Here is a 56,392-nt window from a genome sequence, read left to right as displayed (position 1 = left end):
TGTCCGAAAGCTTGCCGCCTTCGACCGCGCGCGCCGGTTTGCCGACGTAAATCAGCGGCACCGGCAGGCTGGTGTGGGCGGTGTGCGCCTGGCCGGTGGCCGGATCGCGCATCTGCTCGGCGTTGCCGTGATCGGCGGTGATCAGCAGTTGGCCGTCGACGTCGCGCACCGCGTCAACCACCTGAGCGATGCAGGCGTCCAGTGTTTCCACCGCTTTGACCGCCGCTTCATACACGCCGGTATGCCCCACCATGTCGCCGTTCGGGTAGTTGCAGATGATGGCGTCGTATTTGCCGCTGCGGATGGCGCTCAGCAGCTTGTCGGTCAGTTCGGCGGCGCTCATCTCCGGCTGCAGATCATAGGTGGCGACCTGCGGCGAGTTGACCAGCACGCGGTCTTCGCCCTTGAACGGCGCTTCCACGCCGCCGTTATAGAAGAAGGTGACGTGGGCGTATTTTTCGGTTTCCGAGATGCGCAACTGGGTTTTGTCGTGCTTCATCAGCCATTCGCCGAAGGTGTTGGCCAGCGGCGCCGGCGGATAGGCGCAGGCGGTCGCGATGTCGGCGGCGTATTCGGTCAGCATCACGAAATCGCCGAACTGCACCTGCTTGGCGCGCGGGAAACCGTCGAAGTCGGCGTTCACGAAAGCGCGGGTGATCTGGCGCGCGCGGTCGGCGCGGAAGTTCATGAAGATCAACGCGTCGCCGTCCTGCATTGCGGCATCGGCCTCACCGGCGGCGCGGATCACGGTCGGTCTGACGAACTCGTCGTTTTCACCGCGCTGATAAGCGGCCTGCAGGCCGGCGATCGCATCCTCGGCCACGGAATCGCCTTTGGCCGCGGTCAGCAGGTCATAGGCCAGCTGCACGCGATCCCAGCGGTTGTCGCGGTCCATCGCGTAGTAGCGGCCGATCAGCGAGGCGATGCGCCCGACGCCCAACGCGGCGAAGGCGTCGCGGCAGCGTTGCAGCGGGGCTTCGGCGCTGCGCGGCGGCGTGTCGCGCCCGTCGAGGAAGGCATGCAGATAAATGGCTTTGGCGCCGCGTTGGGCGGCCAGCTTGATCATGGCCAGGATGTGCTCGTCATGGCTGTGCACGCCGCCCGGCGACAGCAGGCCCATGATATGCACCGCCTTGCCGGCCGCTACGGCCTTATCGACGGCGGCGGTCAGCACCGGGTTGGTAAAGAAGTCGCCGTCGGCGATCGCTTTGTCCAGCCGGGTCAGATCCTGGTACACGATGCGCCCGGCGCCCAGATTGACATGGCCGACTTCGGAGTTGCCCATTTGCCCATCGGGCAGGCCGACATCCAGCCCGGAGGCGGCGATCAGCGTATGCGGCTGCTCCCGCCACAGACGATCCATCACCAGGGTGCCGGCGTTCAGGATCGCGTTGTCCTGCCGCTCTTCACGGTGGCCGTAACCGTCCAGGATCACCAGGACCATCGGTTTTTTGTTGTTCGACATTGCATTGACCTCTTATGAACTTTTTAAGCTGCGAATAGCCATGCGCCCGCCGCAAGCATGGCTATTCGCCCTCGAAAAACCGGCTGATTTTACACCGCCGCCGGCGATAAATAGCCCAAAGAGATCAAGGTTGCGGCGAATCGCGCGGGCTTTTATGCTCTGACGTCGGGAATTTCTCAGCGCAGCCCGCAGTTTCTACAATCGCGCTTGCTTATTGGCTGTATTTGCCGCACTCGGCAGGTATACTCTGGAACCTTGACTTATTTATCCCTTAACTAACGGGAGTTGTTACACCCCATGCTGCAAGAAATTATGCCATTCGTAAGCAGACACCCTATTCTGAGCCTGGCTTGGATCGCTCTGCTGGTCGCCGTGATCGTCATGACCTTCAAAAGCCGTTTCTCCAAGGTCAAAGAGATCGCCCGCGGTGAAGCCATTCGCCTGATCAACAAAGAAGAAGCCGTGGTGGTCGACACCCGCAGCCGCGACGATTTCCGCCGTGGTCACCTGGCCAACGCCATCAACCTGACCGCCAGCGAAATCAAAAACGGCAGCCTGGGCGAGCTGGAAAAACACAAAGCGCAGCCGATCATCGTCGTGTGCGCCAACGGCACCGCCTCCCGCGAGCCGGCGGAGAACCTGAGCAAGGCCGGTTTTGAAAAGGTGACTATGCTGAAAGACGGCATTGCCGGCTGGAGCGGAGAAAACCTGCCGCTGGTGCGCGGTAAGTAACCGTTTAACCTATTTGAGGTGGCAATCCATGGCTAACATTGATATCTACACCAAAGCGACCTGCCCGTTCTGCCATCGCGCCAAGGCGCTGCTGAACAGCAAGGGCGCGGCGTTTAACGAGATCGCCATCGACGGCGATAGCGCCAAGCGCGAAGTGATGATCGAGCGCAGCGGGCGCACCACCGTGCCGCAGATTTTCATCGACGGCCGGCATATCGGCGGCTGCGATGATTTATATGAACTCGATGCTCGCGGCGGCCTGGATCCGCTGCTTTAAGCAGCTTGCCGGTTCACCGAGTGTCAATAAGGACGTTTAACCAAGGGTATTACTCACATGTCAGAACAAAACAGCACCGAAATGGCTTTCCAGATCCAACGTATCTATACCAAGGATATCTCCTTCGAAGCGCCGAACGCGCCGCAGGTTTTCCAGCAGGAATGGCAGCCGGAAGTTAAACTTGATCTGGATACCGCGTCCAGCCAGCTGGCTGACGAAGTGTATGAAGTGGTACTGCGCGTAACCGTGACGGCGACCCTGGGCGAAGAGACGGCGTTCCTGTGCGAAGTGCAGCAGGCGGGCATCTTCTCGGTAGCAGGCATCGAAGGCACGCAGCTGGCGCATTGCCTGGGCGCATACTGCCCGAACATTTTGTTCCCGTATGCGCGCGAGTGCATCACCAGCCTGGTTTCCCGCGGCACCTTCCCGCAGCTGAATCTGGCACCGGTCAACTTTGACGCGCTGTTCATGAACTATCTGCAGCAGCAGGCGGAAGGCGAAGGTGCCGCACCACATCAGGATGCCTGATGAACACCGTCAATGCTTCAATGACTGTTATCGGTGCCGGCTCGTACGGCACCGCATTGGCCATCACGCTGGCGCGTAACGGCCACACCGTGGTGCTGTGGGGGCACAACCCCGCGCAAATTCAAACGTTGCAGCGCGATCGCTGCAATCAGGCGTTTCTGCCCGATGTTCCCTTCCCCGATACCCTGCTGCTCGAAGCCGATTTGGCGCGTGCGCTGGCCGCCAGCCGCGACGTGCTGGTGGTGGTGCCGAGCCACGTGTTCGGCGACGTGCTGCGCCAGCTGAAGCCGCATCTGCGCCCGGATGCCCGCATCGTGTGGGCCACCAAGGGGTTGGAAGCGGAAACCGGCCGGTTGCTGCAGGACGTGGCGCGTGAGGCGCTGGGCGAGACGATCCCGCTGGCGGTGCTCTCCGGGCCGACGTTCGCCAAAGAGCTGGCCGCCGGCCTGCCGACGGCGATCGCGCTGGCGGCGACCGATGCGCAGTTCGCCGACGATCTGCAACAGCTGCTGCACTGCGGCAAGAGCTTCCGCGTCTACAGCAATCCCGACTTCATCGGTGTGCAGCTTGGCGGCGCAGTGAAGAATGTGATCGCCATCGGCGCCGGCATGTCCGACGGCATCGGTTTCGGCGCCAATGCCCGTACCGCGTTGATTACGCGCGGGCTGGCGGAAATGAGCCGTCTGGGTTCTGCGCTGGGCGCCGATCCTTCGACGTTCATGGGCATGGCGGGGCTGGGGGATCTGGTGCTAACCTGCACGGACAACCAGTCGCGCAACCGTCGCTTCGGCATTATGCTGGGGCAGGGTAAAGGCGTGCAGGAAGCGCAGGACAGTATCGGTCAGGTGGTCGAGGGCTATCGCAATACCAAAGAGGTGTTGGCGTTGGCGCAGCGGCACGGTGTGGAAATGCCGATCACCGAACAGATTTATCAGGTGCTTTACTGCCACAAGGACGCTCGCGAAGCGGCGCTGAGCCTGCTGGGGCGAGCCCGAAAGGACGAAAAACCCAGCGCGTGACATAAAACGATATGTCGGGGCAGCTGAATGCTGACCCCGCAAATGACCTGGGCTGCTTCGCGCTACCGTGTGAAGCGGCCCGTTTGGCAAGGCAGAGGGGTATGTGATGTCGTCAGAAGAGTTGGAACAGGTCTGGAACAGCATTAAATCAGAAGCGCGAGCACTGGCTGATTGTGAACCGATGCTGGCCAGCTTTTTCCATGCGACGTTGCTCAAGCACGAGAACCTGGGCAGCGCGCTCAGCTATATGCTGGCCAACAAGCTGGCCACGCCGATCATGCCCGCCATCGCGGTGCGCGAGGTGGTGGAAGAGGCCTACAAGTCTGACAACCAGATGATCGTTTCGGCGGCGCGCGATATCCTCGCGGTGCGCCTGCGCGACCCGGCGGTCGATAAATACTCCACGCCGCTGCTTTACCTGAAGGGGTTCCATGCGCTGCAGGCTTACCGCATCGGTCACTGGCTGTGGCAGCAAGGGCGGCAGGCGCTGGCTATCTACCTGCAAAATCAAATTTCCGTCGCCTTTGGCGTGGACATCCATCCGGCGGCGACCATCGGTTGCGGCATCATGCTCGACCACGCCACCGGCATCGTGATCGGTGAAACGGCGGTGGTGGAGAACAACGTCTCTATCCTGCAGTCGGTCACCCTGGGCGGTACCGGTAAAACCAGCGGCGACCGTCACCCGAAAATCCGTGAAGGGGTGATGATTGGCGCAGGCGCCAAAATTCTCGGCAATATCGAAGTGGGCAAGGGCGCGAAGATCGGCGCGGGCTCGGTGGTCTTGCAAGCGATACCGCCGCACACCACCGCCGCCGGCGTGCCGGCGCGCATCGTCGGGCGGCCGGAGAGCGATACGCCGTCGATGGATATGGACCAATACTTCAACGGCACCAACCACGGCTTCGAGTACGGCGACGGCATCTAAGCCGTGGTTGCGGGTTCATTCAGGGGGAGCTTCGGCTCCCCCTGTGTTTTTCAGACGGCGGTCAGCCCTGTTTCGGGAACGTGACGATGTCGTTGACCATGTCATCGATCGCCGCTTTGACTTCTTGTTCCGTGACTGGCGCGCTGTCGTTGTTGACGGTTTTGCCGTAACTCTTGCGCACCACTTCCAGCACCGTTTTACCGCTATCCTGATCGATCAACTGCGCTTCCAGGAACAGCGTGGTGTTTTGCGTCCGGTGGCCAGTTGCGGCCATGGTGCTGGCCACCACGGCCGCTACCGGCACCACTTCATAGAATTTCATATCCTCATCTTCGGCAGACACGGCGGTAATCGCGACTTTGGCCAACAGCACGCGGGAACCTGTCGGGTTATTCAAAACGGTAGTGCGCTCGGCCACCGCTTTTCTCACGCTTTGGTCGGTATAGTTTCTAATTTTGTCCAGCGTTTGTTGGCTGACGCGGGCGGTGGGTTTAGCCGCCGGGTAATAAACCACGGGAGCGACATACACGCCGCGATAATTCGACTCTTTAAAGTTGGGATCGATCCAACGCAGCGTTTTATGGCCGCTTGGCGAGCTGGTTTCCTGCAGCTTGCTGTAGTCCGGCAGGAACCCCGAATATTGATTCGTTTGGGTGACTTTGGACGAGCAGCCCGCCAGCAACAGGCCCGCCGCCAGAACCGCCATGGCAACGCTCAAACGTTGTTTCTTCATATGGTTTCCTATGATGAGTGGTGATTACCCTTACAAAACATAGCGCATTATCTGCGCCTCATCGGGCTTTTTCGGGGCCGGGCGTGCCCTGCTGCGGCCTTTTTTCAGGATCGTGATGCGCCGCCGGTTTTCGCCGCCAGTGCCGGTGATAAGGCGGCGAGCAAGGCGTCCGCGCTGACCAGCGCCTGGCGTTGCTCAGCTTGCCACCGGGGCAACAAGGGCCAGAGATCCGCCTGATGCTCGGCTTGCAGGCACCAAACCTCCCGGTCGTGCCAATCACCGAGGGCGTTTTGCGCCGCTTTCAGGCTCGCCATCGCGGCGGGAGAGAGGGGAAGGCTCTGCGGATAGGCTTCAGCCGCGTAACGCAGGCGTTTTATCAGCAGCCTCAGGCGGTGGCGATCGTAGCCGGTATCGGCCAATGCCCGGCGCAATTGCCGTTGTTGGCGCTGCAGGCGTCGGTTCACACGGTGTTTGGCAGCGCGTTGCGCGCTGCGGCGAAAGCGGCGCGGCCAGGCGTGCAAAAGCGAGGGAAAGCCGATGAGCTGCGGATGGGCGAGCAGTTGACGGCAGCGGGCCTGAAATTCGCTCTGGCGCACGTTGGCCTGCCAATCGAGGCGATGACGCGCCAGTTCGGCGATCAGCACCTCGAGATCGCGCAGCGGCGTCGTGAGCCTGCCCAATTCGGCGGCGGCCCGATCGAGCCGGGTTGCGCCGGGGCAGCCGCGTAACGGGCGCAGCAGGCTGCGAATGCGGCGCAGACAGACGCGCAAGTCGTGCAGCGCTTCGCTGTCTTGCGCCTGTTGCAGCCGCAACAGCGCCTCGTTCAGCGCCGGTTCGAGCCGGCGAAGCTGGGTGACAATCTCTGCGATGAAAGCCATGTGCCGTGCCTGGAGAGGATAACTCTTCCAGTATGGCGCGACGTCGCGGATTACGCCTTGATCAGCGCACCGGCATAGTCCAGCTGCCGCCAGGCTTCATACACCACCACCGATACGGCATTCGACAGGTTCATGCTGCGGCTTTGCGCCTGCATCGGGATGCGGATTTTTTGCTGCGCGGGCAGCGCATCGAGGATGTCGGCAGGCAACCCGCGCGTTTCCGGGCCGAACAGCAGGTAGTCGCCGGCGTGGTAGCTGACGGCGCTGTGCGCCGGCGTGCCCTTGGTGGTGAGGGCAAACAGCCGCTGCGGGTTTTCGGCGGCGAGAAAGGCGGCGTAATCGGCATGGCGGCTGACGCGGGTGAACTCATGATAGTCCAGCCCGGCGCGGCGCAGGCGTTTGTCGTCCCACGGGAAACCCAGCGGTTCGATCAGGTGCAGATTAAAGCCGGTATTGGCGCACAGGCGGATGATATTGCCGGTATTGGGTGGAATTTCGGGTTCAAATAAAACGATGTTCAGCATGTTGCAGGCCCCTCGTGAACGAGGGGCGCAGGATAGCAAACTCTTACTGTTCTGTCTTAGACGATAGGCGTTGATGATGCAGCGGCAGCCACAGCACCAGCCGCAGACCGCCAAGCGGGCTGTCTTCGGCCTTCACCCAGCCGCGATGCTGATTGACCGCCGCCTCGACGATAGCCAGGCCAAGGCCGGTGCCGCCGGACTCACGGTCGCGCGCCTCATCGGTGCGGTAGAATGGACGGAAGATCTGCTCGCGGTCTTCGGCGCTGACGCCGGGGCCGTCGTCGTCAACCTGGATAGTCACGCCCTGATTGTCGGCGCTGAACGCCACGGCGATGCGGGTGTGCGAATAACGCAGGGCGTTGCGCACGATGTTTTCCAACGCGCTGTCCAGCGCGCTCGCGTTGCCGAACAGCGTCCACGGACCGGGCGGCGCAGCGATCTCCAGCTGCTTGCCCATCTGTTCGGCTTCGAAACGGGCGTTATCCAGCACGTCGGCCCACAGTTCGTTGGCCTTCAACTGCTCGCGCGCCAGCTCGCCCTTCTGCTGCCCGCGCGACAGCGCCAGCAGATCGTTGATCATCGAATCCAGCCGTTGCGCTTCGGTTTCGATGCGCGCCAGCTCGTGGCCTTCGCCGTGGCGGCGGCGCATCAGCGCGGTGGCCAGCTGCAGGCGAGTCAGCGGCGTGCGCAGCTCGTGCGAGATGTCCGAGATCAAGCGTTGCTGGGCGTTCATCATGCGTTCCAGCGCGCTGACCATCTGGTTGAAGCTGGCGCCGGTGGCCAGAAACTCCTGCGGGCCGGCCTCCAGTTCCGGATGCTGTTTCAGGTTGCCGCGCGCCACGTCATCGGCGGCGTTCTTCAGCTTGCGCGCCGGTTTCGCCAGGCTCCAGGCCAGCCACAGCAGCAGCGGGGCGCTGATCAGCATGGTGACGATCAGCAGCAGCAGCGGCCGGTCGAACATCAGGTTGATGAAATCGGATTGCGGGCTGTTGGCGGGGCGGATCAGGTACAGCTGGTAGTTGTCTTCGCCGTCGCGCACCGCGAACGGCCCGACCAGTTCGACGCGGCCGTACTTTTTCTTCTTCGGATGATCCGAATTGTCGGATTGGCCGATGAAGTTGCGGACGATCTGCATTTCATTGCGTTGCGCGCCGATCACCCGACCTTCGCTGGTGACCAGCAGCAGGCGTTGGCCCGGCGGCGCCCATTTGTCGATGGCGCGGAACAGGCGGCGCCACCACATCAGATCGTTGGCCGGATCGTTTTGCAACTCGGCCTCGACGTGCTGTTCCAGCATCAACCCCTGCCGCTGCTCGCTGTCGAGCAGCGAGGTCATTTGGCGGGAGTCGAGCTTGGGCACCATCAGCACCAGCATTAGCACCAGGGCTAACGTGAACCAGAAAATGGCGAAGATGCGTGCCGTCAAACTGTTGATCATGTTGCAGATACCATCAAATAGCCACGCCCGCGCAGGGTTTTGAACCACGGATGCCCGTCTTTGCGATCCGGCAGCTTACGCCGCAGGTTGGAGATATGCATGTCGATGGCGCGATCGAATGGGGTCAGGCGTTTGCCCAGCACTTCCTGGCTCAGCAGTTCGCGCGACACCACCTGGCCGAGATGTTGCGCCAGCAGATACAGCAGGGTGAACTCGGTGCCGGTCAGATCCAGCACCTGGCCGTCGAAGCTGGCCTCCTGGCGGCCGGGGTTCAGCTGCAGGCCATCGACATCCAGCGTCGGGGCGCCGCTGTCGACCTGCTGCTGCTGTTCGCTCCAGTTGGAACGGCGCAGAATGGCGCGAATGCGCGCGACCAGTTCGCGATCGTTGAAGGGTTTCGGCAGGTAATCATCGGCACCCAGCTCCAGGCCCAACACGCGGTCCAGTTCGCTGCCGCGCGCGGTCAGCATGATGACCGGCGTCTGGTGATGTTGGCGCAGTTCTTTCAGCGTATCGATGCCGTTTTTCTTCGGCATCATGATGTCGAGCAGCAGCAGATCGACGGAGCTGTCCAGCAGCGACAACGCCTGCTCGCCATCGTGCGCGACGACGATATTAAAACCTTCCATTTCAAGCAGTTCTTTTAACAGCGAGGTCAACTCGCGGTCGTCGTCAACTAACAGAATCTTGTTCATTATGATTTACCTCCAGACGCAAAATACGTCATCAACTGTTGCCATTCCATGACTTTACGTAGTTTTACATGCACTGACGCAGGTTTTCAGGTGTGGCGGTACACTGCTCCTCGTTGATTCGCAAAGTGAGAAAGCTTGAGGAGTTGAAATGCGTAAGGTGACCGCATTAGTTATGGCATCACTGCTGGCAATTGGTTCGACCGCTGCCTTCGCTGCCGACACTATACCGGACACAGCCCAACCTCCCGGCAACGACGCGATGACCCGAATACCCGGCCAGCACCATATGTTCGACGGTGTCAGCCTCAGCGAACAGCAGCGCCAGCAAATGCGCGATTTGATGCGCCAGGCCCGGCACGATCTGCCTGGTGTCAATGTAGCTGAAATGGAAGCCATGCATAAACTGGTGACCGCAGAGAAATTTGACGAAGCCGCCGTGTATGCCCAGGCGGAAAAGATGGCCCAACAGCAGGTCAAGCGCCAGGTCGAAATGGCCCGGGTGCGCAACCAAATGTATAACCTGCTGACGCCAGAGCAAAAAAGTGTTTTAGACCAGAAACATCAGCAGCGCATGCAGCAGATGGAGCAACAAATTTCTGGTTTGCAGCAAGCTTCTGCCCAGAAGTGAAGTACGACTGAGTAGTCCCCTGTTTTTCCTTGCCATAGACACCATCCCTGTCTTCCCCGCCATGATGGCGGGGTTTTTTTTATCCGACATTTCGCTATATTGAGCGCCACACCTTTTGACCGGGATCCCTCAATGGAACAGCGCTATGCACGCCTGGTAAAGTCCGCTGCGTTGGCCGCTACCGCGCTGGCGTCGTCGCTGTTGCTGATCAAAATCGTCGCCTGGTACCAGACCGGTTCTGTCAGCCTGCTGGCGGCGCTGGTGGATTCGCTGGTCGATATCGCGGCATCGCTGACCAACCTTCTGGTGGTGCGCTATTCGCTGCAGCCGGCCGATGCCGAGCACACCTTCGGCCACGGCAAAGCGGAGTCGCTGGCGGCGCTGGCGCAAAGCATGTTTATTTCCGGTTCCGCCCTGTTTCTGTTTCTCACCGGCTTCCAGCATCTGTATGCACCGCAAACGCTGCGCGATCCCGGCGTTGGGGTCATCGTGACGGTGATCGCGTTAGTCAGCACCCTGATGCTGGTCACCTATCAACGCTGGGTGGTCAGAAAAACGCGCAGCCAGGCCGTGCGCGCAGATATGCTGCATTATCAGTCAGATGTCATGATGAATGGTGCTATTCTTATCGCTCTTGGGCTAAGCTGGTACGGCTTCCAGCGGGCGGATGCGCTGTTTGCACTGGGCATCGGCGTTTACATCCTGTATAGCGCGCTGCGCATGGGTTACGAAGCGGTGCAGTCGCTGTTGGATCGGGCGTTGCCGGATGACGAGCGCCAGGCGATTATCGCCGTGGTTTCCTCCTGGCCCGGCGTGAAAGGCGCGCACGATCTGCGCACTCGGCAGTCGGGGCCGACGCGTTTCATCCAGCTGCATCTGGAGATGGACGACACGCTGCCGCTGCGCGAGGCGCACCGGTTAGCCGATCAGGTGGAACAGGCGTTGCGGCACCGTTTTGCGGGGGCGGACGTCATCATTCACCTGGATCCGTGCTCCGTGGTGCCGCCGGGTAGGCAGGGGCATTGGGAGCTATAATCATATAGAGGCATAGCGCAAAGTATTATCATGAATATCTGAGTTAGCTCAGCGTGCCATGCGGCGTTTTAACCGTTATATTGCGTGACTTGAATCAATTCAGCTGGGTGTTTTTGATATAATATCCAGCAATAAGCCATAAAGCTGGTTTTCTGCAGCCGGAGAGGTTTCAAGACGATCGGCGGAGACAGAATTCTTAAGAAATTGCATCTACACAGTTCAGAGGTAGTCATGATCAAGAAAATCGGTGTACTGACGAGCGGCGGTGATTCGCCGGGTATGAACGCTGCAATTCGCGGCGTTGTGCGTTCTGCGCTTTCAGAAGGTCTGGAAGTTTTTGGTATTTACGATGGCTACCTTGGCTTGTACGAAGATCGCATGGAGCAGCTGGATCGCTATAGCGTGTCCGACATGATCAACCGTGGCGGCACCTTCCTTGGTTCGGCCCGCTTCCCGGAATTCAGGGATGAAAACGTGCGCGCCAAGGCGATTGAAAACCTGAAGAATCGCGGCATCGACGCGCTGGTGGTGATCGGCGGCGACGGTTCCTACATGGGCGCCAAACGCCTGACGGAAGAAGGCTTCCCGTGCATCGGTCTGCCGGGCACCATCGATAACGATGTCGCCGGCACCGACTACACCATCGGTTACTTCACCGCGCTGGAAACCGTGGTGGAAGCGATCGACCGCCTGCGCGATACCTCCTCGTCGCACCAGCGCATCTCCATCGTGGAAGTGATGGGCCGTTACTGCGGCGATCTGACGCTGGCGGCGGCGATTGCCGGCGGCTGCGAATTTATCGTGCTGCCTGAAATCGAATTCAACCGCGAAGATCTGGTGTGCGAAATCAAGGCCGGTATCGCCAAAGGCAAAAAACACGCCATCGTGGCGATCACCGAGCACATCTGCGATATCGATGAGCTGGCGCGCCACATTGAGCAGGAAACCAAGCGTGAAACCCGCGCCACTGTGCTGGGCCACATTCAGCGCGGCGGTTCGCCGGTCGCCTATGACCGCATCCTGGCCTCGCGCATGGGCGCCTACGCCATCGAACTGCTGCTGCAGGGGTACGGCGGCCGCTGCGTCGGTATCCAGAACGAAAAAATGGTGCATCATGATATCATCGACGCGATCGAAAACATGAAGCGTCCGTTCAAGGGCGACTGGCTGGAAACGGCGAAAAAGCTGTACTGATACGCCACTCACCGCACGACAAAAAAGCCTCCGCTCCCGGGGGCTTTTTTATGCTCGCCAGTGACATATTCCAGAATCATCTATCCCAAAATTTTTTATTCTTTAGTTGCCGGGAAAGTTTCTGGCAGGCTCTGATGCTAAATCAACCGATTGAGGTTGCGCTTAATTTTCTGGGAGAGCCTGTCGATGCGTAAATGGGGTGTAGGTCTGACATTGGTGCTGTTGGCGTCCGGCGCCATGGCGAAGGATATTCAGTTGCTGAACGTGTCATACGATCCGACGCGTGAGTTCTATCAGGCTTACAACACGGCATTCAGCAAGCACTACCAGGCGGAAACCGGCGACAAGGTGACGGTGCGCCAGTCGCACGGCGGCTCCGGCAAGCAGGCGACGTCGGTGATCAACGGCATCGAGGCCGACGTGGTGACGCTGGCGTTAGCCTATGACGTCGACGCCATCGCCGAACGCGGGCGCATCGAGAAAGACTGGATCAAACGCCTGCCGGACAATTCGGCGCCTTACACGTCGACCATCGTCTTCCTGGTGCGCAAAGGCAACCCGAAACAGATTCATGACTGGCCTGATTTGATCAAGCCGGGCGTGTCGGTGATCACCCCAAACCCGAAAACTTCCGGCGGCGCCCGCTGGAACTACCTGGCCGCCTGGGGCTACGCGTTGCATCACAATAACAACGATAAGGCCAAGGCGCAGGACTTCGTCAAAAACCTGTACAAGAACGTCGAGGTGCTGGATTCCGGTGCGCGCGGCTCGACCAATACCTTCGTTGAGCGCGGCATCGGCGACGTGCTGATCGCCTGGGAAAACGAAGCGCTGCTGGCGGAGAAAGAGCTGGGCAAAGACAAGTTCGAGATTATCACCCCGAGCGAATCGATCCTGGCCGAACCGACGGTGTCGGTGGTGGATAAGGTGGTCGACAAACGCGGTACCCGCGAGGTGGCGACCGCCTACCTGAAGTATCTGTATTCACCGGAAGGGCAGACTATCGCGGCACAGCACTATTACCGCCCGCGCGATGCGGCGGTGGCGGCCAAATTTGCCGGGCAGTTCCCGCAGCTGAAGCTGTTCACCGTAGATGACACCTTCGGCGGCTGGACCGAAGCGCAGAAGGTGCACTTCGCCACCGGCGGCGTATTCGACGAAATCAGCAAACGTTGATGCCGTTTAAACGGCAATAAAAAAACCCCGGCAAGCCGGGGTTTTTTTATGGCAAGCCTAAGGCAATCAGGCTTTTTTCGCTGCGGCAGCGGCTTTGACGATCACGGCGAAAGCGTCGGCTTTCAGCGAGGCGCCGCCAACCAGCGCGCCATCGATGTCCGGCTGGGAGAACAGCTCTGCGGCGTTCTTGTCGTTCACCGAACCGCCGTACTGGATGATGATTTCAGCGGCGACCGCGGCATCGTGCTTGGCGATGTGATCGCGGATAAATTTGTGCACGGCCTGCGCCTGCGCAGGGGTGGCGGATTTGCCGGTACCGATGGCCCAGACCGGCTCATAGGCGATCACGGTGCCTTTCATCGCCGGTGCGCCCAGGGTTTTCAGCACGGCGTCGATCTGGCGCGCGCATACTTCTTCGGTTTTGCCCGCTGCGTTTTCCGCTTCGGTTTCACCGATGCACAGCACCGGGATCAGGCCGGCTTCTTTCAGCACGGCGAATTTCTCGGCGATCACTTCGTCGCTTTCTTTGTGGTAGGTGCGACGCTCGGAGTGGCCGATGATGATGTACTGAGCGCCGACGTCTTTCAGCATGTTGGCGGAAACTTCACCGGTGAAGGCGCCGGACAGGTTAACGTCCACGTTCTGCGCGCCCAGCGCGATGCGGCTGCCGGCCAGCGCGTGCTTGGCCTGATCCAGATACATCACCGGCGGGGCGATGGCGACGCCACAGCCGTCAACGCTGCTCAGCTCATTGCGCAGACCGGCGATCAGTTCGTTGACCATGTGAGTGCTGCCGTTAAGCTTCCAGTTACCCATAACTAATGGATGACGCATGTTTTTTTCCTCCAACTAGGGAACGCGAGAGTCGAAATGACAACTGCCGGACCGGCAGTTTACCTGCCCAACAGTATAGAGATCATTAAGCGCGAAGGCTTTGCTTTTCGTCATTAAATGCCGCGCCGTTACGGCTCGGAAAGCGCCAGCTTAATCGGTTCAACCGCGAAGGTTACGCCTTTATCGCCGTTGTCCGAGACGACATAGCGAATGGCGCCGACCTGCTGTTGGTAAAAGCGCGATCCTTTGCCTTTTTCCAGCAGGCTGTTCACCTTGTTCTGGCTCTGCTCCACCGTCAATGCCGGTTCGAACTGGCGCATCAGCGCCGCCATGTAGTTGATGGCGATGGCGCGCGCGGCTTTTTCTTCATTGGCCTGCTGCAGCGGCAGATGCGTGATCTGCAACGTTTTGATTTTTCCGGTGCCTTTCTCCAGCGCGGTGGAGGCGTACAGGTTTTCGTTGAGTTTGCTGGCGGCGCGCGTCAGCAGCGGCGAATCGTCTTCGGTGGCCGGAATGGCGCGGAATTCGCCAATCGGCAGTTTCGGGTTGTCGCGATTGTATTTTTCGCGGAATTTGACCACCGTCAGATCGAAGGTCGGCGCCCCGGCCAGCAGGTAAGGCGCGGTCGGTTTCGCTTCGGCGGCGGGCGGTTCGGCCCAGGCGCTGGCGGCGGCCTGCAGCAGGCAGGCGATGGCGAGGGTTTTTCTCAGCATGGCGTATGGCATCAAGGACAAAGATGGCTCCGATTAAAGCGATAACTCGCGGGCCTTGTCAAAGATCCCACGCCATTATCGGTTCGCTGACGAGAAAGCTGTGCGGCGCGCCGCGTTATGCAAGGCGGAAAACTCGGCCCGGCAGCGCCTATGTTACACTGCGGCGCAGAATATGGGCAGGCTTAGAGCGCAGGAATCGATGACGTTACAACAGTGGTGTTTTTCTTTTAAGGGCCGCATCGGGCGGCGCGACTTCTGGATCTGGATGGGGCTGTGGTTGGTGCTGATGGCGGCGGCGTTTACGCTGGCCAATTATCAATTGATCGCCATCCAATCCATCGCCTTCTTTATCGTGGCGCTGCTGTGGCCGACGGCGGCGGTGCTGGTCAAACGTCTGCACGATCGCAACAAGGCCGGCTGGTGGGCGTTGCTGCTGATCCTGGCGTGGATGCTGGCGGCGGGCAACTGGCAAATGCTGGCGCCGATCTGGCAATGGGGCGTCGGGCGTTTCATCCCGACGCTGATTATCGTGATGATGACTATCGATCTGGGCGCCTTCGTCGGCACGCCGGGAGACAATCGGTTCGGCCCGGAAGCCGAACCGGTGAAGTTCCGCTGATCCTCGGGTTACCAGTAGTGCTCGCTGGTGATGTGGCCCGGTTTGCGGCGCAGGTGCTTGCGCATTTGGCGGTGGTCTTTCAGCGTTTGCTGGGTGTCCCGCACCATCTGCGGGTTGCCGCACAGCATCACGTGGCTGGTTTCGGCGTCGATGGTCAAGCCGATCGCCGCTTCCAGCCGGCCGTCCTCGATCAGCGCCGGCACGCGGCCGGTCAGTGAGCCGGGTGTTTCTTCACGGCTGACGACGGTCTGGATGCGCAGCTTGCCGTTGTAGCGTTGCTGCAGTTGCTGCATCAGCGGCAGGTAGCTCAGATCGCGCGCAAAACGCGCGGCGTGCACCAGCACCAGGTTGTTAAAGCGTTCCAGGCCGACGCCTTGCTGCAGAATCGATAGATAGGGGCCGATGGCGGTGCCGGTCGCCAGCATCCACAGCGTGTCGCAGTCGGGCACTTCATCCAGCACGAAGAAGCCGGCCGCTTCTTTGGTCACCATGACATCCGACCCTGGCCGCAGCTGATTGAGGCGCGGGCTCAGTTTGCCTTCCGGCACCGTCACCAGATAGAACTCCAGGTTGGCGTCATCGGGGGCATTGACGTAGGAGTAGGCGCGTTGCACTCGTTCGCCGTCGATCTCCAGCGCCAGTTTGGCGAATTGCCCGGCGGTGAAAGGATCGATGGGGGCATTGACCACCAGGCTGAACAGCCCGTCGGTCCATTGTTTTACCTGCGTAACCTTGCCGTTTACCCATTCAGCCATACTCTAAAGCTCCCGTGGTCGAATCAAATAAGCACAATGTCGTGAGCCGGAAATGGCGTGCGTGGTGCGCTCTATCCGATAGTCGTTGCCGAACAGGCGGTGAAACAGCTGCAGCTCGGAATTGCACAGGCTGCTGCAGTTGGAACCGGCCACGCCGATCGGACAGTGGTTTTCCACCAACAGCGCACCGTGCGGATGATCGAGCAATTCGGCCATGTAACCGTCATGTTGCCGCAGACGCACCAATCGGGCTAACCGCTCCTGGTGGCTGCGCTCGGCGGACAGCTCTTCGGCATAACGCAGATAAAGCTGCTCTTCGCGCGCGTTCAGCAGCGGTTCCACGCCGGCGCCGCCAAACAGCCGTAGCGCGGATGCCCGCAGCCGTTCCTGATCGGCGGCCGCAAAAGCGTGCCCTCGCTCTGTCAGCGACCAGTAGCGCGTCGGGCGGCCGACCTTGCTGCGCGCTTCTTCGTAACAAACCAACTCACGTTTTTCCAGGGATTGCAGATGTTGTCGGATGCCCATCGGCGTGATGTCCAGACGCTCCGCCAGCATTTTGGCCGAGTGCGGGCCGAGAGCCTTTAACTGCAATAAAATCAGCTCAGGTGTTTTCATGAACCAAATCCCTATGGTGTTATTTTATTTCAAGTTGATGAAAATAATTATCGATTAAATGCTAAAGCGCGGCTACTGCAAGGGCGCTATTTTTAACTCCAAAGCGTTAGACGTACAGTTTAATTTACGAGCCTGGTCGGGTTTGCTGCCAGTGTGACCTGGATCAATATCTGCCTGAAACTCGCTAAAAAAATCAGATTTGATTAGTTTATGCCGCCATAGAGGGCTGCTCGCCGTTCTGGCTGCTGCAACGGCCATACCGGGACGCTGTGACGAGTTGAAACGTTAACGAAGATAATGAGAAAACTAGAGAATTTTCACCTGCTGGTGATGCTTATCCTGTTGGTCGCCGTCGGCCAGATGGCGCAAACCATTTATGTTCCCGTTATTGCTGATATCGCCCACGATCTGTCGGTTCGCACCGGCGCCGTGCAACGGGTGATGGCGGCGTATCTGCTGACCTACGGTTTCTCCCAGCTGATTTACGGGCCGATATCGGATCGGATCGGGCGCCGCCCGGTGATCCTGACCGGCATGATGATCTTCCTGTTCGGTGCGCTGGGCGCACTGCTGTCCACCAACCTGACGATGCTGGTCGCCGCCAGCGCGATTCAGGGCATGGGCACCGGCGTGGCGGGCGTGATGGCGCGCACCATGCCGCGCGATCTGTATGCCGGCACCGCTCTGCGCTACGCCAACAGCCTGTTGAACATGGGGATTTTGGTCAGCCCGCTGCTGGCGCCGGTGATCGGCGGCGCGCTGGCGATGGTGTTCGGCTGGCGAGCCTGTTACGCCTTCCTGCTGGCGCTGTGCGCCTGCGTCGCCTTCGCGATGTTCCGCTGGCTGCCGGAAACCCGCCCGGTGCAAACGGAAAAACGTCGCATGCTGGCCAGTTTCCGCCAGCTGCTGGGTGACAGCACCTTCAGCTGCTATCTGGTGATGCTGATCGGCGCGCTGGCGGGGATTGCGGTATTCGAGGCCAGCTGCGGTGTGTTGATGGGCGGCGTGTTGGGGCTGAGTGGGCTGACCGTCAGCATCCTGTTCATTCTGCCGATCCCGGCGGCGTTTTTCGGCGCCTGGTACGCCGGGCGCGACGGCAAGACCTTCCACACGCTGATGTGGCATTCGGTGATTAGCTGCCTGCTGGCGGGGGCGATGATGTGGATCCCGGGCTGGTTCGGCGTGATGAACATCTGGACGCTGATCGTGCCGGCCGCGTTGTTCTTCTTCGGCGCCGGCATGCTGTTCCCGCTGGCGACCACCGGGGCGATGGAGCCGTTCCCTTACCTGGCCGGCGCGGCGGGCGCACTGGTGGGCGGGATGCAGAACATGGGGTCCGGTCTGGCGACCTGGCTGTCCGCCATGTTGCCGCAAACCGGGCAGTTCAGCCTCGGCTTGCTGATGTTCGCGATGGCGCTGCTGATCCTGCTGTGCTGGTGGCCGCTGTCCAATCGTATGCAGCATCAGGGGCATACCGCATAACGACAGGGCGCCATTCGGCGCCCTCATACCGTTGACAAAGGGGAGAAAAAGCGGGGTTTTTCTCCCCTTTGTGGTTATCAGCCGAAAATCAATAAATTGACTTTCCTTGTTTTTTATTCGCTGTTCTCTGCCAACACGGCAAGGGCATGAGGTTTGTCATCAATCATCAGGGCGCCATTCGGCGCCCTGTTTCGTTACAGCAGAAACTCGTGCAGCGCCGGGTCTTTGCGATCCAGATAGTGGGTCGAACGAATACGGCGGATGGTGCGCGACTTGCCGCGGATCAGCAACGTTTCGGTGGTGGCCATGTTGCCCTGGCGGCTGATGCCTTCCAGCAGATCGCCCTTGGTGATGCCGGTGGCGGAGAAGATCACGTTGTCGTTGCGCGCCATCTGATCCAGACGCAGCGCCTGACCGGCTTCGATACCCATCTCCCGGCAGCGGGCCAACTCCTGTTCGCCGATGCGGCGGTTTTCGGCGCTGTCGCCTTTCACCTCATGACGCGGCAGCAAACGCGCCTGCATGTCACCGTCCAGCGCGCGGATCACCGCGGCTGAGATCACCCCTTCCGGTGCGCCGCCGATGCCGTACATCACATCGACCTCGCTTTCCGGCATGCAGGTGAGAATGGAGGCCGCTACGTCGCCGTCAGGAATGGCGAATACTCGCACGCCCAACTGCTGCATCTGCGCGATGACGCCGTCGTGGCGCGGTTTGGCCAATACGATCACCGTCAGCTGCGACAGCGGTTTGCCCAGTCGTTCGGCGACGTTCTGCAGGTTCTCTGCCAATGGCCGGTTGAGATCGATGGCGCCGCGCGCCGCCGGGCCGACCACCAGCTTCTCCATGTACATGTCCGGCGCATGCAGGAAGGTGCCGCGATCGCCCACCGCCAATACCGCCAGCGCATTGGACTGGCCCATGGCGGTCATGCGGGTGCCTTCGATCGGATCGACCGCGATGTCGACCGCGTCGCCCTGGCCGGTACCGACCTGCTCGCCGATATACAACATCGGCGCTTCGTCGATCTCGCCTTCGCCGATCACGATGCGCCCATCGATATCCACTTTGTTGAGCATGATGCGCATGGCGTGGACCGCCGCGCCGTCGGCGGCGTTCTTGTCGCCGCGCCCCAGCCATTTGTAGCCCGCCAGCGCGGCGGCTTCGGTAACGCGGGAGAATTCGATGGCTAATTCACGTTTCATGGCAAACCTGTCTGTGAGAAAGGGAGGAAAATATCGACAAAGTCTATCACAGCGCGGTGGCGGCAGGGCGGGGCAAAAAAAAAGCGCCGCCCGCAGGCAGCGCTTGTTGGCGAAACGGCAGCTTCGGGATTACTCGTGATCTTCCCATGCCTGAGCGCGAGCCACCGCTTTTTTCCAGCCGCTGTAGCGGTAGTTGCGTTCGGTGGTTTCGATGCTTGGGCGGAATTCACGCTCAACCACCGCTTTGCTCTTCACTTCATCCAGATCGTTCCAGTAGCCGATGGCCAGACCCGCCAGGAACGCCGCGCCCAGCGCCGTCGATTCACGCACTTCAGGGCGTTCTACGCGGGTGCCGAGAATATCGGACTGGAACTGCATCAGGAAGTTGTTGGCGACCGCGCCGCCGTCCACGCGCAGCGATTGCAGGCGGGTGTTGGCGTCGGCCTGCATGGCGTCCAGCACGTCACGGGTCTGGAAGGCGATGGATTCCAGCGTGGCGCGGATGATGTGGTTGCTGTTGGCACCACGGGTCAGGCCGAAGATGGCGCCGCGAGCATACGGATCCCAGTAGGGCGCGCCCAGGCCGGTGAAGGCCGGCACCACATAGACGCCGTTGCTGTCTTTCACCTTGGTGGCGAAATATTCGGAGTCGGCGGCGTCGCTGATCAGTTTCAGCTCGTCGCGCAGCCACTGGATAGACGCACCGCCGATGAACACCGCGCCTTCCAGCGCATAGTTCACTTCGCCGCGCGGGCCGCAGGCGATGGTGGTCAGCAGACCGTTTTTCGAGCGCACCGCTTCTTTGCCGGTGTTCATCAGCAGGAAGCAGCCGGTGCCATAGGTGTTCTTCGCCATGCCCGGTTGAACGCACAGCTGGCCGTACAATGCCGCCTGCTGGTCACCGGCGATACCGGCGATAGGAATACGCGTGCCGCCCTTACCGCCGATGTTGGTCTGGCCGTACACTTCGGAGGACGGGCGGACTTTCGGCAGCATGGCGCGCGGGATATCCAGCACTTCCAGCATGCGCTCGTCCCAGTCCAGTTCGTGGATGTTGAACATCATGGTGCGTGAGGCGTTGGTGTAATCGGTGACGTGTACGCGCCCCTGGGTCATTTTCCACACCAGCCAGGTATCCACGGTGCCGAACAGCAGTTCGCCGCGCTTGGCGCGCTCGCGGGCGCCTTCGACGTTGTCCAGGATCCACTTCACCTTGGTGCCGGAGAAGTACGGGTCAACCACCAGGCCGGTGTTGTGACGGATGTACTCTTCCAGGCCGTCGCGCTTGAGCTTCTCGCAGATGTCGGCAGTGCGGCGGCACTGCCAAACGATGGCGTTGTAAATCGGCTTGCCGGTCTCTTTTTCCCAGACGATGGTGGTTTCGCGCTGGTTGGTGATGCCGATGCCGGCGATCTGATCGGAATTGATGTCGGCTTTCGCCAGCACTTCTACCAGCGTCGAACTTTGCGATGCCCAGATCTCCATCGGGTCGTGCTCAACCCAGCCGGCCTTTGGATAGATCTGCGGGAATTCGCGCTGCGATACTGCGACGATGTTGGCGTCGTGATCGAGTACGACGGCACGTGAGCTGGTGGTCCCTTGGTCGAGTGCGACAATGTATTTTTTTTCTACAGTCATGGTAATTATCCTGCTGTTGTTAACCGTGTAAAACTGCACCCATCACGCTTTACGCTGCTGGGTCTTGGCGTCGGGCTCTTCTTCCGTCACGCAGACGTCGCACGGCAGGTGGCGGCCAATCAGCGCGCGGTAACCGAAAGCGCCCAAGCCACAGCCGACGATAGGGGCGAAGATCGGCACCAGGAAGTACGGGATGTCGCGTGCGCCGGTGAAGGCGACTTTGCCCCAGCCGGCCAGGTAGGCGAACAGTTTCGGCCCGAAGTCACGCGCCGGGTTCAACGCAAAGCCGGTCAATGGTCCCATGGAGGCGCCGATCACGGCAATCAGAATACCGATCAGCAGCGGCGCCAGCGGGCCGCGCGGAATGCCGTTGCCGTCGTCGGTCAGCGCCAGGATCAGGCACATCAGGATTGCAGCGATCACCATTTCTACCAGAAAGGCCTGGCCGACCGAGATGTGCGCGTTAGGGTAAGTCGAGAAGATGCCTGCCAGTTCGAGGCTTTCGTTGCTGCCGCGCACCATGTGGTGGGCCGCTTCGAAGTCGAAGAACAGATTGTAGTACAGCCCGTAGACCAAGGCCGCGGCGCAGAAGGCGCCGGCGATCTGCGCAATGATGTAAGGCACCACTTTGCGCCCGTCGAAGCAGGCGAACAGCCACAGGGCGAGGGTGACCGCCGGGTTGAGATGCGCACCGGAAATGGCGGCGGTCAGATAGATGGCCATGGCGACGCCCAGGCCCCAAATGATGCTGATTTCCCACTGGCCGAAGCTGGCGCCCGCCAGTTTCAGCGCGGCAACGCAGCCTACGCCAAAGAAGATCAGCAGCGCCGTGCCGAGGAACTCGGCGATGCACTGGCCTTTTAATGTCGGACTGGTGGTTTGGCTCATAATGTTGGTGTCCTGCAAAACGGCGGTTGTTGGTTTATAGGCTCAGCCAGGTATACATCTGGCCTATGGGCACAGTTTTTTCATCTCGTCCAATTATTGAATGAGGACGTGATGTAAATTTATCGTTAACGAACATAAACGAGAAATAGCGAAATCAAAATGTGTGTGGCGCGTCATAAAATTGAGCGATTTCGCGTCGTTTAGTGTTCTTTCTGAGCCATAAAAGTGTGATCTGACCAGTGGTTTAGCGAGGGGCGTTAACAACTCGTGGCGGCGCCGACGGGGATTTTCAGTTTTTACTGATGGCGAGGGCAGGAAAATTGCAACAGACTGCGCGATGATCCGGTATGTTGCTAGACAGGCGGAGACTGGCTACTTACAATCGTTTTTAACGAATCGAGACCGGCGCGCCTTTCGTAATGGCGCGCGTCACTGAGCGCGATGCAATATTCGCAGTAGCTGCAGCCGACGTTGCGGCCGCTACTTATAGATGTACGCCTTGCTATCATGAGGGGACTGAAGCATGTCATTTGAAGTATTTGAGAAACTGGAAGCAAAAGTACAGCAGGCGATTGATACCATCACCCTGTTGCAGATGGAAATTGAAGAGCTGAAAGACAAAAACAACTCTCTGTCGCAGGAAGTTCAGGCTGCCTCCGGCAACCACGAAGCGTTGGTGCGCGAAAACCAACAGCTGAAAGAAGAACAGCACGTATGGCAAGATCGCCTGCGCGCGCTGCTGGGCAAAATGGAAGAGGTCTGATTCTCACGCCATGCAGCAACGAAAAGGGCGCCTGAGGCGCCCTTTTTCATGTCCGAAAATCACTCGATGTCGAGCGGGTCCTCGGAGAGGATGATGCCGGTGTTGTCGGCATACAGGTGGTCGCCGGAGAAGAAGGTGACGCCACCGAAGTTGACGCGGATATCGCTTTCGCCCACGCCTTCGCTCACGGCACCCGCCGGGATTGCCGCCATCGCCTGAATGCCGATGTCGAGCTCTTCCAGATCGTCCACCTGGCGCACCGCGCCGTACACCACGATGCCTTCCCATTCGTTCTGGGCGGCCAGGCGCGCCAGTTCGGCGTTGATCAGCGCCCGGCGTACCGAACCGCCGCCGTCGACCAACAGCACGCGGCCGCGGCCGTTTTCTTCAAGCAGATCGAACAACAGGCCGTTATCCTCAAAGCATTTCACCGTGGTGATCTGCCCGCCAAATGAAGTACGCCCGCCAAAATTGGAGAACAGAGGTTCAACAACGTTCACCTCTTCATGATAGATGTCGCAAAGTTCGGAAGTATCGTATTTCATAGGATTTTACGTCTGTTTGCCGCTGGAATGTTCAGTATATCCCTTTATTCGCCCTGTTGGCAAAATCATCAGTTTTTAACTGAGCGCCACGCCGATGGCGAACAGCAGATTGGCCAGCAACGCCGCCTTGACCATATGCTCCAGCATCGGCCGCATGCCTACCGGCGTCGGATCGCGCAGCACGCGCAGGCCGTGGCGCGCCAGCAGCGGGATCGCCAGCACGAACAGCCAACCCCACGAGCTGTGCAGGTTGAACAGCGTGAACAGCGCGAAACACAGCACTGCGCCGCCGAGCAGTAGGGCATGGTAAATGCGCGCCTTGTGCGGGCCGAGACGCACCGCCAGCGTATTCTTGCCGTTTTCGCGATCGCTTTCGATATCGCGCAGATTGTTGATGTTGAGCACCGCCGTCGCCAGCAGGCCGCAGGCGGTGGCGGGCAGCATCACGACGCTGTCGAAGGTGTGCGTCTGCAGATAGTAGGTACCGGCCACGCTCAGCCAGCCGAAGAACACCAGCACCGAGATATCGCCCAGCCCCAAATACCCGTAGGGCTTGTTGCCAACGGTATAGGTGATGGCCGCCACGATGGACAGCCCGCCCAGCACCAGGAAACCCACCACGTCGCTGGGTTGCTCGCAGGCGACGGCGATCAGCGAACAGCCGGCGATGGCGATCAGCACCACCGTCACCACCAGCGCCCGTTTCATCTGCGCCTGGGTGATCATGCCTTTCTGCATGCCGCGCAATGGCCCGATGCGATCTTCTTTGTCGCTGCCTTTGACCGCATCGCCGTAGTCGTTCGCCAGGTTGGAGAGGATCTGCAGCAGGCCGGCGGTCAACAGCGCCAGCAGCGCCACTTCTGGTTTCAGGCTGCCGTGCCAGGCGGCGATCGCCGAGCCGACCACGATGGAGGCAAAGGCCAACGGCAGGGTGCGGGGGCGTAGACTTTCGAGCCAGGCGGAAATCGGGGTGGTGGAGGTTGATGAGCTCATGTTTCGCTTCTGTCAGTAAGTTGCGGTGTCCGTTAGAAATAATTGTGGGAGGCAATGCCTCCCACACAGATGACTGACAAGACAATGATTGAGCGATTATAGGATAAAACGACTCAAATCTTCATCCGCCACCAGTTCATCCAGATGACTGCGCACGTAATCCGCATCAATTGTAATGGATTGGCCATTAATTTCACTCGCATCGTAGGAAATATCTTCCATCAGACGCTCCAGCACGGTGTGCAGACGACGCGCGCCGATGTTCTCGGTGCTTTCGTTGACCTGCCACGCGGCTTCGGCGATGCGGCGGATGCCGTCGGCGGTGAACTCGATGTTGACGCCTTCGGTGCCCATCAGCGCTTTGTACTGCTCGGTCAGCGACGCGCTCGGCTCGGTCAGGATGCGCTCGAAGTCTTCGGTGGTCAGCGCCTGCAGCTCAACGCGGATCGGCAGACGGCCCTGCAGTTCCGGGATCAGATCCGACGGATTGGCGGTCTGGAACGCGCCGGAAGCGATGAACAGGATGTGGTCGGTCTTCACCATGCCGTGCTTGGTGGACACGGTGCAGCCTTCCACCAGCGGCAGCAGATCGCGCTGCACGCCTTCACGCGAGACATCCGGACCGGAGCTTTGGCCGCCGCGCTTACAGATTTTGTCGATCTCATCGATAAACACGATGCCGTGCTGCTCAACCGCTTCGATCGCCTGCTCTTTCAGCTCTTCCGGGTTCACCAGCTTGGCGGCTTCTTCTTCCACCAGCAGCTTGAAGGCTTCTTTGATCTTCAGCTTGCGCGGTTTTTGCTTCTGGCCGCCGAGGTTCTGGAACATCGACTGCAGCTGGTTGGTCATCTCTTCCATGCCTGGAGGCGCCATGATTTCCACGCCCATCGGCACGGCGGCCAGATCGATTTCGATCTCTTTGTCATCCAGCTGGCCTTCGCGCAGTTTCTTGCGGAATGCCTGGCGGGCGGCGGACGGTTCCTGATTTTCTTCCGGCTGGCCCCAGTTGTTTTTGGCCGGCGGGATCAGCACGTCGAGAATGCGCTCTTCGGCCAACTCTTCGGCGCGGGTGCGGTTTTTCTCGATCGACTGCATGCGCACCATTTTGATGGCGGCATCTGTCAGATCGCGGATGATGGAGTCCACTTCTTTGCCCACATAGCCCACTTCGGTGAACTTGGTGGCTTCAACCTTGATGAACGGCGCGTTGGCCAGCTTCGCCAGACGGCGGGCGATTTCGGTTTTACCGACGCCGGTCGGGCCGATCATCAGAATGTTTTTCGGGGTCACTTCGTGACGCAGCATCTCGTTGAGCTGCATCCGGCGCCAGCGGTTGCGCAGGGCAATGGCGACAGCGCGTTTGGCCTTGTTTTGGCCAATGATATAGCTGTCCAGTTCGCTGACGATCTCGCGCGGGGTCATTTCAGACATGGTATTCGATCCTTACGCTTTGGAAGGCAATTCTTCAATGGTGTGGAAATGGTTGGTGTAAATACAGATGTCGCCGGCGATGTTGAGAGATTTCTCAACGATGTCGCGGGCGCTCAGTTCGGTATTTTCCAACATGGCGCGGGCGGCAGCCTGGGCGTACGGGCCGCCGGAGCCGATGGCGATCAGATCGTTTTCCGGCTGCACCACATCGCCGTTGCCGGTGATGATCAGCGAGGCGGTTTCATCGGCGACCGCCAGCAGCGCTTCGAGCTTGCGCAGCATGCGGTCGGTGCGCCAGTCTTTCGCCAGCTCGACGGCGGCTTTCACCAGGTGGCCCTGATGCATTTCCAGTTTGCGTTCAAACAGTTCAAACAGCGTGAAGGCGTCAGCGGTGCCACCGGCGAAACCGGCGATCACTTTGTCGTTATACAGGCGACGCACTTTCTTGACGTTACCCTTCATCACCGTATTACCCAGGGTTGCCTGGCCATCACCACCGATGACGACCTGGCCGTTGCGGCGTACGCTTACAATTGTTGTCACGAGCAGACCCTCGTTAAAGACGGAAAGAAGTCCCCGCAGCGCCTGCTTTCGCAGACGCTACGAGGCATATTGAGAGTATAGATGGGGGGGGATTGACGCTTTTCAACCCCCAACGGAGAGGGGAATGCAACTCGACATGCCGACGCCCTTCAGGCGCGAAAGGGTTTTGTCCGCTGCGGCGCGGCTGCTGTAGGGGCCGAGCACTACGCGATTCCAGCCGCCGCCGGCGGTGATGCGGCTCTCGATGCCTTCGAACGCCAGGCGCGCCCGCACGGATTCAGCCTGATCGGTGGCGCGGAACGAACCGCATTGCACCATCCACTTCTGTTTCGATTCCGGCTTGGTTTCCTGCTTGGCTGTTTCCTGTTTCACTTCCGGTTTGGGCTCCGGCTTCGGTTGCGGCTTCGGCTCAGGCTGTTTCACCTGCACCGGTTGCTGGGTGGCCGGCTTCGGCTGCTGGTGCTGCTGCTGCTGCTGCACCGGCGCGGTGGTGGCCCCGTTGTTGAACGGGTTGCGCGGCGGCTGAGCGACCTGCTGCTGTTGCTGTACCGGCTGCTGCTGCATTTGCTGTTGTTGCATCTGCTGCTGGCGGTTGCTGCGCGCGTTGGCCTGGCCCGGATCGTTATACGGCACTTCATTCAGCTGCGTCGGACGCTGCTGCATGTCGGCCTGCATTTGTTCCAGCAACTGCCGCTGTTCGGCGGTCAGCTGAGTTTTGGAATTGAGCTCGCCGCCGGCCGTCGGTTCGGTCGGGGTTTGCACGCCGATCTGCCGGTTTTCCAGCTCTTTGATATAGCGCCAGCGCTCTTCCGGCTTCGGCGGCAGGCCGTTGCCCGGGCGAGTGGTGTGCGCAGGCAACAACGGCGCGTCTTCCGGCTTGTTGTGCGTAATGAAATAGAGGCCACCGACAAAGACAACCAGCAACGCGGCGGCTAACGCCAGCACGGTTTTGGAAACCTTCGGAGAACTGCGTTTTTTACGGCTGGGGGTTTTACGCTTAGCTCCTGCTGCGCGCCCACGGCTTACATAGTCTTTTTGTGCCACTATTATTCCGCTGTGTCCTGATGAGAGGATAAGTCCGTCATGTTACTGAACCCTAAAATATTTGACTAGCGTTTCGGGGCAGCGGTGCTGCCTCTGATAATCAATTCACTGTCCAATAGCCGGGAGCCGCTGGCCACCGTTTGGCCGTTCAACTGCTCCAGCAGCAGCAACATCGCCTGCTGGCCGATCTGGAAGCGCGGCTGCGCCACCGTGGTCAGCGGCGGATCGCAATACTGCGCCAGCTTGAGGTCGTCAAAGCCGACGATCGACAGATCCTGCGGTACCCGCAGCCCCATTTTCTTCGCCTGGGACAGCACGCCGATCGCCATGACGTCGCTGTGGCAGAACACCGCCGTCGGCGGTTTCGGCTGAGCCATCAGCGCCGTCAGCGCTTGCGCGCCGGCTTCGTAGGTAAAATCACCCCGGGTAATATAGCTGCTTTCGACGGTAATGCCATTACGACGTAGCGCTTGAACGTAACCCTGCAGCCGATAATGGCTCAGCGGCATCTGTTCCGGCCCGGCGACGCAGGCGATCTGCCGGTGGCCCAATTGATGCAAATAATGCACGGCTTCAAAGGCGGCGGTCAGGTTATCGATGTGCACCGTCGGCAGTTCCAGCTCAGGGGCAAACTCGTTGGCCATCACCATCGGCGGCAGGTTGCGCTGCTCTTCCTTGCTGGCGTCGAACGGCAGGTTGGAGCCCAGCAGCAGCATACCGTCGATCTGTTTGGTGATGATCAGATTGACGAAGGTGCGCTCTTGCTGATTTTGCTGCGCGCAGTCGCCGATCAGCACCAGATAACCTTGTTGGGCCGCGGTCTGTTCGATCCCCTGGATCACATCGGCGAAAAACGGATCGCAGATGTCGGGCACGATCACCAGGATGGTGCGGGATTCGTTGCGTTTGATATTGCGTGACAGAGCATGAGGAGAATAACCCACGGCCAGCACGGCCTGTTCCACTTTCTGGCGCGTTGGCGTTGACACCTTTTCCGGGTTCATCAGCGCACGCGATACGGTAGCCGTTGAAACGCCCGCCATTTCGGCGACGTCTTTCATGGTCGCCATGGATAACTCTTTCTTGTGTTCCAACGCCTTTCTCCTTGCGTCAGCCCCATGCCGACGCCACTACTGCTGTTTGCTCACAATGTCCGGCATGCGGTGGCGAGATTGTTGTCATTGAGCGCCACTCGCGTTCGGGCACTCCGTCGCGCTGCGATGTGGCGACAAAATTTGCCCTCGCAGACATTCTAAACAGAATACGCCCCGCCTTTGTTACCTAATTTGCATAAAAAATGTGACCTGAGAAGGTTTTTTAGCGTTCGCTCGCAATTTCAAGGGTAAACGTTTGCACTGCGGCAGCTAAATCGGACTTTTCCGGGATCAGCTGTCGATCGGATCGACATCCAGCGTCCATTTCACCTTGCGCGTTTGCGGCAGGGTGCCGATCAGCGGCAGCGAGCTTTTCATCAGCTGTTGCAGGACGCGCCGCGTCGGGTGCTGCAGCAGCAGCTGCCAGCGGAAACGGCCGCCGCGTTTGGACTGCAGCGCCGGCACCGGGCCCATCACCCACAGCGAATCGTCCTTAAGCGGGCTGGCTTCCAACAGATTGCGCAGCTGCTGCAGGAACAACGGGGCCTGTTGGTTATCGTGATCTTCGGCGCGCACGATGATGTGGCTGGTGTAGGGCGGCAGAAACACGCTGTTGCGCTCCGCCAGCGTCTGTTTGGCGAAGGCGTCGTAACCCTGTTGCAGCAGCACCTGCAGCAGCGGGTGCTCCGGGTGGTGGGTTTGCAGCAGCACTTCACCCTGTTTGCCCGCGCGGCCCGCCCGGCCGGAGACCTGGGTATACAGCTGAGCGAAACGCTCGGCGGAGCGGAAGTCGGCGGAGAACAACGCGCCGTCCACGTCCAGCAACGCCACCAGCGTGACGTCGGGAAAGTGGTGGCCCTTGGCCAGCATCTGCGTGCCGATCAGAATGCGCGCTTCGCCGCGATGAATATCCGCCAGGTGTTGCTCCAGCGCCCCTTTGCGGCTGGTGGTGTCGCGATCGATGCGGGTGATCGGCGTGTCGGGGAACAGCGGCGCCAGCTCCTGTTCCAGCTGTTCGGTGCCGACGCCCACCGACACCAGGTGGGTGGAGCCGCACTGCGGGCACTGGTGCGGCACCGGTCGCTGGCTGTCGCAGTGGTGGCAGCGCAGCTGGCGCTGATGCTGGTGGAAGGTGTAGTAGTGATCGCAGCGCTGGCATTCGGCGATCCAACCGCACTCGTGGCACAGCAGCGCCGGGGCGTAACCGCGGCGGTTGAGGAACAGCATCACCTGGTTGCCGGCTTTTAAATGGTGTTGCATGCTCTTCAACAGCGGCTGTGACAGGCCGACCTTCAGCGGCAACCCTTTCAGATCGATCAGGTGCTGCGCCGCCGGTTTGGCGTTGCCCGCGCGTTGGGTGAGCTTCAACTGGCGATATTTGCCCAGCTGCACGTTGTGCAGCGTTTCCAGTGCCGGCGTGGCGGAGCCCATCACCATCGGGATGTCCTCTTCCCGGGCGCGAAACACCGCCAGATCGCGGGCATGGTAGCGCCAGCCTTCCTGCTGTTTATAAGAGCTGTCGTGCTCTTCGTCGATGATGATTACGCCCAGTTGCCGGAACGGCGTGAACAGCGCCGAGCGGGTGCCGATGACGATCGCGGCTTCGCCGCTGCGCGCGCGCAGCCAAACCGCCAGCCGTTCGCTGTCGTTCAGCCCGGAGTGCAGCACGTCCACCGGCGCGTTGAAGCGCTCGCGAAAGCGGGCGATGGTTTGCGGCGTCAGGCCGATTTCCGGCACCAGCACCAGCGCCTGCCGGCCTTTGGCCAACACGTTCTCCAGCACGCTGAGATACACCTCGGTCTTGCCGGAGCCGGTGACCCCGGCCAGCAGCCAGGCGGCGAACTGCTCATCCTCGCTTCTGATCGCCCCGACGGCGGTGGCCTGTTCGGTATTCAGCCGCAGCCGCTCGCCAAGCACCGCGAAATTGGGGCGCCAGTCCTGCGTGGCCGCGACCTGAGCGCGCAGGTCGATCAGCCCTTTGGCGCGCAGCGCCTGTAGAGCGCTTTCCGTCAGCTCAAGCTGGCTGACCTGATGGCGATAGACCGGGCGTTGCAACAGCGCCGCCAGCGCCTGCTGCTGTTTCGGCGCGCGTTTCAGGCTTTCGGGCGGCGTGGCGCGCCCCTCTTCGGTGGCGAACCACTGCCACAGCGGCGCGGCCTCGGCCGGTTTGCCTTGGCGCAGCAGGATCGGCAGCGCGTGGAACAGCACTTCACCGATGGGATAGTGATAGTAATCGCTGGCCCAGCGCAGGATGCGCCACAGGCTGGGAGAGAACAGCGACTCGGTGTCGATCACGCTGTCGATCGGTTTGAGCTTGTCCAGCGGCAGTTCGCTGGTGTCGCTGCAGCCGGTGACGATGCCGATTGCATGCTGCCTGCCCCAGGGCACGCCCACGCGCGCGCCGGCCACCGGCTGCATGCCGGGCGGCAGCAGATAGTCGAAGGTGCGGGCGAGGGGGACCGGCAAAGCAACGTGTACGACGGGCATGATCTCATCCAAATTGAAAAAAAGTGGGCATCAGTTTACACGGCGCATCGGCAAATGTACGGTTCCGATTGCGCGCCCCGACTAATGCTGTATAATTTGCCGCCTTTGGTATAATTCGATACCAAAATTCTATTATCAACCACGTGTGGTGTCTGGCGAAACAGGGCTGGATAGCGACACGGCCTTAACTGAGGTTTCCCATGAAACAAGGTATCCACCCAAAATACGAAGAAGTTACTGCTAACTGCTCTTGCGGTAACGTGATGAAGATCCGCTCCACCGTGGGCCACGATCTGAACCTGGACGTTTGTGGCGCATGCCACCCGTTCTACACTGGCAAGCAGCGTGACGTTGCTACCGGTGGCCGCGTTGACCGCTTCAACAAGCGTTTCAGCGTACCAGGCGCTAAGAAATAAGATTTCTTATCGACCGATGAAAAAGGCGCCCTGGGCGCCTTTTTTCTTTTCTGCCGCCGGCGTTCGCCGGGCGGTTCTCAATATTCCCAGGTATCGGGATCGACACCCAGTTCGCGCATCAACGCTTTTGCGGCTTCCGGGATTTCATCGCTGCGCTCTTTGCGCAGGTCTTCATCGTTCGGCAGCGGCTGGCCGGTAAAGGCATGCAGAAACGCTTCGCACAGCAGTTCGCTGTTGGTGGCGTGGCGCAGGTTGTTCACCTGGCGACGGGTCCGTTCGTCGGTAAGGATTTTCAGGACCTTCAGCGGAATGGATACCGTGATCTTTTTGACTTGCTCGCTTTTTTTACCGTGTTCAGCGTAAGGGCTGACATACTCGCCGTTCCACTCAGCCATGGGACACCTTAACTTTGTCAGAAAAATTACAAAATTCTAAAAACCGGCCAATTATGCCCGATCTTCACTGTTCTCACTAAATAAATGTCAATTTTACGCGACCAGGGTCACTGAATGCCCCGCTTCGGCCAGGCATTGCCGCTTAACATCTTATCGTCATGTCATATCGGCATAATTTTAGCGGGTATTGTGTCATTGCTCAATCTATACGCAAAGAAGTTTAGATGTCCAGATGTATTGACGTCTATCAATCCTGCGATTACTCTTTAGGCCTCATCCACCGAACCGAGAGCCGAGCGAGCCCATGACGCGTAAACCAGCCACGATTGCCGTACGCAGCGGCCTGAACGACGACGAACAGTACGGCTGCGTTGTCCCGCCGATTCATTTGTCCAGCACCTATAACTTTACCGACTTCAACCAACCCCGAGCCCATGACTACTCGCGCCGCGGCAACCCGACGCGCGACGTAGTGCAGCGCGCGTTGGCGGAGCTGGAAGGCGGCGCCGGCGCGGTGATGACCGGTAGCGGGATGTCGGCGATCCATCTGGTGACCACCGTGTTGTTGAAGCCCGGCGATCTGCTGGTGGCGCCGCACGACTGCTACGGCGGCAGCTATCGGCTGTTCGACAGCCTGAGCAAGCGCGGCGCCTATCGCGTGCTGTTCGTCGATCAGGGTAATGAAGAAGCCCTGCAGCAGGCGCTGGCGCAGAAGCCGAAGCTGGTGCTGATAGAAAGCCCCAGCAATCCGCTGCTGCGGGTGGTGGACATCGCGGCGATCTGCGCTGCCGCGCATGCGGCGGGCGCGTTGACGGTGGTGGACAACACCTTCCTCAGCCCGGCCCTGCAACAGCCGATCGAACTCGGTGCCGATCTGGTGGTCCATTCTTGCACCAAATACCTGAACGGGCATTCGGACGTGGTGGCCGGGGCGGTGATTGCCAAAGATCCCGAGCTGGCGGTCGAGTTGGCCTGGTGGGCAAACAACATTGGCGTGACCGGCGGCGCGTTCGACAGTTATCTGCTGCTGCGCGGCATGCGCACGCTGTCGCCGCGCATCAAGGCGGCGCAACAAAACGCTGAAGCGATTGTTGACTATTTACAGCAGCAACCGCTGGTGAAAAAGCTGTATCATCCCTCCCTGCCGGAGAATCCGGGGCATGAGATCGCCCGCCGTCAGCAGCGCGGTTTCGGCGCGATGCTGAGTTTTGAACTGGACGGCGATGAAGCGGTGCTGCGCCGTTTTCTCTCTGCCCTTGAGCTGTTTACTCTGGCAGAATCGTTGGGCGGCGTAGAAAGCCTGATCTCGCATGCAGCGACCATGACTCACGCCGGCATGGCGGCGGAGGCGCGGGCAGCGGCCGGCATCTCCGAGAGCCTGCTGCGCATTTCCGTGGGTATTGAAGACAGTGAAGATTTGATTGCCGATCTGGAACGCGCTTTCCAGGCGGCGGCAACGAGGTAAGCATGAATGCAATTGCTGTAGCAGGGCCGGTGAGCGGGCGTCAACTGCACAAGTTTGGCGGCAGCAGTCTGGCGGATGTGAAGTGTTATCTGCGTGTGGCCGGGATTATGGCGGAATACAGCCAGCCGGGCGACATGATGGTGGTATCGGCCGCCGGCAGTACCACCAACCAGTTGATCAACTGGCTGAAGCTCAGCCAGAGCGATCGCCTGTCTGCGCATCAGGTGCAGCAGACGTTGCGTCGCTATCACAGCGATCTTATCAGCGGCCTGTTGCCGCCGGAAAGCGCCGAGCCGCTGATCGCCGAGTTCATTCAGGATCTGGAACGTCTGGCGGCGCTGCTGGACGGCAACGTCGACGAGGTATGCTATGCCGAAGTGGTCGGGCACGGCGAGATCTGGTCGGCGCGCCTGATGGCGGCGGTGCTTAATCAGCTGGATATGCAGGCGGCCTGGCTGGACGCGCGTGATTTCCTGCGCGCTGAGCGCGCCGCGCAGCCGCAGGTGGATGAAGGCCGTTCTTACCCGCTGCTGCAGCAATTGATGGCTCAACATCCGGGCAAACGCCTGGTGGTGACCGGGTTCATTTCGCGCAACGACGCCGGGGAAACCGTGCTGTTGGGGCGTAACGGCAGCGACTACTCCGCCACTCAGGTCGGCGCGTTGGCCGGCGCCGCGCGCGTCACCATCTGGAGCGACGTGGCCGGGGTATACAGCGCCGATCCGCGCAAGGTGAAAGACGCCTGCCTGCTGCCGCTGCTGCGTCTGGACGAAGCCAGCGAGCTGGCGCGCCTGGCGGCGCCGGTATTGCACACCCGCACCCTGCAGCCGGTCTCCGGCAGCGATATCGATCTTCAGCTGCGCTGCAGCTATCAGCCGGAGCAGGGCTCGACGCGCATCGAGCGCGTATTGGCGTCCGGCACCGGCGCCAAGATTGTCACCAGCCACGACGATGTGTGCCTGATTGAACTGCACGTTGCCGCTCAGCATGACTTCAAACTGGCGCAGAAAGAGTTGGATCTGGTGCTCAAGCGCGCGCAGATCAAACCGCTGGCGGTGGGCATCCACCCTGACCGCAACCTGGTGCAGCTGTGCTACACCTCCGAGGTGGTCAACAGCGCGCTGGTGACGCTGCAGGCCGCGGCGCTGCCAGGCGAGCTGCGCCTGCGTGAAGGGTTGGCGCTGGTGGCGATGGTCGGCGCCGGGGTGTGCAAGAACCCGCTGCACAGCCACCGTTTCTATCAGCAGTTGAAAGATCAGCCGGTCGAGTTCATCTGGCAGGCGGAAGATGGCATCAGCCTGGTGGCGGTATTGCGCCAGGGGCCGACCGCGCTGCTGATCCAGGGGCTGCACCAAAGCCTGTTCCGCGCCGAGAAGCGCATCGGTCTGGTGCTGTTCGGCAAGGGCAATATCGGCTCGCGCTGGCTGGAGCTGTTCGCCCGTGAGCAGACCAATATCTCCGCGCGCAGCGGCTTCGAATTTATCCTGGCGGGGGTGGTGGACAGCCGCCGCAGCCTGCTGAACTATGACGGGCTGGACGCCAGCCGCGCGCTGGCATTCTTTGAGGACGAAGCGCAGGAGCTGGATGAAGAATCGCTGTTCCTGTGGATGCGCGCGCACCCGTTCGACGATCTGGTGGTGCTTGACGTGACCGCCAGCGAAGAGCTGGCCGGGCAGTATCTGGATTTCGCCAGCTACGGTTTCCACGTGATCAGCGCCAACAAGTTGGCGGGGGCCTCGTGCAGCGACAGCTATCGCCAAATTCGCGACGCCTTCGCCAAAACCGGCCGCCACTGGCTGTATAACGCCACCGTCGGTGCCGGCCTGCCGGTCAACCACACGGTGCGCGATCTGCGCGACAGCGGCGACAGCATTCTGGCGATCAGCGGCATCTTCTCCGGCACGCTCTCCTGGCTGTTCCTGCAGTATGACGGCACGGTGCCGTTCACCGAGCTGGTGGATCAGGCCTGGCAGCAGGGGCTGACCGAACCGGATCCGCGGGTCGATCTCTCCGGCCAGGACGTGATGCGCAAGCTGGTGATCCTGGCGCGCGAAGCGGGCTACGACATCGAACCGAACCAGGTGCGGGTCGAGTCGCTGGTGCCGGCGGGCTGCGAGCTGGGCTCTGTCGATCAGTTCTTCGAGAACGGTGAGGCGCTGAACCAGCAGATGCAGCAGCGCTTTGAGGCCGCCAGCGAAATGGGCCTGGTGCTGCGCCACGTGGCGCGTTTCGACGCCAACGGCAAGGCGCGGGTCGGCGTGGAGGCGGTGCGCCCTGAGCATCCTCTGGCCTCGCTGCTGCCGTGCGACAACGTGTTCGCCATCGAAAGCCGCTGGTATCGCGATAATCCGCTGGTGATCCGCGGGCCGGGCGCCGGCCGCGACGTCACCGCCGGCGCGATCCAGTCAGACCTTAACCGATTGGCGCAGCTGCTTTAATCCTCTGCGGGCGCGGGTTCACCGCGCCCCTTGGCTTTTCCTGCCATACTTATCTTTGTCGCGATCATGAAATTCCCTCGTTGAGCGGGTGAGGATTAATCATCTTATTCCCCTCATTTTCCTGTTGACTCTTTAGCCAACATGCGGCATTTTCTATCTAGACGTCTAAACGTATAGACGCTCATCAAGATGAAATAAAAACAGTGATCGATAAGAGGTGAGCAGGGTATGAGTTTTTTCCACGCAAACCAGCGGGAAGCGCTGAATCAGAGTCTGGCGGAGTTGAACGGCCAGATTAACGTATCATTCGAGTTCTTCCCGCCACGCACCAGCGAGATGGAAGAGACCCTGTGGCAGTCGATCGATCGTCTGAGCATCCTCAAGCCTAAATTCGTTTCCGTCACCTACGGCGCCAACTCCGGCGAGCGCGATCGCACCCACAGCATCATCAAAGGGATCAAGGAACGCACCGGCCTGGAGGCGGCGCCGCACCTGACCTGCATCGATGCCAGCCCGGCGCAGCTGCGCGACATCGCGACCGATTACTGGAACAGCGGCATCCGCCATATCGTGGCGCTGCGCGGCGATCTGCCGCCGGGCGGCGGCAAGCCGGACATGTACGCGACCGATCTGGTGGCGCTGCTGAAAGACGTGGGCGACTTCGACATTTCCGTCGCCGCCTACCCGGAAGTGCACCCGGAGGCGAAGAGCGCCCAGGCCGATTTGATTAACCTGAAACGCAAGATCGACGCCGGCGCCAGTCGCGCGATTACCCAGTTCTTCTTCGACGTTGAGAGCTACCTGCGCTTTCGCGACCGCTGCGTCGCCGCCGGTATCGACGTGGAAATCGTGCCGGGCATTTTGCCGGTGTCCAACTTCAAGCAGCTGCAGCGCTTCGCCACCATGACCAACGTGCGGGTGCCGAGCTGGATGACCAGCATGTTCGAAGGGCTGGACGACGATGCGGAGACCCGCAAAATGGTCGGCGCCAACATCGCCATGGACATGGTGAAGATCCTCAGCCGCGAAGGGGTGAAAGATTTCCACTTCTATACCCTGAACCGCGCCGAGATGAGCTACGCCATCTGCCACACGCTGGGCGTGCGCCCGGTGGCCGCCGCCTGACGGGCTTGCTCCATTGAAAAGGGCGTCGCTTTACCGCGGCGCCCTTTTTTTGTGGGGGAAGGCATAAAAAACGGCCCCGATAAACGGGGCCGCGATGAGGCTCACTAGCCGGTGTTGCGCATCCCGGCGGCGACGCCGGCGATGGTGACCATCAGCGCCTGCTCCACGCGGGCGTCCGGCTGCTCCTGCTGACGCGAACGGTGCAGCAGCTCGGCCTGCAAGACGTTCAGCGGGTCGGTATAGACGTTGCGCAGCGCGATGGATTCGGCGATCCACGGCAGGTCTTCCATCAGGTGCGCATCGTTGGCGATGGTCAGCACTACCTTGATGTCGCTTTCCAGCTGATCGCGCAGCTGTTGGCCCAGCGGCCACAGCGATTTATCCACCAGGCGCTGATCGTAGTATTCCGCCAGCCACAGGTCGGCTTTGGCGAACACCATTTCCAGCATGGCGATGCGGGTGGAGAAGAACGGCCAATCGCGACACATCGCCTCCAGCTCCGCCTGTTTGCCGGCCTTCACCGCTTCCTGCAATCCGGCGCCGGCGCCGAGCCAGGCCGGCAGCATCAGGCGGTTCTGCGTCCAGGCGAAGATCCACGGAATGGCGCGCAGGCTCTCTACGCCGCCGTTCGGCTTGCGCTTGGCCGGGCGCGAGCCCAGCGGCAGTTTGCCCAGCTCCAGCTCCGGCGTGGCCGCGCGGAAGTAAGGCACGAAGTCCGGGTTTTCACGCACGTAGCCGCGGTACATCCGGCAGGAGGTGTCGGACAGGTCGTCCATCAACGCCCGCCATTCTTTCTTCGGTTCCGGCGGCGGCAGCAGGTTGGCCTCGAGGATCGCGCCGGCATACAGCGCCAGGCTGCTTATGGTGACTTCCGGCAGGCCGAACTTGAAGCGGATCATCTCACCCTGTTCGGTGACGCGCAGGCCGCCCTTCAGGCTGCCCGGCGGCTGCGACAGCAGCGCCGCATGCGCCGGTGCGCCGCCGCGGCCGATGGAGCCGCCGCGGCCGTGGAACAGCGTCAGCGCCACGCCGGCCTTTTCACAGGTTTTGATCAGCGCGTCCTGCGCGCGGTACTGCGCCCAGGAAGCGGCCATCACGCCGGCGTCTTTCGCCGAGTCGGAATAGCCGATCATCACCATCTGTTTGCCCTGGATGAAGCCGCGATACCAGTCGATATTCAGCAACTGGGTCATTACGTCGTCGGCGTTGTTCAGGTCGTCGAGGGTTTCGAACAGCGGGGCGACCGGCAGCGCGAACGGGCAGCCGGCCTCTTTCAGCAGCAGGTGCACCGCCAGCACGTCGGAAGGCGTGCGCGCCATCGAAATCACGTAGGCGGCGATCGAGCCCTGCGGCGCTTCGGCGATCACCCGGCAGGTTTCCAGCACTTCCTGCGTGTCGGCGCTCGGTTGCCACTTCAGCGGCACCAGCGGGCGTTTGGAGTTCAGTTCGCGGATCAGGAACGCCTGTTTATCGGCTTCCGACCAGCTTTCATAGTCGCCCAGCCCCAGATAGCGGGTCAGCTCGGCGATGGCTTCGGTATGGCGGGTGCTCTCCTGACGCACGTCGATGCGCACCAACGGCACGCCGAAGCAGCGCACGCGGCGCAGGGTATCCAGCAGTTGACCATTGGCGATGATGCCCATGCCGCAGGCCTGCAGCGACTGGTAGCAGGCATACAGCGGCTCCCACAGCTGCTCGTTGTTCACCAGCAGGTCGTGCGGTTTCAGCACGCGCTCGCCCTTCAGGCGGCCTTCCAGATAGGCCTGGGAACTCATCAGCTGGCTGCGCAGCTGCTTCATGATTTCGCGGTACGGTTCCTGCACCTCATCGCCGCCGGCGCGGGCGCGCAGCTCCGGGGTACATTCGGTCATCGACAGCTCAGAGACCAGCACCTGGATGTCGCGGGTGAACAGGTCGCAGGCTTTCCAGCGGCTGAGCAGCAGCACATGGCGGGTAATTTCGGCGGTCACGTTCGGGTTGCCGTCGCGGTCGCCGCCCATCCAGGAGGTGAAGCGCACCGGCACCGCTTCCACCGGCAGGCTGTAATCGATGGAGTTTTCCAGCTGTTCGTTGAATTCGCGCAGGAACGCCGGCACGCCTTCCCACAGGCTGTTTTCCACCACCGCAAAGCCCCATTTGGCTTCGTCGATCGGGGAAGGGCGGTGTTTGCGAATTTCATCGGTGTGCCACGACTGGGCCACCAGCTGGCGCAGGCGGCGCATGATCTTGTTGCGCTCGTAGTCGGCCAGATCGTTGTGATCGAGCTGGCTGAGGCAGGTGTTGACCTCCACCAGCTTGTGGATCAGGGTGCGACGGGTGATCTCCGTCGGGTGCGCCGTCAGCACCAGCTCGATGGAGAGTTGCGATACCGCGTGCTGCAGCTCTTTGTCGCTGAGCTTTTTGTCTTTGAGACGGCTGAACAGTTGAGCCAGCGCTTCCGGGTTGCTGGCGGCCTCGCCGTTGGGCGAAATGCTGTGGTACTGCTCGGCGACGTTGGTCAGGTTGAGGAACTGGCTGAAGGCGCGCGCCACCGGCAGCAGCTCGTCGTTGGACAGGTTCTGCAGGGTGGAGAGCAGCTCCTGGCGATGCGCTTCGTTGCCGGCGCGTGAGGATTTGGAAAGCTTACGGATGGTCTCAACGCGATCGAGAATATGCTCACCCAGCGCTTCTTTGATGGTATCGCCGAGCAATTTGCCGAGCATACTGACATTACTGCGCATTGCCGAATATTGTTCGTTCATATAACCCCTGACCCAGTTCTGTATGATTTTTATCTTGTAAATAAATTTCACGCGTCAGGCGCAGACCGCCTGCCTGATCACATCGCGTTCCTGTCCAATCGTCAATTGACACTATTTTTAGCAAAAAAACATCAAAATCGGCGCATTTTCTGAAATTTAATTACGGCGCGTCGGTTATCAGCACGGCTTATTTCGCCGTTTTCTACTTATTTTGAGTTAGGGGAAGCATAAAGCATTTCCCCTGTTAAATGTCGGGTTTATTGCCGGCAAAAGTGATTGACCAGCTGACCCAACAGTTTGCGCGTCGGTTCGATAAACGCGGTGTCGATGTACTCGTCCGGCTGGTGGGCCTGATCGATGGAGCCGGGGCCGAGCACCAGGGTCGGGCATACCTGTTGCACGAACGGCGCTTCGGTGCAGTAGTTGACCACCTGCGTGCGGGTGCCCAGCAGCTCCTCGATCACCGCCACCATGCGGTGGTCGGTCGGGCATTCGTAGCCCGGCACCGACGCGTGCAGCTCTTCGATGGTCAGGCGGCCCGGCCAGCGTTGGCTTACCGGCTCCAGCGCCTGATGCATCAGTTCGTTGATGTTGTCGAGCGTCATGCCGGGCAGCGGGCGGATATCCAGGTGCAGTTCGCAGCAGGCGCAGATGCGGTTGGCCGCGTCACCGCCGCTGATATGGCCGAAGTTCATGGTGGGATAAGGCACGGCGAACGCCGGGTTGTTGTAGCGCTCCTGCAGGGTCTTGCGCAGCTCCATCAGGCGGCCGATGGACTCGTGCATCAGATCGATGGCGTTGACGCCGCGCGCCGGATCGCTGGAGTGGCCGGACTGGCCGACGATGCGAATGGCGTTGGCCATGTGGCCCTTGTGCGCGCGCACCGGCTGCAGCGAGGTCGGCTCGCCGATGATGGCGAAATCCGGCCGAATGGCGGTGGAGGCGGCGAAATAACGCGCGCCGGCCATCGTCGTTTCTTCATCTGCGGTGGCTAAAATGTACAGCGGCTTGGTCAGCTTGCTCGCGTCGATATCGCGCACCGCATCCAGAATAAAGGCGAAGAAGCCTTTCATGTCGGCGGTGCCCAGCCCGTAGAGCTTGTTGTCGTGCTCGGTCAGGGTGAAGGGATCGCGCGTCCAGCGGCCTTCGTCGTAAGGCACCGTATCGGTGTGGCCGGCCAGCAGCAGGCCGCCGCTGCCTTCGCCGATGCTGGCCAGCAGGTTGAATTTGTGGCGCGACTCCGGCACCGGCTGCACGTCGACGCGGAAGCCCAGGTCGGCAAACCATCCGGCCAGCAAGTTGATTAACGCCTCATTGCTCTGATCGAGGCCGGCATCGGTGGCGCTGATTGACGGAGTGGCGATCAACGCCCGGTACAGCTCAATAAATGGAGGTAATTTCATCTTCACTGTTGACAGCCTTTGGTTAGGATAGTATCAATATTCATGCATTTATTTTGAATAAAAATACAGTAAGCCGAAGCGTAAGGGAACCCGATGCCCGGATGTTTATAAAAGCATCAACGCCTGGCTCCGTGGGTGAACGGCGCAACAACGCTGGCTAGCCCTGTTACCTGGGTCGCAAGCGACCGCACGTCAGTTTAGAAGGTGAAAGGCCACATGTTGAATACGCTGATCGTTGGTGCCAGCGGTTACGCCGGAGCGGAGCTCACGGCTTACCTGAATCGCCACCCACACATGAACATAACCGCTTTAGCGGTTTCAGCGCAAAGTGCAGATGCAGGAAAGTTGCTTTCCGATCTCCATCCCCAGTTGAAAGGCATCGTCGATCTGCCGCTGCAGCCGTTGACCGACGTCGCCAAGGCGGCGCAGGGCATCGATGTAGTGTTCCTCGCCACCGCCCATGAAGTCAGCCACGATATCGCACCGGCTTTCCTGGCGGCGGGCTGCGTGGTGTTCGATCTGTCCGGCGCCTTTCGCGTGCAGGACGCCGGTTTTTATAGCCAGTACTACGGTTTCGAGCATCAGCATGGCGCCCTGCTGGAGCAGGCGGTGTACGGCCTGGCGGAGTGGCAGAGCGACAAGATCAAACAGGCGCAGCTGATCGCGGTGCCGGGCTGCTACCCGACGGCGGCGCAGCTGGCGCTGAAACCGTTGATCGAAAAGCAACTGCTGAACCTCGACCAGTGGCCGGTGATCAACGCCACCAGCGGCGTCAGCGGCGCCGGGCGCAAGGCCAGCATGACCACCAGTTTCTGCGAAGTGAGCCTGCAGCCGTACGGTATTTTCACTCACCGACACCAGCCGGAGATCGCCGCGCACCTGGGCGTGCCGGTCATCTTTACGCCGCACCTGGGCAATTTCCCGCGCGGCATTCTTGAAACCATCACCTGCCGCCTGAAAGCCGGCGTAACCGCGCAGGACGTGGCCGCCGCCTATCATGCCGCCTATGACGACAAGCCGCTGGTGCGGCTGTACGACCAGGGCGTGCCGGCGCTGAAAGCGGTGGTGGGGCTGCCGTTCTGCGACATCGGTTTTGCGGTGCAGGGCGAGCATCTGATCGCCGTCGCGGTGGAAGACAATCTGCTGAAAGGCGCGGCGGCGCAGGCGGTGCAATGCCTGAATATCCGTTTCGGCTTCCCGGAAACCCAATCACTCCTTTAAACCAGCGTGAGTAAACAGCAATGAACCCGTTAATTATCAAGTTAGGTGGCGTGTTATTAGACAGTGAAGAAGCGCTGGAGCGTCTGTTTACCGCGTTGGACAGCTATCGGCAGCAGCATCAGCGTCCGCTGGTGATCGTGCACGGCGGCGGCTGCGTGGTGGACGAGCTGATGAAGCAGCTCGCTTTACCGGTGGTGAAAAAGAACGGCCTGCGCGTCACGCCGGCCGATCAGATCGACATCATCACCGGCGCGCTGGCCGGCACCGCCAACAAAACGCTGCTGGCGTGGGCGATTAAGCATCAAATCAACGCCGTTGGCCTGAGCCTGGCGGACGGCGGCAGCGCAGTCGTGACCCAGCTCGATCCGGCATTGGGCCACGTCGGCAACGCGCAGCCCGGTTCGCCCGCGCTGCTCAATACCCTGCTGGGCGCCGGCTACCTGCCGGTTATCAGCTCCATCGGCATCACCGCCGAAGGGCAGTTAATGAACGTGAACGCCGATCAGGCGGCGACGGCGCTGGCGGCGACGCTGGGGGCGGATCTGATCCTGCTGTCGGACGTCAGCGGCATCCTCGACGGCAAGGGCCAACGCATTGCGGAAATGACGGCGCAAAAAGCGGAACAACTGATCGCGCAAGGCATCATCACCGATGGTATGGTGGTGAAGGTGAATGCGGCGCTCGACGCCGCCCGCACCCTCGGCCGCCCGGTGGATATCGCCAGCTGGCGCCATGCCGATCAGCTTCCTGCTTTGTTTAACGGCGTGTCGATTGGCACCCGGATCCTCGCTTAATTTTAGAATTAGAAAGGAATAGATCATGCAAAACCAAGGCATCAAAAAAATCGTTCTGGCGTACTCCGGCGGCCTGGATACCTCGGCCATCATTCCATGGCTGAAAGAGAACTACGGCGGCTGTGAAGTGGTGGCGTTCGTGGCGGACATCGGCCAGGAGCGCAGCGATCTGGAAGGCGTGGAGCAAAAAGCCCTGCAGTCCGGTGCCTCTGAATGTCACGTGGTCGATCTGCGTGAAGAATTTATCCGCGATTACGTTTATCCGGTGCTGCAGACCGGCGCCCTGTACGAAGGCAGCTACCTGCTGGGCACCTCAATGGCGCGGCCGATCATCGCCAAGGCGCAGGTCGAGTTGGCGTTGAAAGTGGGCGCGGACGCGCTGTGCCACGGCGCAACCGGCAAAGGCAACGATCAGGTGCGTTTCGAAACCACTTACACCGCGCTGGCGCCGCAGCTGAAAGTGGTAGCGCCGTGGCGCGAGTGGAACCTGCGTTCCCGTGAAGCGCTGCTGGATTACCTGAAAGAGCGCAATATCCCGACCACCGCATCGCTGGAGAAAATCTACAGCCGCGATGAGAACGCCTGGCACATCTCCACCGAAGGCGGCGTGCTGGAAAGCCCGTGGAACGCGCCAAATAAGGATTGCTGGGTATGGACCGTCGATCCGCAGGAAGCGCCGGACCAGCCTGAGCAGGTGACCGTTACCGTCGAGAAAGGCCGCGTCGTGGCGGTTAACGGTAAAGCGCTGTCGCCGTACCAGTGCCTGGAAACCCTGAACGCGCTGGGCGCCAAGCACGGCGTCGGCCGTATCGACATCGTGGAAAACCGTCTGGTGGGCATCAAATCCCGCGGCTGCTATGAGACCCCGGGGGGCACCATCATGGTGGCGGCGCTGCGCGCCATCGAGCAGCTGGTGCTGGATCGCGACAGCTTCAAATGGCGCGAGCAGCTGGGCCTGGAGATGTCCTATGTGGTGTACGACGGCCGTTGGTTCGCGCCGCTGCGCCGCTCGCTGCAGGCCTCTGCCGAAGCATTGGCTGAAGAGGTGAACGGTGAAGTGGTGCTGCAGCTGTACAAAGGCCAGGTGACGGCGACCCAGAAAAAATCCGCCAACAGCCTGTACTCCGAAGAGTTCGCCACCTTCGGTGAAGACGAAGTTTACGATCACAGCCACGCGGGCGGCTTTATCCGCCTGTTCTCTCTGTCTTCACGCATCCGCGCGTTGAACGAGAAAAAGAATAAATAACCGATTGGCGTGACTCTGCAAGGGCGCAGCATGCTGCGCCCTTTCGCATAAAAATTCAGGAGTAAAGGTATGGCACTTTGGGGCGGAAGGTTCACTCAGGCGGCGGATCAGCGGTTCAAGCAACTCAACGATTCGCTGCGGTTCGATTATCGCCTGGCGGAGCAGGATATCGTGGGCTCGGTGGCCTGGTCGAAGGCGCTGGTGACCGTTAACGTGTTGACGGCAACGGAGCAACAGCAGCTGGAGCAGGCGCTGAATGCCTTGCTGACGGAAGTCCAGGCCGATCCTTTGGCGATCGTCCAAAGCGATGCCGAAGACATCCACAGCTGGGTGGAGCAGAAGCTGATCGAGAAGGTCGGCGATTTGGGCAAGAAGCTGCACACCGGCCGCAGCCGCAACGATCAGGTCGCGACCGATCTGAAGCTGTGGTGCAAACAGCAGATAGGCGATCTGCATCAGGCGATCGTCCAGCTGCAGCAGGCGCTGGTGGAGACCGCCGAAGCTAACCAGGATGCGGTGATGCCGGGGTATACCCACCTGCAACGCGCGCAGCCGGTGACTTTCGCGCACTGGTGCCTGGCCTATGTCGAGATGCTGGCGCGCGATGAGAGCCGCCTGCAGGACACCCTGAAACGGCTGGACGTCAGCCCGCTGGGCAGCGGCGCGCTGGCTGGCACCGCGTATCCTATCGATCGCGAGCAACTGGCCGGCTGGCTGGGCTTCGCCTCGGCGACCCGCAACAGCCTGGACAGCGTATCCGATCGCGATCACGTGTTGGAACTGCTGTCCAACGCCGCCATCAGCATGGTGCATCTGTCGCGCTTCGCCGAAGATCTGATCTTCTTCAACAGCGGCGAGGCGGCGTTTGTCGAGCTGTCCGACCGCGTGACCTCCGGCTCTTCGTTGATGCCGCAGAAGAAAAACCCGGACGCGCTGGAGCTGATCCGCGGCAAGTGCGGCCGCGTACAGGGCGCGCTGACCGGCATGATGATGACGCTGAAAGGCCTGCCGCTGGCGTACAACAAAGACATGCAGGAAGACAAAGAAGGGTTGTTCGACGCGCTCGACACCTGGATGGACTGCCTGCAGATGGCGGCGCTGGTGCTGGACGGCATTCAGGTGAAGCGCCCGCGCTGCCGGGAAGCGGCGGAGCAGGGCTATGCCAACGCCACCGAGCTGGCGGATTACCTGGTCGCCAAGGGCGTGCCGTTCCGCGAAGCGCACCATATCGTCGGTGAGGCAGTGGTAGAAGCGATTCGCCAGGGCAAACCGCTGGAAGCGCTGCCGCTGGCGGATTTGCAGCAGTTCAGCGCGACGATCGCTGACGATGTCTACCCGATCCTGGCGTTGCAATCCTGCCTGGACAAACGTGCGGCCAAAGGCGGCGTCGCGCCGCAACAGGTGGTCGCGGCAATCGCCGCAGCGAAACAGCGTTTGGCTTGACGACGACAAGGGCGGCCTGGCGCCGCCCTTGAACCTCTACCCCGCCAGGCGGGCGCACAGATAACGGTTCAGGCTCACGCCTTCTTCCATCGCGCCGATCGCCAGCCGGCGATGCTGTTCCGGCGTCATGCGCAACACCAGTTTTCCGCTGAAGTTCTTTTCCGCCAGCGCCTGCGGCGGCGTTTCGCCTTGCGCCAGCATATCGGCGATCGTTTCGCTCACCACTTTTTCGATGCCCTCCAGTGCGCCGGTACGCGTGGCGGCCAGCCAGGACAGCGAGGGGAATTCGGCGCACAGCCCGACATATTCACGATCTTCCGCTGACCAGGTGATGCGATAGGTATAGTGTTCATGCTTTTCCATGCTCTTCCTCCATTCTGGCTCTGTCCTCCATTTTAGTGTCATTATTGATATCACTTCAATGCCAAAGCATAAAAATGCGTGCAGGAGGGCCGTGAGGCAAGAGCAGGGAGGAAAATCTGGAAAGCGCTGCGCAAAAAAAACGGGCCTGTAGGCCCGGTGGGTATGAATGGAGAATGAGGGGTTATTCGCCCGGGCAGCGCTGGCAGCGCTCGATTTCGGCCGCGCCGAGTTTGAGCTTCGCCTGCAGGTCGCGCAGCGCGGTGCGCAAGCCTTCTTCGATCACTGGATGATAGAACGGCATGTCCAGCATCTGATCGACGGTCATCTGCTGCTGGTGCGCCCAGGCCAACAGGTGCGCAATGTGTTCGGCGTCCGGGCCGATCATTTCCGCACCGAGGAAACGGCCGGTGCCCTGTTCGCCGTAAACGTGCAGAACGCCCTTGTTGCGCAGCATCACCCGAGAGCGGCCCTGATTCTCAAACGAGACCTTGCCCACTTCAAAACAGCCGCAGGCGCTGAACTTCTCGCTCAGCTCGCGGAAGGTCGAGCCGACCATGGCGATCTGCGGATCGGAGAACACCACCGAAATCGCGCTGCGGCGCAGACCCGGATTGATCTCCGGGAAGCTGCCGGCGTTGGCGCCGGCGATGCGCGCCTGATCGCTGGCCTCATGCAGCAGCGGCAGCTGGTTGCTGGCGTCGCCGGCGATGAAGATATGCGGCACGCTGGTTTGCATCGTCAGGCGGTCGGCCAGCGGCACGCCTCGAGCGTCGAGCTGCAAACCGGTGTTTTCGAGGCCTAACCGATCGACGTTGGGGCGGCGGCCAGTGGCGGCCAACACGTAGTCCACCAGGATCTCCTGCGGTTGGCCCTGCAGATCCCGATAGCGGATAAACACCTTGTCGCCTTCGCGCTGCATCATCTCCACTTTCACGTCGGCGTCGAGATAGAACTCTTCCCCCAACGTTTTCGCGGCGTAATCGCGCACGGCGCTGTCGGTGAGCGGCCCGACGGCGCCGCCGATGCCGAAGACCCGGGTGTCGACCCCGAGGCGGTGCAGCGCTTGCCCCAGTTCCAGCCCGATGACGCCGGGGCCGAACACCGCTACGGACTGCGGCAAATCATCCCAGTTGAAGAGATCGTCGTTGACGATCAGGCGATCGCCCAGTTCGTTCCACGGCGCCGGCCAGCTGGGGCGGGAGCCGGTGGCGATTACGATGCGCTGCGCCACAATGCGCGTATGCTCATCGACCTGCAGCGTGTTGTCGTCGATAAAGCGGGCATAGCCCTGAATTTTGTCGCCGGCCGGGATCTCGTCCACGCCTTCCAGCACGAAGCCGACGAAACGATCGCGTTCGCGTTTGACGCGAGCCATCACCTCGCGCCCGTCAATGCGCGTTTTGCCGCTTGGGTGTACGCCAAAGCCCGGCGCACGTTCGATTTGATGCACCGCTTCGGCGGCGGCGATCAATAATTTGGATGGCATGCAGCCAACGCGCGCACAGGTGGTGCCATAAGGCCCGCCTTCGATCATCACCACGCTGGGGGTAGACAGTTTGGCCGCTCGGTAGGCGCCGAGCCCTGCGGTGCCGCCGCCGATGACCGCGACATCAACGTTCAACAGTTTCATATCCGCTCCTGAAAGGTAAAAAAAAGGCGGGCCGTAGCCCGCCAAAGTTCACGTTGGCTTTGTTATTACTTATTAAGCTGACAGGAAGGTTTCCAGATCGTCGCTGCCGCCGATGTGACGGCCGCCGATGAATACCTGCGGCACCGTGGCGCGGCCGCTGACGGCGCGCAGGCTGACGGTGGTGGCGTCTTTGCCCAGCACGATCTCTTCATACTGAATGCCGCGCTCTTGCAGCATCTGCTTGGCTTTGGCGCAGAATGGGCAGCCCGGTTTGGTGAACAGGGAGACCGATTCCTGCACTTTGAATTCCGGCGCCAGGTATTTCAGCATGGTGTCGGCGTCGGACACTTCAAACGGGTCGCCCGGCTTGTTTGGTTCGACAAACATTTTCTCGACCACGCCGTCGCGCACCAGCATCGAGTAGCGCCATGAGCGAGGGCCAAAGCCCAGATCCGCTTTCTCAACCAGCATGTTCATGCCTTTGGTGAATTCACCGTTGCCGTCCGGCACGAAAGTGATGTTTTCCGCATGCTGATCGGCTTTCCAGGCGTTCATGACGAAGGTGTCGTTCACCGAGACGCAAAGAATGCTATCGACGCCGTGCTGCTTGAATACGCTGGACAGCTCGTTGTAACGCGGCAGATGGCTTGAAGAGCAGGTCGGCGTAAACGCGCCCGGCAGCGAGAACACGATAACGGTTTTGTTTTTGAACAGGTCATCAGTGGTCACATCAATCCATTGGTCGCCCTGACGGGTGTGGAAAGTAACCTGAGGAACTTTCTTGCCTTCTTGACTGGTAAACATTGATTAACCCCTTAATTAGGAAAAGTAATTTTTAGCATTTAGCGCGATATCGCTTCGTTGGGACACATTATTGTCGCTGGGGCTTGATAGATCTAATCGCTCATTGCTATCTTATCTATCGCCATGAGCTATCATGGAATGGAGGGAAACAATGAATATTCGTGATTTAGAGTATCTGGTCGCCTTGGCCGAGCACCGGCACTTCCGCCGCGCGGCCGATTCATGCCATGTGAGCCAGCCCACGCTGAGCGGGCAGATCCGCAAGCTGGAAGACGAGTTGGGCGTCATGCTGCTCGAGCGCACCAGCCGCAAGGTGCTGTTCACCCAGGCCGGTCTGTTGCTGGTGGAGCAGGCGCGTACCGTGCTGCGCGAAGTGAAAGTGTTGAAGGAGATGGCCAGCCAGCAGGGCGAAGCCATGTCCGGGCCGCTGCACATCGGCCTGATCCCGACCGTGGGGCCTTATCTGCTGCCGCAGATCATACCGACACTGCACAAAACCTTCCCGAAACTGGAAATGTACCTGCACGAAGCGCAAACCCACCAACTGCTGGCGCAACTCGACAGCGGCAAACTGGACTGCGCCATTCTGGCGTTGGTGAAGGAAACCGAGGCGTTTATCGAAGTGCCTCTGTTCGATGAACCGATGAAGCTGGCGGTGTACTCCGATCACCCGTGGGCGCAGCGCGAGCGCGTGGCGATGCCGGATTTAGCGGGAGAGAAGCTGCTGATGTTGGAAGATGGCCACTGCCTGCGCGATCAGGCGATGGGCTTCTGCTTCCAGGCGGGCGCGGACGAAGATACTCACTTCCGCGCCACCAGTCTGGAAACGTTGCGCAATATGGTCGCTGCCGGCAGCGGCATTACCCTGCTGCCGTCACTGGCGGTGCCGCCGCAGCGCGAACGCGACGGCGTGTGCTATCTGGATTGCTACAAGCCGGAGCCGAAGCGCACCATCGCGTTGGTGTATCGCCCCGGTTCCCCACTGCGCAGCCGTTATGAGCAGTTGGCCGAAGCGATCCGCGAGCACATGCAGGGCTACATCGACAGCGCGTTAAAACAGGCGGTTTAAGCCGTTAAGCGCCGCCACCCGGTAGGCTTCGGCCATGGTCGGATAGTTGAAGGTCGTATTAACGAAATACTCGATGGTATTGCCTTCACCTTTCTGTTCCATGATCGCCTGGCCGATGTGGATGATCTCCGCCGCACGCTCGCCGAAGCAGTGGATCCCGAGGATCTGCAGGGTGTCGCGATGGAACAGGATCTTCAGGCTGCCGACGTTCATCCCGGCTATCTGCGCGCGCGCCAGATGCTTGAACTGGGCGCGGCCCACTTCATACGGCACCTTCATCGCGGTCAGTTCCTGCTCGGTTTTGCCGACGGAGCTGATTTCCGGAATGGTGTAGATGCCGGTCGGGATATCTTCGATTAAGTGACCGCTGGCTTCGCCGGAGGCGATCGCTTGCGCGGCGATGCGGCCCTGATCGTAGGCGGCGGAAGCCAGGCTCGGATAGCCGATCACGTCACCGACCGCATAGATGTGCGACAGCGCGGTCTGATACATGCTGTTCACTTTCAGCAGCCCGCGGCTGTCCGACTCCAGACCGACGTTCTCCAACCCCAACGAATCGGTGTTGCCGGTACGGCCGTTAGCGTACAGCAGGCAGTCCGCTTTCACCTTCTTGCCGGACTTCAGGTGCACGATCACGCCGTCTTCGGTGCCTTCGATCTTCTCGAATTCTTCGTTGTGGCGGATCACCACGCCGTTGTTCCAGAAGTGGTAAGAGAGCGAATCCGACATCTCTTGATCGAGGAACGCCAGCAGCCGATCGCGGGTGTTGATCAGATCCACCTTGACGTTCAGGCCGCGGAAGATAGACGCATATTCGCAGCCGATCACCCCGGCGCCGTAAATGATCACGTGGCGCGGCTCATGGCTCAGCTCGAGAATGGAGTCGCTGTCGTAGATGCGCGGGTGATTGAAATCGACGCTGGCCGGATGGTAAGGGCGCGAGCCGCAGGCGATCACGATGTGGTCGGCGCGGATGGTGTCCTGGGTGCCGTCCATGTAGCTGACGCTGACGGTGTTGGCGTCGATGAAGCGCGCGTCGCCGGCGAACAGCTTGCACTGGTTCCGCTCATAGAACCCTTGGCGCATGCGGGTCTGCTGGCTGATGACGTTATCGGCGTGGCGTAAAATGTCAGGGAAGGTCGCGCTAAGCGTGCGCGAATTGTTGTAAAGCGGGTTCTGGTTGAATTCGATAATGCGGCTGACGGCGTGGCGGAGGGCTTTGGAAGGGATGGTGCCCCAATGGGTACATCCGCCGCCTACGTTGTTGTACCGTTCGATAACGGCCACACGGGCGCCCTGTTTCACCAGCCCCATGGCGGCACCTTCACCACCAGGGCCCGAGCCAATCACTATGGCATCAAATTGATAGTGCTGTTGCATGTAGGAGAGACCTGTTTTTTTATACAAGATTACAACGGTATCTTAACATCATAGCGCTGCTCACCCAATCACCATTAGGCTTTTTGAGTCAAAGCACAATCGGCTCAGGGCGGAAGTGTGATAGAGCGCGTTAGTATAAATGCTGTTGCAATAAAATTTGCTATATTGCCGAGTCTAGGGCGTTAGACTGAGAGAATGGAACCTATCCGGATATGCATATGGGCGTCAGAGCACAACAAAAAGAACGGACTCGTCGTTCCCTGATCGAAGCCGCATTCAGCCAGCTGAGCGCCGAACGCAGCTTCGCCAGCCTGAGCCTGCGGGAAGTTTCACGCGAGGCGGGCATCGCGCCCACGTCGTTTTACCGCCATTTCCGCGACGTGGATGAGCTGGGGCTGACCATGGTGGATGAAAGCGGCCTGATGCTGCGTCAGTTGATGCGCCAGGCGCGCCAACGCATCGCCAAGGGCGGCAGCGTGATCCGCACCTCGGTGTCCACCTTTATGGAATTTATCGGCAACAACCCGAACGCCTTCCGCCTGCTGCTGCGCGAGCGCTCCGGCACGTCGGCGGCATTTCGTGCGGCGGTGGCGCGCGAGATCCAGCATTTCATCGCCGAACTGGCGGACTACCTCGAGTTGGAAAACCACATGCCGCGCAGCTTTACCGAAGCGCAGGCGGAAGCGATGGTCACCATCGTGTTCAGCGCCGGCGCGGAAGCGCTGGATATCGACGTCGAGCAGCGGCAGCAGCTGGAAGAACGGCTGGTGCTGCAGCTGCGGATGATCTCCAAAGGGGCGTATTACTGGTATCGTCGCGAACAAGAAAAAGCTTCTGTGTCCCACGTATAAAAAAGGTAAAAAATGATGGAAAAACCAGGCCGTGAAAATGGCACCTTACTGCTGGCGTTGATTGCCGGCCTTTCGATCAACGGTTCCTTTGCCGCGCTGTTCAGCTCGGTGGTGCCGTTTTCGATCTTCCCGCTGATTGCGTTGGTGCTGGCGGTGTACTGTCTGCATCAGCGTTACCTGAACCGCGCCATGCCGGACGGCATGCCGAAGCTGGCGGCGGCCTGCTTCCTGCTGGGGCTGTTGATGTACAGCGCCATCGTGCGCGCCGAATACCCGCAGATCGGCTCCAACTTCCTGCCGTCGGTGATCTGTGTGGCGCTGGTGCTGTGGATTGGGGTCAAGCTGAAGGCGCGTAAGGCGCTGGATGCGCCGACTCAAGAGCCGTAATGAAACGGGGCGCCATCATGGCGCCCCTGTCGTATCAGCGGTGTTTTTCCAGCAACACGCCGCATTCCATGTGATGGGTATACGGGAACTGGTCGAACAGCGCCAGGCGGCTGACCCGGTGCGTGGCCTGCAGCGTTTCCAGGTTGGCGCACAGCGTTTCCGGATTGCATGAAATATACAGAATGCGCGGGTAAGCCTGCACCATCTTCACCGTTTCCGCGTCCAGCCCGCTGCGCGGCGGATCGACGAAAATCGTCTCGCAGTTGTAGCCGCTCAGATCGATGCCTTTCAACCGGTTGAATTCGCGTACTCCGTTCATCGCCTGAGTGAAGTCTTCTGCCGCCATGCGGATGATCTGCACGTTGTCGATATGGTTGGCGGCGATGTTGTACTGCGCCGCCGCCACCGACGGCTTGGCGATCTCGGTCGCCAGCACGCGCTCGAAATTGCGCGCCAACGCCAGCGAGAAGTTGCCGTTGCCGCAGTACAGCTCCAGCAAATCGCCTTTGGAACCGGCGGTGACCGCCAGCGCCCATTCCAGCATCTGCACGTTCATGGCCGCGTTGGGTTGAGTAAAGCTGTTTTCCACCTGTCGGTAGATCATATCGCGGCCGGCGACCGTCAGCACTTCGTCAACATAATCCTGGTCGAGCATGATCTTGGTCTTCGACGCTCGGCCGATCAGCTGCAGGTCGAAACCCTGCGCGCGCAGCTCGTCGCGCAGTTGCTCGGCGCGCTGCTGCCAAGCGTCATCCAGCTTGCGGTGGTACAGCAGCGAGGCGATGATTTTACCGCTTTGCGTCGACAGATAATCGATCTGGAACAGCTTGTGACGCAGGATCGGCTCCGGTTTCAGCGCGGCGATCAGGGCGCTCATCAGGCGGTTGATCAGTTCGCTGGCGGCCGGGAATTGATCGACGCGAATACGCTGCTTGGTCTGCTGATCGAACATGATGTGATACATGTCGTCCGCATCGTGCCAGATGCGGAACTCGGCGCGCATGCGGTAGTGGTCGACTGGCGAGCGGAACACTTCCGGCTCGGGCGCCGCGAACGGTGACATCAACGTCTTCAGGCGGGCGACTTTCTCCGCCAGTTGGTCATCGTAACGTTCAATAGGCAAATTCTCGGGCGTCATGTGTGTCTTCTCGTCAGGCAAATTTGATCAGCGGGGATTGTAGGGAATCAGCCCGTGAAGTCCAGTTTTGTCGCGTTTATTATTTGTAACATTAGTAGCAGTCTAGACATCTATTTGCATTGATCGTAGCATTGCCGTCCGGCCTCAAGCAGCGAGTGAAAAGGGAATCCGGTGTGAATCCGGAGCTGACGCGCAGCGGTAAGGGGAAGTCACGGCGATAGCGTTTTGACGCAGACACTGTCCACTGCAGGATGGGAAGTCATCGCCCGTTGCCGGTCGCGCCCCGCGGCCCGCAAATCCCAAGCCCGAAGACCTGCCGGTGTTACGTCGCAATATCCGTGGCCGTCGCGAACTACCGGCCATGATCCTGCGGCATCCGCCAATTAAGTTTGGATGCTTTTCTCATGACAATTACAAAAAATACGCTGCTGGCGGTGGTCTCCTCCGTCACGGCTTTTTCTGGATGGGCGCAAGACAACACTACAGCCACGAATGGCGATAACCTGGTGGTGACCGCCAACCGTTTCCCGCAGCCGGTTTCTTCCGTGTTGGCGCCGACCTCCGTCGTCACCCGTAACGATATCGATCGCTGGCAGGCCAAGAGCCTGACCGACGTGATGCGCCGTTTGCCAGGCGTGGACATTGCGCAGAATGGCGGCCTGGGGCAGCAAAGTTCGTTGTTTATTCGCGGCACCAATTCCAGCCATGTGCTGGTGTTAATTGACGGTATTCGCCTTAATCAGGCGGGCGTCAGCGGCTCTTCCGATCTCAGCCAAATCCCGATCTCGCTGGTGCAGAAAGTCGAATACATTCGCGGCCCGCGTTCGGCGGTATACGGTTCCGACGCCATCGGCGGCGTAGTCAACATTATTACCACCCGCGAAAAGAACGGCACGACGCTGGCTGCCGGCGTCGGCTCCAACGGCTATCAATCCTACGATGCGTCGACGCAACAGCCGCTGGGCGACAGCACCGTGGCGACGGTGGCGGGGAACTATACCTATACCAAAGGGTATAATGTTATAGCGAACTTGCCGGACAGCTTCGGCAATCCTGCACAGCCTGACCGCGACGGCTTTATGAGCAAATCTCTGTATGGCGGCATTGAGCACAAGTTCAATGAGGCGTTCAGCGGCTTTGTTCGTGGTTATGGTTATGACAATCGCACGGCCTATGACGGTAATTACAGTTATTCGGATCCGGCGCATTTAGATGCGTTGCCTGACACTCGCCAACTCTATAGCCAAAGTTGGGATAGCGGTCTGCGCTATCAGGACGGCATCTATGCTACGCAGTTGATCGCGAGCTATAGCCATACCAAAGACTATAACTACGATCCCAAATACGGCCCTTATTCTGCGTCTGCAACCCTGGATGACTCCACGCAATACAATGTGCAGTGGGGCAATACGTTCCAGGTTGCTCAAGGCCATATCAGTACGGGTGTCGATTGGCAGAATCAGAAAATCGAACCGGGTACGGCTTACATCACTGAGAGCAAGAGCCAACGTAATACCGGGCTTTATCTGACGGCGCAGCAACAAGTGGATGCCTTTACTTTGGAAGGTGCGGTGCGCGGTGATGATAACTCGCAGTTTGGTTGGCATGGCACTTGGCAAACCAGCGTGGCTTGGGAATTTGTTGAGGGCTATCGCGCCATCGCGTCTTATGGTACTGCGTTTAAAGCGCCAAATTTGGGGCAGCAGTACGGCAGCTTTGGCGGCAACCCGGATTTGAAACCGGAAGAAAGCAAACAGTGGGAAGGGGGCTTTGAGGGGCTGACCGGCCCGGTCACTTGGCGCGTTACCGGTTATCGCAATGATATAGATAATCTGATCAGCTATGCATCAAGCGGTTCAGGTTCAGCCTATTACAATGTTAATCAGGCAAGGATTAAAGGTGTTGAAGCGACGGCGTCTTTTGATACCGGCCCGCTGACGCATCAGATTGGTTACGATTATGTCGACCCGCGCAACGCCAAGACCAACGAAGTGCTGTTGCGCCGCGCCAAACAGCAGGTGAAATATGAGCTGGACTGGCAGCTGTATGACTTTGATTGGGCGGTAACCTACCAGTATCTGGGAGAGCGCTACGACGGTGATTACAGCGGCTACACTACGCGTACGGTTAAACTTGGCGGCGTGAGCCTGTGGGATCTCGCAGTTTCGTATCCGGTCACATCTCATCTGACAGTTCGTGGTAGAATTGCCAACCTGTTTGATAAAGATTATGAGACGGCCTATGGCTACGCTACTCCAGGAAGAGAATACTACCTCACTGGAAGCTATACCTTCTAACAGCACCGCCACACCTCGCCCGACGGTGCTGGTTTTTGATTCCGGCGTCGGCGGGCTGTCGGTGTATCAGGAGATTCGGCAGTTGCTGCCGGATCTCCACTATATATACGCGTTCGACAACGTGGCGTTCCCCTACGGCGAGAAGTCCGAAGAGTTTATCGTTGAGCGCGTGCTGGAGATTGTCGGCGCGGTGCAGCAGCGTCATCCTCTGGCGATTGTCGTCATCGCCTGCAACACCGCCAGCACGGTCTCCTTGCCGGCCTTGCGCGAGCGTTTCAGTTTCCCGGTCGTGGGCGTGGTGCCCGCCATCAAACCTGCGGCCCGTCTTACCGTCAACGGCATTGTCGGCCTGTTGGCGACCCGCGGCACCGTACAGCGCAGCTACACCCATGAGCTGATTTCCCGGTTCGCCACCGATTGCAAGATTGAGCTGCTGGGCTCTTCTGAACTGGTGGAGCTGGCGGAAGCCAAGCTGCACGGCGAAGCCGTGCCGCTGCCGGTGCTGAAGAAGATCCTGCATCCTTGGCTGAGCATGCGCGAGCCGCCGGATACGGTCGTGCTGGGCTGCACCCATTTTCCTCTGTTAGCTGAAGAGCTGATGCAGGTGTTGCCCGAAGGCACCCGATTGGTGGATTCCGGCGCGGCGATTGCCCGCCGCACCGCCTGGCTCATCTCTACGCAGGAAAGCCTGGTCTCGAGCCAGGAAGAGAATCTGGCGTATTGCATGGCGTTAAATGAAGATACTGACGCTTTATTGCCCGTTTTGCAGGGCTATGGCTTTAAATCGTTGAAAAAACTGCCGCTTTAACGGTGTTTTGGTCAAACATTCAACGGTCGGAAAAAATATTGAAAATAGGGGTTGCGGCTCGCCGAGAACTCCCTATAAT

53 protein-coding genes and 1 riboswitch (1 of these 54 cut by a window edge) are annotated in these 56,392 nt (G+C 60.1%); of the genes, 25 read left to right on the top strand and 28 right to left on the bottom strand.

Annotation, left to right across the window (positions count from 1 at the left end; translation table 11 throughout):
- Window positions 1-1,465: the 5' portion of a 2,3-bisphosphoglycerate-independent phosphoglycerate mutase gene (gene gpmM / locus WFM45_RS23410; RefSeq protein ID WP_336957425.1), read on the bottom strand. It extends 80 nt beyond the left edge of the window; only the first 1,465 of its 1,545 coding nucleotides appear in the window; its start codon is at window positions 1,463-1,465; the stop codon falls past the left edge of the window.
- A 297-nt stretch (window positions 1,466-1,762) separates the two neighbouring features.
- Here gpmM and WFM45_RS23405 point away from each other — a divergent pair, with 297 nt between their 5' ends.
- From WFM45_RS23405 to cysE, 5 genes are all read left to right on the top strand, one after another.
- Window positions 1,763-2,197, top strand: coding sequence for a rhodanese-like domain-containing protein (locus tag WFM45_RS23405; protein WP_015379424.1), 435 nt, complete (start codon window positions 1,763-1,765; stop codon window positions 2,195-2,197).
- Between the two features lie 28 nt (window positions 2,198-2,225).
- Window positions 2,226-2,474 (top strand): glutaredoxin 3, encoded by a 249-nt coding sequence (gene grxC, locus WFM45_RS23400; protein ID WP_019452217.1) that lies wholly within the window; start codon window positions 2,226-2,228, stop codon window positions 2,472-2,474.
- 57 nt (window positions 2,475-2,531) lie between these two features.
- Window positions 2,532-3,002 (top strand): protein-export chaperone SecB, encoded by a 471-nt coding sequence (gene secB / locus WFM45_RS23395; protein WP_004931139.1) that lies wholly within the window; start codon window positions 2,532-2,534, stop codon window positions 3,000-3,002.
- Window positions 3,002-4,021, top strand: coding sequence for an NAD(P)H-dependent glycerol-3-phosphate dehydrogenase (gene gpsA / locus WFM45_RS23390; protein WP_033631338.1), 1,020 nt, complete (start codon window positions 3,002-3,004; stop codon window positions 4,019-4,021). The genes secB and gpsA overlap by 1 nt, the downstream gene beginning before the upstream one ends.
- 106 nt (window positions 4,022-4,127) lie before the next feature.
- On the top strand, window positions 4,128-4,949 hold the full coding sequence (gene cysE / locus WFM45_RS23385) for a serine O-acetyltransferase (RefSeq protein WP_004931135.1): 822 nt from the start codon (window positions 4,128-4,130) through the stop codon (window positions 4,947-4,949).
- Between the two features lie 61 nt (window positions 4,950-5,010).
- Here cysE and WFM45_RS23380 read toward each other — a convergent pair whose 3' ends face one another.
- From WFM45_RS23380 to cpxR, 5 genes are all read right to left on the bottom strand, one after another.
- Window positions 5,011-5,682 carry a DUF3313 domain-containing protein gene (locus WFM45_RS23380; RefSeq protein ID WP_033631337.1) on the bottom strand — a complete coding sequence of 224 codons (672 nt, stop codon included), beginning with the start codon at window positions 5,680-5,682 and terminating at the stop codon, window positions 5,011-5,013.
- A gap of 104 nt (window positions 5,683-5,786) precedes the next feature.
- Window positions 5,787-6,560 carry a CHAD domain-containing protein gene (locus WFM45_RS23375; protein ID WP_250602335.1) on the bottom strand — a complete coding sequence of 258 codons (774 nt, stop codon included), beginning with the start codon at window positions 6,558-6,560 and terminating at the stop codon, window positions 5,787-5,789.
- Window positions 6,561-6,610: 50 nt separating this feature from the next.
- Entirely contained in the window at window positions 6,611-7,084 is a 474-nt protein-coding gene (gene trmL / locus WFM45_RS23370) for a tRNA (uridine(34)/cytosine(34)/5-carboxymethylaminomethyluridine(34)-2'-O)-methyltransferase TrmL (RefSeq protein WP_060557953.1), read from the bottom strand.
- Window positions 7,085-7,127: 43 nt separating this feature from the next.
- Window positions 7,128-8,522: an envelope stress sensor histidine kinase CpxA gene (cpxA, locus tag WFM45_RS23365; RefSeq protein WP_015379421.1), complete on the bottom strand. Its 1,395-nt coding sequence runs from the start codon at window positions 8,520-8,522 to the stop codon at window positions 7,128-7,130.
- The gene (cpxR, locus tag WFM45_RS23360) at window positions 8,519-9,217 is read right to left on the bottom strand and encodes an envelope stress response regulator transcription factor CpxR (protein WP_004931124.1); all 699 of its coding nucleotides are present in this window, start codon (window positions 9,215-9,217) and stop codon (window positions 8,519-8,521) included. Before cpxR ends, cpxA begins: the two co-directional genes overlap by 4 nt.
- Window positions 9,218-9,365: 148 nt before the next feature.
- On the opposite strand from cpxR, the gene cpxP reads away from it, so the two are divergent.
- The 4 genes from cpxP (at window position 9,366) to WFM45_RS23340 (ending at window position 13,250) form a co-directional block, all read left to right on the top strand.
- On the top strand, window positions 9,366-9,845 hold the full coding sequence (gene cpxP, locus WFM45_RS23355) for a cell-envelope stress modulator CpxP (RefSeq protein ID WP_004931122.1): 480 nt from the start codon (window positions 9,366-9,368) through the stop codon (window positions 9,843-9,845).
- A 132-nt stretch (window positions 9,846-9,977) separates the two neighbouring features.
- Complete coding sequence (fieF, locus tag WFM45_RS23350; protein WP_048326689.1) at window positions 9,978-10,880, top strand: CDF family cation-efflux transporter FieF; 903 nt, start codon at window positions 9,978-9,980, stop codon at window positions 10,878-10,880.
- Window positions 10,881-11,111: 231 nt separating this feature from the next.
- Window positions 11,112-12,074, top strand: a complete 963-nt coding sequence (pfkA, locus tag WFM45_RS23345) for a 6-phosphofructokinase (protein ID WP_004931116.1) — start codon at window positions 11,112-11,114, stop codon at window positions 12,072-12,074.
- A gap of 186 nt (window positions 12,075-12,260) precedes the next feature.
- Window positions 12,261-13,250: a sulfate ABC transporter substrate-binding protein gene (locus tag WFM45_RS23340; protein WP_015379419.1), complete on the top strand. Its 990-nt coding sequence runs from the start codon at window positions 12,261-12,263 to the stop codon at window positions 13,248-13,250.
- A gap of 66 nt (window positions 13,251-13,316) precedes the next feature.
- On the opposite strand, the gene tpiA is transcribed toward WFM45_RS23340, so the two are convergent.
- A complete protein-coding gene (gene tpiA / locus WFM45_RS23335) occupies window positions 13,317-14,084 on the bottom strand; it encodes a triose-phosphate isomerase (RefSeq protein ID WP_004931113.1) in 768 nt (255 codons plus the stop codon).
- A 128-nt stretch (window positions 14,085-14,212) separates the two neighbouring features.
- The gene (locus WFM45_RS23330; RefSeq protein WP_048326688.1) at window positions 14,213-14,797 is read right to left on the bottom strand and encodes a DUF1454 family protein; all 585 of its coding nucleotides are present in this window, start codon (window positions 14,795-14,797) and stop codon (window positions 14,213-14,215) included.
- A 199-nt stretch (window positions 14,798-14,996) separates the two neighbouring features.
- Between WFM45_RS23330 and WFM45_RS23325 the strand changes: the two genes are divergently transcribed.
- Window positions 14,997-15,416, top strand: coding sequence for a DUF805 domain-containing protein (locus tag WFM45_RS23325; protein WP_004931108.1), 420 nt, complete (start codon window positions 14,997-14,999; stop codon window positions 15,414-15,416).
- Window positions 15,417-15,424: 8 nt separating this feature from the next.
- Here the strand turns inward: WFM45_RS23325 and fpr are convergent, their stop codons facing one another.
- A complete protein-coding gene (gene fpr, locus WFM45_RS23320; protein ID WP_004931107.1) occupies window positions 15,425-16,171 on the bottom strand; it encodes a ferredoxin--NADP(+) reductase in 747 nt (248 codons plus the stop codon).
- 3 nt (window positions 16,172-16,174) lie between these two features.
- Window positions 16,175-16,786: a helix-turn-helix transcriptional regulator gene (locus WFM45_RS23315; protein WP_131165392.1), complete on the bottom strand. Its 612-nt coding sequence runs from the start codon at window positions 16,784-16,786 to the stop codon at window positions 16,175-16,177.
- A gap of 297 nt (window positions 16,787-17,083) precedes the next feature.
- Between WFM45_RS23315 and emrD the strand changes: the two genes are divergently transcribed.
- The gene (gene emrD / locus WFM45_RS23310) at window positions 17,084-18,268 is read left to right on the top strand and encodes a multidrug efflux MFS transporter EmrD (protein ID WP_166445494.1); all 1,185 of its coding nucleotides are present in this window, start codon (window positions 17,084-17,086) and stop codon (window positions 18,266-18,268) included.
- A 194-nt stretch (window positions 18,269-18,462) separates the two neighbouring features.
- On the opposite strand, the gene glpX is transcribed toward emrD, so the two are convergent.
- The 3 genes from glpX to WFM45_RS23295 all read right to left on the bottom strand — a co-directional run bounded on the left by glpX (window position 18,463) and on the right by WFM45_RS23295 (window position 21,999).
- A complete protein-coding gene (gene glpX / locus WFM45_RS23305; protein ID WP_016929713.1) occupies window positions 18,463-19,473 on the bottom strand; it encodes a class II fructose-bisphosphatase in 1,011 nt (336 codons plus the stop codon).
- 129 nt (window positions 19,474-19,602) lie between these two features.
- The gene (glpK, locus tag WFM45_RS23300) at window positions 19,603-21,111 is read right to left on the bottom strand and encodes a glycerol kinase GlpK (protein ID WP_004931097.1); all 1,509 of its coding nucleotides are present in this window, start codon (window positions 21,109-21,111) and stop codon (window positions 19,603-19,605) included.
- 42 nt (window positions 21,112-21,153) lie between these two features.
- Window positions 21,154-21,999, bottom strand: a complete 846-nt coding sequence (locus WFM45_RS23295; protein WP_004931095.1) for an MIP/aquaporin family protein — start codon at window positions 21,997-21,999, stop codon at window positions 21,154-21,156.
- A gap of 523 nt (window positions 22,000-22,522) precedes the next feature.
- Between WFM45_RS23295 and zapB the strand changes: the two genes are divergently transcribed.
- The gene (gene zapB, locus WFM45_RS23290) at window positions 22,523-22,762 is read left to right on the top strand and encodes a septal ring assembly protein ZapB (protein ID WP_004931092.1); all 240 of its coding nucleotides are present in this window, start codon (window positions 22,523-22,525) and stop codon (window positions 22,760-22,762) included.
- A 59-nt stretch (window positions 22,763-22,821) separates the two neighbouring features.
- Here the strand turns inward: zapB and rraA are convergent, their stop codons facing one another.
- From rraA to priA, 7 genes are all read right to left on the bottom strand, one after another.
- Window positions 22,822-23,307, bottom strand: a complete 486-nt coding sequence (gene rraA / locus WFM45_RS23285) for a ribonuclease E activity regulator RraA (protein ID WP_004931090.1) — start codon at window positions 23,305-23,307, stop codon at window positions 22,822-22,824.
- A 75-nt stretch (window positions 23,308-23,382) separates the two neighbouring features.
- The gene (locus tag WFM45_RS23280) at window positions 23,383-24,300 is read right to left on the bottom strand and encodes a 1,4-dihydroxy-2-naphthoate polyprenyltransferase (RefSeq protein WP_336957407.1); all 918 of its coding nucleotides are present in this window, start codon (window positions 24,298-24,300) and stop codon (window positions 23,383-23,385) included.
- 96 nt (window positions 24,301-24,396) lie between these two features.
- Window positions 24,397-25,731: an HslU--HslV peptidase ATPase subunit gene (gene hslU, locus WFM45_RS23275; RefSeq protein ID WP_033631324.1), complete on the bottom strand. Its 1,335-nt coding sequence runs from the start codon at window positions 25,729-25,731 to the stop codon at window positions 24,397-24,399.
- A 12-nt stretch (window positions 25,732-25,743) separates the two neighbouring features.
- Window positions 25,744-26,274, bottom strand: coding sequence for an ATP-dependent protease subunit HslV (hslV, locus tag WFM45_RS23270; protein ID WP_004931085.1), 531 nt, complete (start codon window positions 26,272-26,274; stop codon window positions 25,744-25,746).
- A gap of 102 nt (window positions 26,275-26,376) precedes the next feature.
- Window positions 26,377-27,318 (bottom strand): cell division protein FtsN, encoded by a 942-nt coding sequence (ftsN, locus tag WFM45_RS23265; protein WP_085337673.1) that lies wholly within the window; start codon window positions 27,316-27,318, stop codon window positions 26,377-26,379.
- Window positions 27,319-27,383: 65 nt separating this feature from the next.
- Window positions 27,384-28,412: a DNA-binding transcriptional regulator CytR gene (gene cytR / locus WFM45_RS23260; RefSeq protein ID WP_004931082.1), complete on the bottom strand. Its 1,029-nt coding sequence runs from the start codon at window positions 28,410-28,412 to the stop codon at window positions 27,384-27,386.
- A gap of 291 nt (window positions 28,413-28,703) precedes the next feature.
- Entirely contained in the window at window positions 28,704-30,899 is a 2,196-nt protein-coding gene (priA, locus tag WFM45_RS23255; RefSeq protein WP_004931080.1) for a primosomal protein N', read from the bottom strand.
- Window positions 30,900-31,099: 200 nt separating this feature from the next.
- Here priA and rpmE point away from each other — a divergent pair, with 200 nt between their 5' ends.
- A complete protein-coding gene (gene rpmE, locus WFM45_RS23250) occupies window positions 31,100-31,315 on the top strand; it encodes a 50S ribosomal protein L31 (RefSeq protein WP_004931078.1) in 216 nt (71 codons plus the stop codon).
- 77 nt (window positions 31,316-31,392) lie between these two features.
- Here rpmE and metJ read toward each other — a convergent pair whose 3' ends face one another.
- Complete coding sequence (gene metJ, locus WFM45_RS23245; RefSeq protein WP_004931076.1) at window positions 31,393-31,710, bottom strand: met regulon transcriptional regulator MetJ; 318 nt, start codon at window positions 31,708-31,710, stop codon at window positions 31,393-31,395.
- Between the two features lie 304 nt (window positions 31,711-32,014).
- On the opposite strand from metJ, the gene metB reads away from it, so the two are divergent.
- From metB to metF, 3 genes are all read left to right on the top strand, one after another.
- Window positions 32,015-33,175 carry a cystathionine gamma-synthase gene (gene metB, locus WFM45_RS23240; protein ID WP_015379413.1) on the top strand — a complete coding sequence of 387 codons (1,161 nt, stop codon included), beginning with the start codon at window positions 32,015-32,017 and terminating at the stop codon, window positions 33,173-33,175.
- A gap of 2 nt (window positions 33,176-33,177) precedes the next feature.
- Window positions 33,178-35,613: a bifunctional aspartate kinase/homoserine dehydrogenase II gene (locus tag WFM45_RS23235; RefSeq protein WP_033631321.1), complete on the top strand. Its 2,436-nt coding sequence runs from the start codon at window positions 33,178-33,180 to the stop codon at window positions 35,611-35,613.
- Window positions 35,614-35,841: 228 nt separating this feature from the next.
- A complete protein-coding gene (gene metF, locus WFM45_RS23230) occupies window positions 35,842-36,738 on the top strand; it encodes a methylenetetrahydrofolate reductase (protein ID WP_004931071.1) in 897 nt (298 codons plus the stop codon).
- Window positions 36,739-36,842: 104 nt separating this feature from the next.
- Here the strand turns inward: metF and ppc are convergent, their stop codons facing one another.
- Entirely contained in the window at window positions 36,843-39,479 is a 2,637-nt protein-coding gene (gene ppc, locus WFM45_RS23225) for a phosphoenolpyruvate carboxylase (RefSeq protein WP_015379411.1), read from the bottom strand.
- A 257-nt stretch (window positions 39,480-39,736) separates the two neighbouring features.
- Entirely contained in the window at window positions 39,737-40,882 is a 1,146-nt protein-coding gene (gene argE, locus WFM45_RS23220; RefSeq protein ID WP_015379410.1) for an acetylornithine deacetylase, read from the bottom strand.
- Window positions 40,883-41,098: 216 nt separating this feature from the next.
- Between argE and argC the strand changes: the two genes are divergently transcribed.
- From argC to argH, 4 genes are all read left to right on the top strand, one after another.
- On the top strand, window positions 41,099-42,103 hold the full coding sequence (gene argC / locus WFM45_RS23215; protein WP_025304655.1) for an N-acetyl-gamma-glutamyl-phosphate reductase: 1,005 nt from the start codon (window positions 41,099-41,101) through the stop codon (window positions 42,101-42,103).
- Between the two features lie 20 nt (window positions 42,104-42,123).
- A complete protein-coding gene (argB, locus tag WFM45_RS23210) occupies window positions 42,124-42,897 on the top strand; it encodes an acetylglutamate kinase (RefSeq protein WP_015379408.1) in 774 nt (257 codons plus the stop codon).
- Between the two features lie 25 nt (window positions 42,898-42,922).
- The gene (locus WFM45_RS23205; RefSeq protein WP_004931061.1) at window positions 42,923-44,143 is read left to right on the top strand and encodes an argininosuccinate synthase; all 1,221 of its coding nucleotides are present in this window, start codon (window positions 42,923-42,925) and stop codon (window positions 44,141-44,143) included.
- Window positions 44,144-44,212: 69 nt separating this feature from the next.
- Window positions 44,213-45,586, top strand: a complete 1,374-nt coding sequence (gene argH / locus WFM45_RS23200) for an argininosuccinate lyase (protein ID WP_336957396.1) — start codon at window positions 44,213-44,215, stop codon at window positions 45,584-45,586.
- A 36-nt stretch (window positions 45,587-45,622) separates the two neighbouring features.
- Here argH and WFM45_RS23195 read toward each other — a convergent pair whose 3' ends face one another.
- The 3 genes from WFM45_RS23195 to WFM45_RS23185 form a co-directional block, all read right to left on the bottom strand.
- On the bottom strand, window positions 45,623-45,949 hold the full coding sequence (locus WFM45_RS23195; RefSeq protein WP_019452249.1) for a type II toxin-antitoxin system HicB family antitoxin: 327 nt from the start codon (window positions 45,947-45,949) through the stop codon (window positions 45,623-45,625).
- A gap of 181 nt (window positions 45,950-46,130) precedes the next feature.
- A complete protein-coding gene (locus WFM45_RS23190) occupies window positions 46,131-47,579 on the bottom strand; it encodes a dihydrolipoyl dehydrogenase (RefSeq protein WP_060557939.1) in 1,449 nt (482 codons plus the stop codon).
- A 72-nt stretch (window positions 47,580-47,651) separates the two neighbouring features.
- Window positions 47,652-48,383, bottom strand: a complete 732-nt coding sequence (locus tag WFM45_RS23185; protein WP_004931051.1) for a glutathione peroxidase — start codon at window positions 48,381-48,383, stop codon at window positions 47,652-47,654.
- Window positions 48,384-48,534: 151 nt separating this feature from the next.
- On the opposite strand from WFM45_RS23185, the gene oxyR reads away from it, so the two are divergent.
- Window positions 48,535-49,452 (top strand): DNA-binding transcriptional regulator OxyR, encoded by a 918-nt coding sequence (oxyR, locus tag WFM45_RS23180; protein ID WP_015379402.1) that lies wholly within the window; start codon window positions 48,535-48,537, stop codon window positions 49,450-49,452.
- Here oxyR and sthA read toward each other — a convergent pair.
- Window positions 49,435-50,832 (bottom strand): Si-specific NAD(P)(+) transhydrogenase, encoded by a 1,398-nt coding sequence (sthA, locus tag WFM45_RS23175; protein WP_004931047.1) that lies wholly within the window; start codon window positions 50,830-50,832, stop codon window positions 49,435-49,437. The two genes, oxyR and sthA, sit on opposite strands and share 18 nt — an antisense overlap.
- A 218-nt stretch (window positions 50,833-51,050) precedes the next feature.
- Between sthA and fabR the strand changes: the two genes are divergently transcribed.
- Together fabR and WFM45_RS23165 are read left to right on the top strand one after the other, a co-directional pair.
- Window positions 51,051-51,683, top strand: a complete 633-nt coding sequence (fabR, locus tag WFM45_RS23170; RefSeq protein ID WP_004931044.1) for an HTH-type transcriptional repressor FabR — start codon at window positions 51,051-51,053, stop codon at window positions 51,681-51,683.
- Between the two features lie 15 nt (window positions 51,684-51,698).
- Window positions 51,699-52,070: a YijD family membrane protein gene (locus WFM45_RS23165; RefSeq protein WP_004931042.1), complete on the top strand. Its 372-nt coding sequence runs from the start codon at window positions 51,699-51,701 to the stop codon at window positions 52,068-52,070.
- A gap of 34 nt (window positions 52,071-52,104) precedes the next feature.
- On the opposite strand, the gene trmA is transcribed toward WFM45_RS23165, so the two are convergent.
- Window positions 52,105-53,208 (bottom strand): tRNA (uridine(54)-C5)-methyltransferase TrmA, encoded by a 1,104-nt coding sequence (trmA, locus tag WFM45_RS23160; RefSeq protein WP_033631315.1) that lies wholly within the window; start codon window positions 53,206-53,208, stop codon window positions 52,105-52,107.
- Between the two features lie 122 nt (window positions 53,209-53,330).
- Window positions 53,331-53,543, top strand: a riboswitch (cobalamin riboswitch).
- Between the two features lie 69 nt (window positions 53,544-53,612).
- On the opposite strand from trmA, the gene btuB reads away from it, so the two are divergent.
- Window positions 53,613-55,505 carry a TonB-dependent vitamin B12 receptor BtuB gene (gene btuB, locus WFM45_RS23155; protein ID WP_156866546.1) on the top strand — a complete coding sequence of 631 codons (1,893 nt, stop codon included), beginning with the start codon at window positions 53,613-53,615 and terminating at the stop codon, window positions 55,503-55,505.
- On the top strand, window positions 55,450-56,313 hold the full coding sequence (gene murI / locus WFM45_RS23150; RefSeq protein WP_033631312.1) for a glutamate racemase: 864 nt from the start codon (window positions 55,450-55,452) through the stop codon (window positions 56,311-56,313). The genes btuB and murI overlap by 56 nt, the downstream gene beginning before the upstream one ends.
- Window positions 56,314-56,392: the final 79 nt, after the last annotated feature.

Origin of the sequence: Serratia sp. KG1D (assembly GCF_037150675.1) — a bacterium.
Lineage (GTDB): Bacteria > Pseudomonadota > Gammaproteobacteria > Enterobacterales > Enterobacteriaceae > Serratia > Serratia nematodiphila.
The sequence above is the reverse complement of the archived record's forward strand: the minus strand, read 5'-3'. Positions and strand labels throughout refer to the sequence as shown.

Bases quoted from the DNA above. Each gene is read 5' to 3' on its own strand.
- WFM45_RS23405 (WP_015379424.1), top strand. From the start codon at position 1,763: ATGCTGCAAGAAATTATGCCATTCGTAAGCAGACACCCTATTCTGAGC.
- grxC (WP_019452217.1), top strand. From the start codon at position 2,226: ATGGCTAACATTGATATCTACACCAAAGCGACCTGCCCGTTCTGCCAT.
- secB (WP_004931139.1), top strand. From the start codon at position 2,532: ATGTCAGAACAAAACAGCACCGAAATGGCTTTCCAGATCCAACGTATC.
- gpsA (WP_033631338.1), top strand. From the start codon at position 3,002: ATGAACACCGTCAATGCTTCAATGACTGTTATCGGTGCCGGCTCGTAC.
- cysE (WP_004931135.1), top strand. From the start codon at position 4,128: ATGTCGTCAGAAGAGTTGGAACAGGTCTGGAACAGCATTAAATCAGAA.
- WFM45_RS23380 (WP_033631337.1), bottom strand. From the start codon at position 5,682: ATGAAGAAACAACGTTTGAGCGTTGCCATGGCGGTTCTGGCGGCGGGC.
- WFM45_RS23375 (WP_250602335.1), bottom strand. From the start codon at position 6,560: ATGGCTTTCATCGCAGAGATTGTCACCCAGCTTCGCCGGCTCGAACCG.
- trmL (WP_060557953.1), bottom strand. From the start codon at position 7,084: ATGCTGAACATCGTTTTATTTGAACCCGAAATTCCACCCAATACCGGC.
- cpxA (WP_015379421.1), bottom strand. From the start codon at position 8,522: ATGATCAACAGTTTGACGGCACGCATCTTCGCCATTTTCTGGTTCACG.
- cpxR (WP_004931124.1), bottom strand. From the start codon at position 9,217: ATGAACAAGATTCTGTTAGTTGACGACGACCGCGAGTTGACCTCGCTG.
- cpxP (WP_004931122.1), top strand. From the start codon at position 9,366: ATGCGTAAGGTGACCGCATTAGTTATGGCATCACTGCTGGCAATTGGT.
- fieF (WP_048326689.1), top strand. From the start codon at position 9,978: ATGGAACAGCGCTATGCACGCCTGGTAAAGTCCGCTGCGTTGGCCGCT.
- pfkA (WP_004931116.1), top strand. From the start codon at position 11,112: ATGATCAAGAAAATCGGTGTACTGACGAGCGGCGGTGATTCGCCGGGT.
- WFM45_RS23340 (WP_015379419.1), top strand. From the start codon at position 12,261: ATGCGTAAATGGGGTGTAGGTCTGACATTGGTGCTGTTGGCGTCCGGC.
- tpiA (WP_004931113.1), bottom strand. From the start codon at position 14,084: ATGCGTCATCCATTAGTTATGGGTAACTGGAAGCTTAACGGCAGCACT.
- WFM45_RS23330 (WP_048326688.1), bottom strand. From the start codon at position 14,797: ATGCTGAGAAAAACCCTCGCCATCGCCTGCCTGCTGCAGGCCGCCGCC.
- WFM45_RS23325 (WP_004931108.1), top strand. From the start codon at position 14,997: ATGACGTTACAACAGTGGTGTTTTTCTTTTAAGGGCCGCATCGGGCGG.
- fpr (WP_004931107.1), bottom strand. From the start codon at position 16,171: ATGGCTGAATGGGTAAACGGCAAGGTTACGCAGGTAAAACAATGGACC.
- WFM45_RS23315 (WP_131165392.1), bottom strand. From the start codon at position 16,786: ATGAAAACACCTGAGCTGATTTTATTGCAGTTAAAGGCTCTCGGCCCG.
- emrD (WP_166445494.1), top strand. From the start codon at position 17,084: ATGAGAAAACTAGAGAATTTTCACCTGCTGGTGATGCTTATCCTGTTG.
- glpX (WP_016929713.1), bottom strand. From the start codon at position 19,473: ATGAAACGTGAATTAGCCATCGAATTCTCCCGCGTTACCGAAGCCGCC.
- glpK (WP_004931097.1), bottom strand. From the start codon at position 21,111: ATGACTGTAGAAAAAAAATACATTGTCGCACTCGACCAAGGGACCACC.
- WFM45_RS23295 (WP_004931095.1), bottom strand. From the start codon at position 21,999: ATGAGCCAAACCACCAGTCCGACATTAAAAGGCCAGTGCATCGCCGAG.
- zapB (WP_004931092.1), top strand. From the start codon at position 22,523: ATGTCATTTGAAGTATTTGAGAAACTGGAAGCAAAAGTACAGCAGGCG.
- rraA (WP_004931090.1), bottom strand. From the start codon at position 23,307: ATGAAATACGATACTTCCGAACTTTGCGACATCTATCATGAAGAGGTG.
- WFM45_RS23280 (WP_336957407.1), bottom strand. From the start codon at position 24,300: ATGAGCTCATCAACCTCCACCACCCCGATTTCCGCCTGGCTCGAAAGT.
- hslU (WP_033631324.1), bottom strand. From the start codon at position 25,731: ATGTCTGAAATGACCCCGCGCGAGATCGTCAGCGAACTGGACAGCTAT.
- priA (WP_004931080.1), bottom strand. From the start codon at position 30,899: ATGCCCGTCGTACACGTTGCTTTGCCGGTCCCCCTCGCCCGCACCTTC.
- rpmE (WP_004931078.1), top strand. From the start codon at position 31,100: ATGAAACAAGGTATCCACCCAAAATACGAAGAAGTTACTGCTAACTGC.
- metJ (WP_004931076.1), bottom strand. From the start codon at position 31,710: ATGGCTGAGTGGAACGGCGAGTATGTCAGCCCTTACGCTGAACACGGT.
- metB (WP_015379413.1), top strand. From the start codon at position 32,015: ATGACGCGTAAACCAGCCACGATTGCCGTACGCAGCGGCCTGAACGAC.
- WFM45_RS23235 (WP_033631321.1), top strand. From the start codon at position 33,178: ATGAATGCAATTGCTGTAGCAGGGCCGGTGAGCGGGCGTCAACTGCAC.
- metF (WP_004931071.1), top strand. From the start codon at position 35,842: ATGAGTTTTTTCCACGCAAACCAGCGGGAAGCGCTGAATCAGAGTCTG.
- ppc (WP_015379411.1), bottom strand. From the start codon at position 39,479: ATGAACGAACAATATTCGGCAATGCGCAGTAATGTCAGTATGCTCGGC.
- argE (WP_015379410.1), bottom strand. From the start codon at position 40,882: ATGAAATTACCTCCATTTATTGAGCTGTACCGGGCGTTGATCGCCACT.
- argC (WP_025304655.1), top strand. From the start codon at position 41,099: ATGTTGAATACGCTGATCGTTGGTGCCAGCGGTTACGCCGGAGCGGAG.
- argB (WP_015379408.1), top strand. From the start codon at position 42,124: ATGAACCCGTTAATTATCAAGTTAGGTGGCGTGTTATTAGACAGTGAA.
- WFM45_RS23205 (WP_004931061.1), top strand. From the start codon at position 42,923: ATGCAAAACCAAGGCATCAAAAAAATCGTTCTGGCGTACTCCGGCGGC.
- argH (WP_336957396.1), top strand. From the start codon at position 44,213: ATGGCACTTTGGGGCGGAAGGTTCACTCAGGCGGCGGATCAGCGGTTC.
- WFM45_RS23195 (WP_019452249.1), bottom strand. From the start codon at position 45,949: ATGGAAAAGCATGAACACTATACCTATCGCATCACCTGGTCAGCGGAA.
- WFM45_RS23190 (WP_060557939.1), bottom strand. From the start codon at position 47,579: ATGAAACTGTTGAACGTTGATGTCGCGGTCATCGGCGGCGGCACCGCA.
- WFM45_RS23185 (WP_004931051.1), bottom strand. From the start codon at position 48,383: ATGTTTACCAGTCAAGAAGGCAAGAAAGTTCCTCAGGTTACTTTCCAC.
- oxyR (WP_015379402.1), top strand. From the start codon at position 48,535: ATGAATATTCGTGATTTAGAGTATCTGGTCGCCTTGGCCGAGCACCGG.
- sthA (WP_004931047.1), bottom strand. From the start codon at position 50,832: ATGCAACAGCACTATCAATTTGATGCCATAGTGATTGGCTCGGGCCCT.
- fabR (WP_004931044.1), top strand. From the start codon at position 51,051: ATGGGCGTCAGAGCACAACAAAAAGAACGGACTCGTCGTTCCCTGATC.
- WFM45_RS23165 (WP_004931042.1), top strand. From the start codon at position 51,699: ATGGAAAAACCAGGCCGTGAAAATGGCACCTTACTGCTGGCGTTGATT.
- trmA (WP_033631315.1), bottom strand. From the start codon at position 53,208: ATGACGCCCGAGAATTTGCCTATTGAACGTTACGATGACCAACTGGCG.
- btuB (WP_156866546.1), top strand. From the start codon at position 53,613: ATGACAATTACAAAAAATACGCTGCTGGCGGTGGTCTCCTCCGTCACG.
- murI (WP_033631312.1), top strand. From the start codon at position 55,450: ATGGCTACGCTACTCCAGGAAGAGAATACTACCTCACTGGAAGCTATA.